The sequence below is a fragment of the Bacteroides sp. genome, from assembly GCA_036351255.1.
GTDB lineage: Bacteria > Bacteroidota > Bacteroidia > Bacteroidales > UBA7960 > UBA7960.
On record JAZBOS010000013.1, the window covers coordinates 1 to 57,671 of the forward strand.

A 57,671-nucleotide genomic window follows, 5' to 3' on the forward strand; every position below is an offset into this window, starting at 1 on the left:
ACCCAACTTACCAATACTGAAATGGCCCTGTTCGGTGGTAACTGTACCGGTCACGAAATTGCTGTCGGGCAGCTGGATGATCTGTACCGTAACAAATGGCAGGGGTTGACGATCATTGCCGTCCCTCACAATGCCTGATATGACCACACTGTTCCCTTGTGAAAGGACCTGGAGGGTAAAAAGAAAGAATACAACAAATGAACTAAATGCTTTCATGCCTTTTAGAATTTCTCGGTTCTATTAAATTAAAATAATTAAATGCATTAGAACTGAAAATGTTCAATGACGAGATAGGAACATATGTGGCTTTTGGATAAACTTTAGTACTTTAAAAATGAACCTTTACCCTGGCCGAAAGCATGTCCTTATCCCGGAATCCCGCAAATATGTTTTCTCCCTTTCCATTGAATAAGTAAGCACCAAGGCCTAGTTCAAGGTTATCAATCCCTTTATAGGCAATCTCGGGGGTATAAAAAATGGCATAATTGCTTTCTGGTTTTTGCCAGTCTGAAATAACTACTCCACCGGCCAGTGGCCTTAGTAAAAGCTTTTCTCCCCAAATGCCACGCTCGCAGCCTATGATGAGGTAATCGTTCAGATTCTCCTTCCCTCGTTCGTGCAGGAATCCGTGCATAAATTGCGCATTCAGGTAAATACCATTTTTAAACGTAAAATCGGCTCCAATGACGTATCGGATATAGGGCGCCTTCTCCAGCAAAAGACTGTCGCTTGTAACGGTTCCCGGAGGCTGCGAATAGAGCAGACTCATATCGGTCGTCATGATGACCTCCTTTTGCGGGAAAAACAGGCCTGCCTCAGCCCAAACCCCCACCTGGCCAATGCTACCTGCCAGGTCGGCACCAAGCATATGATACCTGGGAAAAAACAGTTCGGCTTCCACATTGGTCTCGCCCTGCATCCCGGCGGGGGTCAGGGTCACCCGGCTCACAAGGGGAAGAACTTCCCGTCCATAGAGGTAACTGAACGAGATATCTGTATTAACAGCAAACCCCTTCAACCTGAAACCCAAAGAGGCCCCATCCTTTAAATTGTTCCCGGGCATGCGTAACTTATCAGAATATTCATTGAGGGTTAAGCCTTCAGGCAAGGCGATGGCTGAGCTAAAAACCCCTGAAAAAGCGCCCAGGGGCAAGTTTGCAGGCCTGAACCAGGGAAGGTAAACGCCCTGAAGGGACCATTGCGGAGTGAAATATCCCTGCAGGCTCAGGGCGTCTGACCCGTTTTTTCGCCCGAAATCAAACACATCTTCCAGGTCATAAGGGTTGAGCATATCCGTGGGGCTCAGCATATCGGAGGTGCCCCAGACAATGCGCTGACGGCCCACCTTCATATCAAGGTCCTCAAATAAAAACCCCCGAACCTCGGCATAAGCCTCCCGGATGTCAAGATTCAAGGGGTTTATCTGGTCAGGCGAATACAGATTTTGGCTGCTGGTAAGGGCAGGTGCCCCCAAATGACGCAACCAGATGTTGCCATAAAACCTCACCTTGTCAAAACGCTTTTCAAGACCAAGGTCGAGTCTGTTCTCATTCCAGACCCAGTCATTGTGGTCGTTCAGCAACAAACGCTGATTTGAGTTCAACTCCCCCCTTATAACGACTTGATCCTGGGCCCATGCAGACAATGGAAATAGAATGATGAGTAAGAGAACCGCGCGTTTCATAAGATATTCTATTTTTAAGATCAATAAAAAGATTATTAATAAATGCCTCCGAAAGCCGGAGGATGGTGGCCATAAGGTTGCTCCCCATTGGGGGTTACTCTGGTTCCTTTAAATGAATGGCAACCCTTATTCTCTATATCAAAAACTGGTCAGATTTCTTTCTGTAAATACCTGGTCGCTGATATTGCTGTCAAACTTTACATCGCTCATAATCATCCTGGTAGAGGAGCCTTTCTTTTCATCTTTCATAAAAATTTCTTTTGGAAACCAATAGTTGGCCTGTTGCTGCCAGGTGTATACCGCCGTCTTGGCAAGGTTTCCGCCCCTGTCATACGATTCGGAACGTTGTGGGGTGTAGTTTTCCTTATTGACTGCCACGATCATTTTGGAATAGTCGCTACGCACATCAGGCAAAGCCACCAACTCCAGGATATAAAGGTTTCCTTCCTCCCTGAGCACCTTGCCTGAATAGGTTTTTGCATATTCCTTCGTCTCCATGTCTTCATAAGAGAAATCAGTACCGGCGAACGACTGGTTCTTCACGTGTGAGGCAATTCTTCGTGCTTTGCCAAAAGCTGGCATATAAAGGTACATAAGGTCGTCAGGCAAGGATAGGAAGGCAATGCCCGCTTCCGATGCCGGCCTGGTGAAGCGGAACAAACGCTTATTTGATCCTTTTTGCCAGATAGAAGCTTCCCGGATACGCTCATTTCCATTGCGATCGGTCAGGATCATCCGCACAGTGTTTGTTTGATCCTTGGGTTGAAACAACACCTGGTCAACCTTGGTAAGGATGGTTGCTGCATCCTGTGCCAGCAGGGGAGCAGTGCCGGCAGCAATCAGAAAAAGGGCTGTTAAAAAAAAATGAATGGTTGTTTTCATGACAAAAAGATTTAGATTATTTCTTGTATATGTTTAGTCTCTTCCTTAACTGTTCTCTCACGCCATAGATCTTTTTCAGCCGTTCGCCTGTCAGCATTAATGCGACAGGCAACAATGTCAGGGCTGCCATGGCCGAAACAATCATTGTTACGGCCAGCAGCAAACCAAAGCGTTGAAGGGGTACCAATTTTGAGAAAAGCAACACCCCAAAGCCAATGGTGACCGCAAGCATATTGAGGATAATTGCTCTTCCGCTGATTTCAATGGAATTGGCTATGCTTTCGCAGATACCTTGTCCACCCAGGAATGATTTTCCGAAATGCGACATGAAATGGATGGCGTAATCAATGCCGATCCCTATCGTTACACTCCCGCTCAAAACGGTGGCAATGTCAAGAGGTATGCCCGTCAGCCCCATGGTACCGAAAAGGACCAGGAGGGTGACAAAAACCGGGATAACGGTCAAGATGCCCCTGAAAAAGGAACGTTGTAATATGCTCACCAGCGCCACCACTAAAATCATGGCCAGTATGAGGCTGTAGATCTGGCTTTTGATGATGCTGTCATCGAGTTTTTTAAATATGATGGGGATTCCGGTTACTTTAACATTGAAACCTTTCCCGCTTTGGCTCTCAGCAAACGAACCAAAATTCTGTTCTATCTCACGAAGTACTTCCAGATCGGTTGTGGCCACATAACCCTGAATCAAGCCCTCGGTCAAATCAAAATTCACGAATTGCTCCATGATTTCCTGCCCATCCAGCAAAAACCAGAGTTGTTCGATCTTGGCCCGTTCATCGGGAATTCGCTTACCTTCTCCCATCACCTCATTCATTTCTTCAATCATGTCAGCTACTGATTGGCTGAATGGTATGTAGGAATACCCATCCATAAATGCTTGGGTTTCCTTCATCAGCCTGAGGGCTTCCGGACTTTGGATGTCACCCCGAATGTTTACATACAAGGGCATACTGCCATTGAACTTCGATTTCAGAAGCATTTCGCTTTGCTTAACGATGTTATTTTCCTGGAAATAATCCACCAGGTCAACCCTTCGCTCAATGCGGGTAATGCCCCACAAACTGAAAAGAATGAGAATCCCCCAAATCCATAGGACCCGGTGTTTATGGTTTAATACCTGGTTCTCAATGCCCAGGGTGATCGTTTTCAGAAACATTCCTCCCTGTTTTTGCCGGGTTTTAGGAGTGCCTTTCACTTTCATAGCAGCCAGTACTGACGGGATGAAGAACACGGCAAGGAGAAAGGAAAACAGTATTCCCAAGGCAGTGAAAATTCCAAACTCCTTGATCATCGTGAGGTAAGACCCTGCAATGAAGCTTACAAACCCAAACACGGTCGTCAGTGATGCCAGGAAAACAGGAACAATGATGAAGGCCTGCGCACGTTTCAGAGCTTCTGAGGGATCATGCTGCAGTTCTTCCTGAAAACGGTTTACCACATGGATGGCATAAGCGCTTCCAACAGCCATCAATATCACGGGGACGACATTGGTCAGCATGGTAATCTCAAATCCCAGCAGGCTGACGAGCCCCATTGTCCAGATGATGGCAATGACAACCGATAGCATCGGAAGAATGATTCCATGGACCGTGCGAAAGCCCGCAAACAAAACCAGGCAGATGAGCAGAAAAGCCACTGGGGCTATGAATTTTATATCGCTGATGATCACATTGCTAAGCTCAAGCAGAGTCACAGGCATGCCACCGAAATAAAACCTCCCTTCAAAAGATATCCCCTCAAGTTTTTGCCGGATAGACTCTACGGCTTCGGTGCGGTTCGCGCCCGTCATGACCTTGCCAATCACCAGGGTGGAAGTACAATCGGCCGAAACCAGATTTCCCTTGTATAAATCTTTAGAGAGGGCATAGGCTCTCAGGCGTTCAAGTGTTTCTACTTCCCCCGGTATGGCATACTCATCCACCAAACGACCGATCTCAATACCAAATTCACTGCTTCTGATGTCAATCACGTTGGTCAGGCTGGTTACATAGCTGATGCCTGCAATCGAACGCATGCTGTCGGTCACCTGCCTGACCAGGTCAAGCATTGCGTAGGTGAAAATGTCCTGCCCTTCAATCCCGACAATAATCAGGTCATTACCGCCATATTGCTCACCAACCTCCTTGAACAGGGTGGCTGTAGGGTCATCCTCAGGAAGATACCCAAGGATATCGGAATTGATTTTCAGGTCTTTTATGAAAAAACCTAAATATATCGTGATGGTGATTACCACAACGATAATCACAAACTTCGAGCGGATAATGAATGCAGCCAGTTTTTCCATCTCTTTTCCTGAATCAGATTATCTGGATAAGATTCCATTAAAAAAGACATCAATCAGTGGGTCGATAAGTAAATTATGGTCATACCCCTTCTGTCCCATGATCAATGGTAATTCAAACCCTTTGGTTGCTAAAACAATGGCACCAGCTACGAGGCTTGTATTCTCAATTTTAAATACCCCTTGACTGACCCCTTCCTCAAGCATACGGCCAATCATCACCTGCTCCATCTCGTCATATTTCTTCCTGATCTTTTCAATAACACTCAGGTTTTCTGCCAGATCACGACGGATGGCATCATAATAAATGGTAAGCTTTTTTACTGCGTTCATTCGGATGTGGATGTATTCCCTGAGCTTTTCTCTGGCTGGCATATGTCTCTCTATCAGCTCATTGAGGATACTGGCCAGGGCGTCAATTTCTACCTCAATGACAGCTTGAAAGATCTCATCCTTATTGGCAAAATAACTGTAGAGGGTACGTCTGCCTTTACGTGCGGCTGTGGCAATGTCTCCCATGCTGGTTTTATTGAATCCGTACTTCTCAAAAACCTTGCGGGCTTCATTCAGGATTTGGTCTTTTGTGGTCATGAGGTTTGAAGTTTATGCGCAACTGCACAAAAAATGGCTATATGTGCAAATATAGGATAAAAATTTTATTCTTTTACCCCTGTTCATAAAAAATCCCTTCCTGTAAGCCGGAAAGGGATCATAGGATAATATTAAGAGATGTGCGAAAATGCTTTGGTCTTAATTATTCTGGGCCAGTTTAAAAAGGATCTTGATTCGCTCATCCTTTGACAGTCTGGAAGGGTCCCGTTCTCGCATCCCACTGCTGTCTATTTGTCCGCCATAGGGCATCCCTGTCATGGAGCCACCCGGTCGCATACCACCGGGATATCCACGGTCGCGTGTGCCGGGATTTCCATAACCACCACCCTGCCTGTCAAATCGCTCCAGACCGTTCATTCTGACAGTCAAAGTAAAATCGTCTTTAGGGAATGCTGGCGCTTGACCTGAAACCCCCAGCGTCCTCAGGGGAATGATGACCCGGTAAAACATCATCCCTTCGCCATCTATATCCACATTCAGTTTTATGCCATCTTCATTTTCAAGGGATTGCATGCCGTTCGGGTGATCCTGAAATCCTTTGAGTTTCATTTTAGTTTGTTCTGCCAGGGCACGCTGCAAAATCGCCTTTGGATCTGGCTGATTTTGTCCGCCTCGCCTTCCTGCGCGGTTTCCGGATGGCATGCCACCTTGCCCCGTTTCCCGGCCGATGCCTTCAAAGATGGTGATCCGGTCTTCTGGCACAGGATATTTAAGCATGGCCGGGATATTCCCTTTGTAGGGACTTGCAATTTCCAGTTCCAGGCCTGCCCTGAGGATTTTCATCTGGGTAACCGGATCATCGGTTTGAAAAGCCAGGTAAAGGCTCTCCTCATCATTACTTACGGCATAGCCAAGCTTGGTTTTACCATCAGCCCCCTGGGGAACTAACCCTTCAAGACCCGGTTCAAAGGAAACAGAGGAGGGTTGCCAGCTCGATAAAACGTTATAAGTTTTAGGTGAGCAGGCCGAAAATGTCACGATGATTGCAACAAAAAATATCAAACGAAGGGGTTTGGGAAAATTATGCATTTTGCAAAGGACGTTTATTATAAGGAAGAATGGACTACAAAGTGGTAACCCACTCCTTTCTTTGTAATGATTTCGATGGAGGGGTCGCCTGAGAAATAATCCCGCAGACGGGAAATATACACATCGAGGTTCCGGCTGTTGTAAAATGAATCGTCACCCCACAGTTCCAGCAGGATGTCTTTTCTCAACACGGGTTTGCTCATGTCGCTGGTAAGCATTTGAAGCAAGCGGGTCTCGCGGTGCGAAAGTTTCTTTGCCGTTTCATCCCGATGCAATTCCAGCAGCTCCGGATAAAATTCAAAGTTTCCAAGGCTGATTTTCTCAAGTCCGGCATCCTGAATCGCAGCCTGGCTGTTTGTAGTAATTTTTAGCAGGTTTTGGATCCTGACAATAAGTTCTTCCATGCTAAAGGGCTTGCGCAGATAATCATTTCCTCCTGATGCAAAGCCTTTCAGGAGGTCTTCGGTTTGAACCTTTGCGGTCAGGAAAATGATGGGCATGCCTGAATCTATGGCTTTGATTTCCTTCGCCAACGAAAAGCCATCCTTAAAGGGCAGCATAACATCCAGCACGCATATTTGCGGCTTGAAGGCCTCAAATTCCTTCATTGCTTCCTTCCCATCTGCAACAAGCTTAACCTCGAAATCACGGCTTTCAAGGCTCTCTTTTACAATCCTTGCCAGGAAAGGTTCATCTTCAACATACAATACCCTGGTGCGATCCATATCATCCAATTTTTGGCAATTTTACCACAAAAATCGCACCATCACCGGGTTTGCTTTCAATGGAAATTTTCCCACCGTGGCTTTTTACAACCCCGGCCACGTAATTCAGTCCCAAGCCGTAACCCTTCACCGTATGAACATCGCCAGAAGGGATCCGGTAGAACTTTTCAAAGATCCTGGACTGATGCTCCAGGCTGATTCCGTGACCCTGATCGGAAACCCTGAGCTCAGCGGAATCAGCCTGCTCTTCCAGCGATACCTTGATTTCAGGGCTATCGCCGGCGTATTTAAAAGCGTTGTCTACCAGGTTATATATCATCTGGGTAAGGTGTTCCTGGTGTCCCATAACCAGGGATTGTCCCTTGTGTTCAAAATGAAAATGGGTTTTCTTTCTTTCCGCCACTAGCTGGAAGGAAGCCATCACCTTTTCCACAATAGGCAAAAGATCCACAGCCGTTTTGTTGTTCCTAATTTCCGTTTCATAATCGAAGACCGAAGTTTTCAGGATCTTGTCAGTCATCATTCCCAGGCGGTCCAGCTCATGGCGGGCCATGTCAATATATTCTTGTGTTTTTTCAGGATCTTTTAATACATCAAAGCTCTTCATCGCCTCGAGGGCTACTCCGACGGTGGCTACAGGGGTCTTCAATTCATGTGTCATGTTGCCGATAAAGTCATTTTTTTGCTCCAGCAATCGTTGCTGTGACCTCAGGCTTCGGAATACTATAATAAACGACAAAAGAATAAGTCCGGTAATGAACACAGAAAAGCCTAATTGGGGCAGAATGCTGGAGAACAGGTAAGCCCTTACCCCATCAAAACTGGCGGCATACATTTTATTCATTCCCAGGGGTATAAATCCGGTTATAAACGGAATGCTGTCGTTGCGCAGCGGAGGTGGGCGGTTCCAGGAATGCTGACGCCAGTCCACCTCACGAATTACAATTTCCATGGGTAGGTTCTGGTAACGGTCGGGCAAAGCCTTCTGATACAATTCTTTTAAAGTATCACTTTCAATTCCTTCAGCATAAGCCAGGTAAATATTTCGCATGTTTCCGGGTGAAGGTCCATTCGGGCGCATGACCACTATGTGCATGCTATCTGGACTTTGCTGGCTGCCACCTAAACCAAGGTTTCTTCTTTTGTTTCTGATTGAGTCCTGTTCCCGGCGCCTGATCTCTCTCTCCCGAAACCGGGGTGAGCCGGGTGGCAGGCTGTCATGCGATTCAGCAAACATGCTTACTGAGATAGGTCCTCCCTGGCTTTCAAGGCTGTCGTACTCGGGCAGGAGCCTTACTTGGCTGAAAAACAGTGAATCGGCCAGATGAGACAGGGTGCTCCTGAACACCAGATTCGTCTCCCGGCGAAAGGAATCAGAAGCCGCCTTATATTCTGCCCGCAGCCAAAGCCCCTGGAGCAAGATGAGTAGTAGTATGCTTACTACCATAAGCATGACTACTCCATGTGGGTTTTTCTTTTGCATGCCTCAAAATTAAGTCATTAAATCCTGACCTGACAAGGCATTAACCTTTTATTAACCTTATTTATACTGGCATTAACATTTGGATAAGGTTCATTTGGTTAGTTTTGCTGCAGAATTTGAATCAAGCTGTTTTTATCAAGAGAATTGTTTTAATACCTGATTGAATATGAGAATATACAGATTCCTTCCCCTTTTCATGCTGAGCTTATTGAGCCTGGTATTGTCAGCCCAGGTTACCCAGGGAGTCATTACTTACGAGGTAATAACTGATGCTCATAGTTTCATTCCCGAAGATCGTCCGGAATTAAAAGAAATGATTACTCAGTTTCGTACCGAAAACTACCAGTTATTCTTTACACCCAGCGAAAGCCTCTACAAGACCCGGGAAGAATTACTCCCTCCCGGGACAGGCGGAGGAAGAGGGGGTGGCATGCGCATGATGATACGGGGCCCGAGGTCTGAAACATATATTGACAGGAACTCGCAGCAGCGTATCGTTGCCCGCGACCTGCTGGGAAAGAATTACCTCATTATTGATACTTTGGGCATTGAACCCTGGAAATTTGGATACGAACAAATGGAAATTGCTGGGTATATGTGCATGATGGCCTGGTATACTGATACGGTTAACAATCAGGAGGTTACAGCATGGTTTTCCCCGGAATTGCCTCCCTTGATGGGGCCTGATAGGTTTACGACCCTGCCCGGAACGGTGCTGGCCGTAGATATAAACAATGGTAATCAGGTATGGGTAGCCAGGGAAATTGAAGCCCGGGAGCCCTCTGACTCAGAGTTACGTAAACCCAGCAGGGGAGAAGAAATAGGCCGTAAGGAGTTTGATAAACTGCTTGAAGAGCAAAAGCAAAGACTGAATTCCAGTGGTAGCCCAATAAGAGTTTTCTAATTTTCAACCGTTTAAACAAGTTAATATATGCAACGCGTTTTTTTTACTGCCATTTTCCTGGTGTCTGTTCTTTTTGCCCAGGCCCAGGCCTTTTCTATCAAGGGCAGCGTAACCGATCCCGAACACGGAGGCTTGCCCAATGCCACCGTGCTGCTCCTGAATCCGGCCGATTCAACCATGACCAATTATGCCCTGACGAATGTGAATGGGGTGTTTAATATCCAAAATGTCAGCCGCAAAGAATACCTCTTGAGGATTACCTATATTGGTTATGCCACCCGCTTTGAAAAGATTACCCCTCCGGATGGGGATTTGCTCGATTTGGGTGAACTCAGCCTGCTGAATGAAAGGGTCACCCTGCGTGAAGTGAGCGTCACCGAGGAAAGGATAGCTATGCGGGTAAAGAACGACACCATCGAATATGATGCCCTGGCTTTTAAACCCTTACCTAATGAAGTGGTGGAGGACCTGCTGAAACGTATGCCCGGCCTGGTGGTTGAATCGGATGGCAATGTGGTGGCACAGGGTGAGACCGTCCGGCGTGTATTGGTCGATGGCAAGGAATTCTTTGGCAGGGATCCTAAAATGGCTACACAGAACCTGCCTGCCGATGCTGTTTCCAAGGTCCACGTATTCGACCAGCGTTCCGAACAAGCCCTCTTTACTGGGATTGATGATGGGGAACGTGAGCGCACCATCAACCTCGAATTAAAGGAAGACCGCAGGGAAGGCGTTTTTGGCAATTCAAGTCTTGCCTATGGCACCGAAGAACGCTTCCAGGGGAAACTTAATATTAACCGTTTTGACAACAAAGGTCAGCTTTCCATACTGGGGATGGGTAACAATGTGAATCAGACTGGTTTTTCCATTGGCGATTACCTGAATTTCAGCGGAGGGGCGCAAGGCCTGCTGGGTGGCAGGGGAGGGGGTGGAATGCAGATTACCCTGGACAACAGCAGTACAAGCATTCCCCTTAGTTTTGACGGCCTGCCAGCCACCAACGGCCTTATGACTTCATGGGCCGGCGGGGCCAATGTCAACCGGAAACTCGGGGAGAAAACTGAACTGACTGCCAGCTACTTTTACAATCAGCTTGGTCACGACATTACCCAGGATCTTGAACGGGAAAACTTCTTGCCTGCAGGCAATTTCTTCTTTGACCAGATCAGCACCCAGGATAACCGAAATGCAAACCACAGGCTGAATCTTCGGCTGGATCATACCTTCAGCGAAGCCAGCAGCATCTTGCTGACCGCCAACACCAGCCTCAATAATACTGATGGGCTGCTGCAAAGCAACAGCCAGACCCTCAATGCCCTGGGCCTGATGCAAAACAGCAGCGTCCAGGAAAGCGAAAGCAGCGGACAGCTTCTCAACCTCGTTACCAATCTGCTTTGGCGGCAGCGCCTTAACAAACCCGGACGAACCATCACTGCAGGGCTTGACTTCTCCACCAACCAGAATGACCAGGAAGCCACCCTCGATGCTTTGAACCGCTATTTTGGCGATGACCCCTATGATGAGCAATTGCTTCAAAACAGCATGCTGGGAACTGTTAACCGCTCATTGGGATTCAACACCAGCTATACCGAACCCCTGTTAAACAAGCTTTTTCTTGAAGCGAATTATCGGATCACCCGGAATTACAATGAGGTCGACCAACAAGTATTCGACAGGGAAGCAGAGGTGTTGACCCCCAACGAATTGCTTACCAACCAGTATAACAATACCTACTTGTTTCAGCGCGCAGGACTCAATCTCAACCTGAACCGTGACCAGTTTAACCTGACAGTGGGATCAAACCTCCAAATTACCAGTTTGGAAGGAAACCTTATTTCTACTGACCAGGAGATCCGAAAGGATTACACCCACGTACTGCCGGTTGTTCGTTTCAATTACCAGTTCAATAGTTTCCGGCGGATGATGGTAAATTACGAAACAAGTGTTCAGGAACCTTCCATCCTGCAGCTGCAACCCCTGATTGACAACCGCGACCCCCTTAATATCTATATTGGTAACCCCGAACTGAAGCCTTCTTTCCGTCATCGTGCCTTAGTGCGCTTCAATACCTTCAATCCGCTCAATTCCTTCGGGTTCTTCACCTTCCTGACAGCCGATTATGTCAGCAATGCCATTACCAATGCCACCAGCGTTGACGAACAACTGGTACGCACGGTAACCCCTGTCAACGTTGATAAGAACCTCAACCTGAGGGCCAACATAAACTTCAACATCGGACTTACCAAACTGAAAAGCCGGTTTATGGTGGGAAGCACCATTACCCACTCCGAAAGCATCAACATACTGAACCAGGTGGAACAGGATATTGCCAACAACATCCTGGGTGCCAATGCACGTTATACCTTCAGGCCCAATGACAACTTTGAAACCAACCTTACAGCCAATTTTAATCAGCAGTTGACAAAATACGAATTCAGTGTGCTGGAACAGGCGTTCCTGAATCAAACTTATGGGATTGAAAGCAGCTGGACCTTCCTGAAAAACTACCGGATCGGCGGAGGTTACCGTTACCAGATCTATGAAGGCCGCACGGAAGCCTTCGACCGAAAGATCCCTATACTCGATTTTAACTTCTCGAGATCTTTTCTGAAGGGCAATGCAGGCGAACTGAAATTTTCGGGCTACAACCTGCTCAATCAGGATATGGGCGTCACCCAAACGGCCGATGCCAACTATATCCAGCGCCAGGTGACCAATTCACTGGGCCGATATTTTCTGCTGACCTTTACCTATTCACTCAACCGCTCCCTCAATGTGTTTGATTCAACCCACAGACCAGGCAGCGGAGCCGGAATGCGCATCATGCATTAAAGCCTGGGTATGGAATAAGGGGCAATAATGGAAAACTTCTTGCGCTATGCTCCTTCCATAATCATCTTCAGGTTCTGGAGGCCTTCCTCCAGGTCGGTTCCCAGGGTTTTGTTCATGTTCGAAAACAACATATACAAATTCATGGGAACCGGTATTTTACCCACCATGCCCCACTTGACCAAAGTTTCGCTTTCGCCCAGTGCTTCGGTGGTGATAAACAAATCGCTGGTGGATTTATAAGGTTTAATAAACCGGATCTCAAAATCAATCCGCTCTCCTTCAGTGATGCCGGTAATTTCCTGCTCACCTTTGCCTAAATCCTTATTGCCTTCCCACGATTGCACTGAACCAACGGTTCCATCCACCCCGGTATAGGTATATTGGGCATTCGGATCAAGCTTTCCCCAAACACTCCATTCCTCCTGGAATTCAAGTGACCTTACCCTTTGAAAAACTTCATCCTTAGGGCAGTTGATAATTACTTCACGCTCAATAGGAAATTCCTTGGGCGCGATCAGTGAAATGACAAGCAAAAGTAAAATCAGGGCCACAATAGCCATCAGGACTTTTTTCATAGTAAATGGTTTTGGTTTTTGATAAATCAAATTTATGCATAAAATAAATACTTTATTGCCTGATTGTTTTTTCAACTGTTAACATGGTTTTGCATTTGAAGTACCCGCCCCATAGGCAAGCAGGAAAAAGACTGTCCGCTTTGCGATTTTCCTCATCTGGTAATGCATTGAGACATTCTTGTGCTATGGGGAAGACATTCCAAATTCTGACCAAATTCATAGTTAATACGGTGTTTAGACGGTGTTTATTCGGTTTAAACCGAATAAACACCGTCTAAACTATTTCGATGGTATGAACCAATAATAACAAAAAGAATAGGGCCGATGGCCTGTAATCATCACTGAATGTCTGAATATTCAGAAAATCATTAATTTTAAGGACCAAACCATTCCTTTGCTATTTAACCTGAATTTTTTCCCTATCCCAATGAAAACCCTTTCGATTCAATCCCTAGCAGTAATTGTAATGACTTTAGCACTTTTTTCGTGTGGCGGGGCGATAAAGAAAAACCCTTACCTGGGGCGGATTCCATCCGTGGAGAAGAAATACCACGGGCAGATCATTGAATTAGTTGAAGGCATTGAAAGATCGGGTGATATTGCCAACAGCCTTGCTTATATGAATGAGTTCGACCGTATTGAATACGAATGGGAAAACGCCATCAACCAGGAAGTCAGGATCACAAACCTGAGCAAAGCCATTCCGGTGGAATATCCCGGGCCTTTGCCCGTTCGGATCCCTGAAGCCATTATTGAACACGTTTCAAGGGGCAACCTGGTGCTGCGGTTCAATATTGAAGCCATGGATACCATTGAAGATTCCAGGAGCCTGAGGATGGTGTTTGAGGCCCTCGACAAGGAAGGTAACCCCCTTAACAAAACCATTTCGGTGGCCAATAATTTTGATCAGAAGCGATTGTTGCCTGGCAATGAATGGTCGTTGACAGGAATATGGGAAACGGAAGCCATCATCAACCTGGAAGACCTCGACCAGATCAGGGTTATTAGGCTCGAAGGGATGCCATAAAAAGAAAGAATGAGAAATGAAAAATTTTGAAGAGAGCCCGGAAGGAATTATTGATGTTGCCATTGCGTATGATTTTGACGGGACGCTGGCGCCCGGGAATATGCAGGAACATTCTTTCCTGCCGAAACTGGGGATAGCCAAGGAAGCCTTCTGGTCGGAAGCCAATGCCATTGCTGAAGCCAACGATATGGACGGCATTTTGGCTTATATGCAGCTGATGCTTCGCAAAGCCCGCGAAAAAAATATCAGCATCCACCGGGAAGACTTTGAGCATTTTGGCCGAGACATTCGTTTTTTCCAGGGGGTGGAGGTCTATTTCGACCGTATCAACGCTTTTGCCCTCCGGCAGGGGATCAGGCTGGAACATCACATCATTTCTTCTGGCTTGCGCGAGTTTATTGCAGGCACTGCCATTGCCAGGCATTTCAAGAACATTTTTGCTTCAGGATTTAAATACGACGAAACCGGCGTGGCCGAATGGCCTGCACTAGCCATTAATTACACAAACAAAACCCAGTACCTTTTCCGCATAAACAAGGGCATCGACAACTCGCACGACAATACCCTGATTAACAAGCATGTTCCGGAAGAAGAAAAACCAGTTCCATTTTCCAGGATGATTTATATTGGCGATGGGGAAACCGATGTCCCTGCTATGAAGATGGTGCGATACCAGGGTGGGGCTACTGTGGCGGTTTACAACACCAACGAAGATTCTCCCCCTGGAAAACCCACGCAGGAGCAGTTGTGCCGTGAACTGGTCCGCCACGGAAGGGTCGATTATATTGCGCCGGCCGATTACTTGGAGGGCAGCCGCCTGGACTATATCGTGAAACTGCTGATCAACAAGATCCGGATCGTCGAGGAACTGGGTAAACAGCGGTAAGCCAAACCCTCCGGATGTTAAATGGATGGGAGGGAAAGGGTTTGGTAAACAGGGAGACATTTTCTTTTTGTGCTTAAATCCTGATAAGGTAGTTAAGAGACAGTGGTGTTGGAGGTTTATGAAATGGTAGCCTTGTTTGGGGAAATTCCCCGAAAATCATTAACTTTATTCCGATTCAAAACCTGAAAAAATGAAAAAGACCATAATTTTCCTTTTTGCAGTTCTTTTAGGCAGTAGTATCCTGCCTGCTCAGCCTGCAGAGCAGACCTTTCAAACCATCAGTGGGGTGGTTCGCGATGCCAGGACCCGTCAGACCATTGCTTTTGCCAGTGTTTTTATTCCAGGGACAACCATTGGCACCGTGGCTAACCTGGACGGAGTCTTTTCGCTGAAGGTGCAAAAATCGCTCGGTGCAAATCGGTTCAGCATCTCCCATTTGGGTTACCTCACAGGCACGTTTGAGATTGAAGCCAGCCTGGAGGGTGGTAAGGTATTTTTCCTCGAACCGCATTCAGTGACCCTTCCCCCGGTGATTGTACGTCCGGATGACCCCAGGGAACTGGTTAGAAATGCCATCGATAAAATTTCCGACAATTATCCGGATCAGGATCAAAGGCTGACGGGCTTTTACCGTGAAGCCATCAAGCAAAGGCGCGATTATGTGTCCATTTCAGAAGCCGTGGTCGAGGTCGACCAGACTTCCTATGGTTTCCGGATGGCACGCGACCGTGTAAAGATCATACAGGCACGCAGGAGCGGGGAAGTGAAGAAAATGGATACCTTGCTGGTGAAGCTTCAAGGTGGTCCGCATGTGTCGATGCTGCTCGATGTGGTGAAAAATCCGGATGTCATCCTCGACAAGGAATTTTTGCAGTACTATGAGTATGAACTCGAGGATGTTGTTGTTATTGACGGGCGGTCGAATTATCTGGTCAGTTTTAAACCCATGGTCACCCTCCCGTTTCCGCTATACTTCGGTAGGTTATACATTGATGTGGAAAGCCTTGCTTTTACCATGGCCGAGTTCAGCCTGGACCTGAGCGACCGCGAAAAAGCCGCCCGCAACTTTATTGTGCGAAAACCGCTCTCTCTTCGTTTTACCGCTACAAGGACCAGTTACCTGGTGACCTATAAGCATATGGATGGCAAGTTTTACCTCAATTACGTGCGCAATGAAATGGAGTTTTTTGCCGACTGGAGGCGTAAGATTTTCCGGACGGGTTATACCATCATGTCAGAAATGGCCATTACAAAGCGTGTCCCGGAAACCGCTGAACGGATTTCCAGGAGCGAGTCCTTCAGGCCAAGAAACATCCTGGCGGATATGGTGCCCCAGTATTTTGACCCTGACTTTTGGGGCGCCTACAACGTCATTGAGCCTGAGGAATCCATTGAATCGGCTATCCAGAAGTTCAATAAACGATTCGAGGAATAAATTTTAATATTTTTTTAGGGTATAGACAGGGGTTAAGGGTCTTAATACTGAAAGCTATTTTAAACAGTATTTACCTTAATCCCTCTTTACCATGAAAACAAGAGCTTATTTCCGGATCCTGACAGGTCTGCTTGCCTTTTTCTTGCTGTTACCTGCAGGTTTTTCCCAAACAACAGCAGATTTCCATACCATTACCGGTATGGTCAGAGATGCACAGACGCGTCGCCCCATTGCCTATGCCAGTGTGTTTGTTGATCAGGCTGAGGTTGGGACTGTAACCAATGTGGATGGCGGATTTATCCTGAAGGTTGAAAAGAACCTCAGGGCCACCCATTTTACCATCTCCCACCTGGGATATCACACTTCAAAATTCAGGATTGACGATTATTTGCTGGGCGAACGCCACGAATTTTTGCTGGAGCCGACATCTGTATTGCTTCAGGAAGTGGTCATCAAACCCAATGATGCGCGCAGCCTGGTGGAGCAAGCCATTGCGAAGATCACTTCCAATTATCCCGATCAGAATTATCGCCTGACCGGTTTTTATCGTGAAGCCATTAAACAGCGTCGCGATTATGTTTCCATTTCAGAGGCGGTAGTGGAAGTTGACCAGACCCCCTATTTTAAACGCAGTGGAACTGACCGGGTGAAAATCATCCAGGGCAGGAAAAGCGGTGATGTGAAAGAGATGGATACCTTGATTGTTAAACTGCAGGGTGGACCTCACGTATCCATGTTACTTGACATCGTTAAAAACCCCAATGTCCTTTTAGATCAGGAATTTCTAAACTATTATAATTATGAACTGGTTGACCTGGTTCAGGTGGAAGATGAGGCCAATTACGTGGTTGAATTTTCGCCCAGGGTGACTTTGCCTTATCCCCTTTACTATGGCCGTCTGTATATCTCAACCGAAAAAATGGCCATTACCATGGCAGAATTCAGCCTGGATATTTCGGATAGGAATAAAGCCGTGCAGAACTTTGTCATGCGCAAACCCAGCCGCCTGCGTTTTACCCCAACCCGCACCAGCTATTTGGTGACCTATATTGAGATAGACGGAAAATATCACGTGAACTATGTTCGCAACGAGCTTGAATTCTTTGCCGATTGGCGTCGGAAAATTTTCCGGACCAATTACCTGGTGATGTCTGAGCTGGCAATTACAGAGCGCAGACCTGATGGCGAGGAACGCTTCCCCGTAAGGGAAACCTTCAGAAGGAGTAACATTCTGGCAGATATGGTCCCCGTATATTTCGATGAGAATTTCTGGGGCGCATACAATGTGATCGAACCCGACGAAAGCATTGAATCAGCTATCCGTAAACTGAACACCAAACTGGAAAAGGAATAATCAAAACCCAGAGGCTTTGGTTAACGTAAAATGAAATGCAAGTGAAAAAAAAGCCCGGGAAGCAATGCCAGCACCTTATTGCTTCCCGGGTTTTTCCGGGTATTATGAGAGAATAATCCCTTACTTGACCCAAAAGGCCGGTAAAAGTCCTAAATTTGAAAACAATATCTTTCCGGATGAAGGGAGTACAAAACGAGATCAGGCTTCAATACAGGGTGAAGGAAGGCAATATCCAGGCTTTCGAAACCCTATTCCGGGCTTATTATGAACCTTTGTGCAGGCTAGCTGTGGGTTTTGTAAAGGATCTGGATACGGCGGAAGAGATTGTGCAGGACTTTTTTTTCAACTATTGGAAAAACCGGGAAGAAATAAACATTAAAGTCTCAGTGAAAGCTTACCTGTATAACGCAGTGAGAAATGCCTCACTCAAGCACCTTGAAAGGCAGGATGTTCGCCGCAGGTATGCTGAGCGGGTGCTGGCAGGGAATGAACAGCCCAAACAGGTGCTGGTGACCGATGAGATCGGGGCAAGGGAGATGCTAAGAGAAATAGATGAAGCGCTTGCCACATTACCGGAAAGATGCAGGGTGGTCTTTAAAATGAGCCGTTACGAAGGTTTGAAATACCATGAAATTGCCGAAGAGTTGTCGGTATCGGTAAAAACGGTGGAGGCCGATATGACTAGAACCCTGAAACTATTAAGAGAACGACTGGCCAGGTTCCAAGAGGAACCTGAGATAAAGACCTGGCCTTTACAATGAAAGCATAAGAAGATGAAACCAACGAAAACAATGATCACCGTTGATACAGATCTGGCCTGGGAGAAATTGCATGGCCGGCTTGAACAAGAGGGTCTTCTGCCTGAGCAGCAGGACATTCAGCCTGCCAGGGCTTTCCCGGTGTGGATGAAGTGGGCGGCTAGCTTCCTGTTGCTCATCGTGGCCGGGAGTGTGTTTATCTTACTGTCTAACAGGCCTGAACAAGTCGAATTGCTGGCCCTGACCAATGAACAGGATGACCAGACCCTTGTCAAGTTCCTTGAGGATGGGTCGGTGATTTATTTGGCAGCCAACACCACCCTTGAATATCCCCAGGCATTCGGAGCAAAGGAACGCAGGGTTAAAATGGCGGGTGAAGCCTATTTTGAGGTTCAGCATAATCCTGAGAAACCATTCAGAGTGGATCTTGACAATGCCCTCATCGAGGTGCTGGGGACCTCGTTTAACATTAAAAGAACAGGAGAGAATGATTTTGACTTGTTTGTTGAAAAAGGCCTTGTTCAGGTAGAGGTCAGGGGGCAAGCCAGGGACAAGGTGCTGGTTGAGCCCGGTGAAGTATTGTCGGTCAGGGAAGGCCATTTCAGCAAGTATCGGAACAATGACCTGGAACTGACCCTATGGCGCCAGAACCGGATGCATTTCAAAGACGAATCGCTTGCGAATGTTTTGTCGGTAATCAACCGGAACTATCAAGCCAGCCTTGAGCTTGGAGATCCAAGCCTTGCCAGTCGCCAAATGACTGTAACCTTTTTCAATAATTCATTGCCCACCATCATTGAATTGATAAGCCTTTCCATGAACCTGCAGGCTCAGGTGCAACCCGATTCAAGCATCGTTTTTACGGCCAGGTAATATGGGAAATGGAACAAAACATAAGAGTCTTATACCGCCCAGTGTTCATTCACTGGCAAAAAGTCTGCTGGTCTTTGTTCTTGGGTTTCTGCTCTATCCTCTGGACGCTGAAGGACAGACCTGTCAACTGGATGACCAGGTCAGTCTGCCTAGGCAAACCAGCACGATTTATTCACTTTTAAACCAGATCTCAAACCAGACGGGTTGCTTTTTTATTTATGACAGCGAACTCATCAACAACAACCTTAGGGTAAGCATCAAACGGACCCGTGAGGATGTGCGCACCCTGCTCAATGAGATCCTGAACGACCCTTCCTTAAGTTACCGTACGATTGAGAACCATATTCTAATTTTTCGCGCTGAGCCGGTAGCCGAAGAAATGGCTCCTTTGCAAGCGAATGTTGTAAAACCTTCCACTTTTGTGGTTCGGGGCCGGGTGCTTGATCAGGTATCGGGAAATCCCTTGCCATTTGCATCCGTGGGTCTCCCTGAACGGGGCCTGGGGATATCGACCAATAACGAAGGTTACTTCCAGCTCAGACTTCCAATGGAAATAATGGAGCAGGACCTGCACGTTTCCTACCTGGGATACAAAAGCCAGTCACTTCCTTTGCGGCTACTACTTGATAACCAGGTAGATATCCTGATGGAGACGGATTATATTTCCATGCAGGAGGTAATTATTCGCTATTACGACCCGAGGGAGCTGATCAAGGAAGCTCTTGCCAGGCGCCCTGAGAATTACAGCGATCATCCGGTATATCTTGTAAGTTTTTACCGGGAAGGAGTTCAGCGCAACGACAAGTTTCTGAGTTACTCGGAGGCCATCTTCAGAATTTTCAAGTCATCCTACACTACACCCACCGCCCAGGACCAGGTCATGCTGCATAAGGCCCGCAACATCACCAATGTGGATCGCAGTGATACCCTTGTGCTGAAATTAAAGGCAGGGGTGCAAAGCGTGCTTGAACTGGATATTATGAAGCAACTCCCTGACTTTCTGGATGAGGAATTCATGGATGATTATGAGTTTACCAGTGCTGACCTGATGAATCGCAATGGACGCAGTGTCTTTGCCATCGAGTTTAAGCCCCATCCCTTTGTCAATGAACCCCTGTTTACTGGTATGATATATCTGGATAAGGAAGATCTGGCGGTGATAGAAGCTGATTTTGAGATCGACCGGAAATATATTAACCAGCTACAGCATCGCTTCCTTACCAAACGGAACCCGAATTATGTTTCCAGGATTGAAAGTGCGACTTATTCCATCAATTATCTATATTACAATGGCCGGTATTATTTAAACCATTTGCGGGGGGAGCTGAAATTGAGATTCCGCCGCAAAGGCAGCTTGTTCAGCAATCGTTATACTGCTTTTATTGAAATGGCTGTGGGTAAGATTGAGGAAGAAAACGTCAGCCGGTTCAACCGCCGGGAAGTACTTGAGCCTAAGGTAGTGTTTGTGGATCAGGGCTATCAGTATGATGAAAGTTTTTGGGGAGAATATAATATCATTACCCCCGAGACAAAAGTGAGTGAAGCCCTCTCGCAGATCAAATCAAGGATTGAAAGCTTTGTGCGGGAAGAGTGATTCTTTAGCATTTGATTTTATGAGGATTCTTATCTTTGAGAGGTTGATTAGGAAGTTTAATCACCTCGTTTTTTTATTGGTTATGAAGTATATTCGAATTTTTCTTTTCTTTCTGTTGTTGCCTTCAGCAGTGGTTGGAAATCCCATTCAAGCCGTACTATTTGATGGCACGGGAACTGCTCCGGAAAATAAACTGATTGCCATGACCATTGCTGGTATTGTGAACAGGGAGAGCCCCAGACTCTATCTCCTGAATGTTTATGAAACATGGAGCTATAACCAGACAGATGAGAAATGGCGTGACATTTATGTTTCTGATGGGGATGTGTATTTCACAGTTTTTTCGGATATTAATGCGCTGGTTCAGCATTTTTCAGAGGACATCGATGGCGCCGTTACTTACGACCCCAGTCTTACCTATGGCAACTTCAGCGGACAGAATTTTAGATGGCAGGCAGAAATGGCCGCAATGATCGGTGGACTGACGGATTGTATACCCCTTCCCTTTAATAACTCCACCATTGAAGTAGAAATAGCGGACAGCGTATTGGTTACGGATCACTTCCATGGGCAGGATCCCATCAGAATCTCAGCGAGACTTGAATTGGGAGACCATCCCTGGAACAATAGTTCTTTCAGTCAGGAGCAGAGGTACTTTACTATTTTGAACTGGGCACTGGAAACACTGCTTACCCGCACAAATCCTTCAAAATTTTACCTTCGTGAGATTACCGACTGGGCTGTCAGTCAGCGGATGTTTCAACTTAATTTAGCAGGTACAGAATCACTAAACTTCTACTCGCTGACCGATGAAAAAGCCGAAATGATTGAACAGGTAATGGCATATTTACGGTCCTGCCGTCCCGGTGAGATATTCCATGTTTATGGCTGGATGCGGCCTGAACCGCTGGTACAGTGGATTTCTGCCTGGGGAGGAAGTTTCCATGAAACATTGCTGAGCAACCTTTCATGGCACCATATCTTTCCGGTGGATGATGAATTTCCATATCAAAGGCCTTCCATTGTCCTTCCCGGGACCGTCCCCCTTGAAGAAAAGCATTACGTCCTGTTTCTTGGCTCAGAGGGAGATGCCGGCAACTGGAATTTGGGCTTCCAGGGTGGTGCCTGGCATTCAGGCCTCAGAGGAGAAGTGCCTCTTGGTTGGGGGTTTAACCTGCATATGTTTGAAACCTTTCCTTTTGTTGGGCAATATTATTTTCGCACCGCCACTGCAAAGGATGGATTTGTCTCGGTTACCACACCTCTTGGATACGCTTATCCTGACGTGTTCCCTGCAGATTATCTCTCAGGAGCCATTGAGACCAGCAGTCTGTTGTTGCAGGCCTACAGCATTCCTGCGGTTTATGCCTATAAGCATTACAATGGGGCAGGAGTAAGTACTTTCCGAGGTATAGAGATCTCAAATAACTTTAATTTCGGTAATCTTGGAAACTTTTCTGAATTAACAGGAACCGACCTGACCTTCCTATTTGACCCGGGATTAACGACGCAGAAGGCCTACATCAACTTTGGCGGACTGCTTTATAATCACGTGAACGATGATACCTTTTATGCCGATGTTCAAGACCTTCAAAATGTTACTACAAGAATCCTGAATAAGCTCCGGAATAAACCCGCACCCAATTTTCTATTGGCAGGCTATCAGCGCCTGAGGCAGGATGGAACGACCGTAGGGGCCTCTAACCCTTCTGATATGACGCTCTCACGACTGAATATTATCATGCAAAACATCCAGGAAGATCCCGAGATTGGACAGGATGTTGTTTTTGTAACTCCCGAGCAATTTTCGGATTTGCTCAGGCAAAAACTGGACCTTGTTACTTCTGTCGCCCAGCCAATAGCGCTGAATGTTCGAATCTGGTTTGAACAGGATATTCTTGGTGCTCCACGCCTTCATTTAAGCCTTCCCGAACCACAGGACGTGACGGTTAGGGTGTTTGATATGTCAGGAAAGATCCTATACCGGACGGAATGGGAGGCTGCAGCGGGGCATAATGTGATTCCTGTCCCTTTGTGGGATAGACCCAGCGGGGTTTATTTGATCAATGTCAGTAGCAAGACCCTGTGGGTCAACCAAAAGTTAATCTATTAATCAATTTGCGGGATAGCCTACCGGATTATTCAGCATCAGATGTTGAGTTTCAGTAAGCTTCAGGAGTTTTTTCAATCCTTCCACATCCATTGACGCCCGGGGACGGGTAACCAGTCCAAGGCCAGCACAGGCAACGGCAATGTTCTGCGAAACGATGCCGGCATCCATGGCACCCCAGCGTAACTTTAGCTCCTCATTGTTTCCGGAAAACCTGGAAAAATCTGACACCAGCACGAGCATCAATGGGGCATTGGCCATATTGGTCTGCCTGCCCGAAACCAGTTGACGGTGATCTCCAATTGCAACAGGAACCAAAGCATGCTCATGATGGTTGTAAAGAAAGGCGCCGCTTTCCATTACTACATAAACATCCACATCCTGGCTGTTGCGGGCCGAAGGGGCAGTGCGCTTTCCATCATCCGGACGATTGACCCCATTGGCTGCCCAGATGATGTCGGCCAGATCCTGCTGGCTCAGGGCTATGGAAGAAAACCCTGTTGTTGAGGACCGTAGCTTGAGGGCCTGCATGACCGGCAATCCCCGCTGAGTATCGGGCGGGTTAAGTTTGATGCTTGGCAATTCCTGCGCAGACAAGCCCAGGCAAGTCATCAGTAACACACAATAAACAAAAAGTTTTTTCATGGGTAGGTGGTTTGGTAAACAAATATATGGAATTTTTCTTGTTGAAGAATTGGAGCTAAAATATTAAACAATCTGCATAGTTTGTTGTTTCAAATAAAAAACGCATTTAATAATGAATAAATCAAACGATATGTCAATTACAAAATGGGCATCGGACCCAACCCATAGTGAAATCCAGTTCAAGGTAAAGCACCTGATGATCACGACTGTGACCGGATATTTCCGCGAATTTTCAGCGAAAGCAGAAACAGATGGCCGGGATTTCAACACCGCTAAGGTGAACTTTGAAGCCAAGACTGCTTCTGTTGACACCAACAACGAGGACAGGGATAAACACCTGCGCAGCGGTGATTTCTTTGAGTCGGATAAATTCCCCGTAATGAAATTCATCTCTACCAAAATTGAGAAACTTGATGATGAGACTTTTAAACTTCATGGCGACCTGACCATTAAGGATATGACCAAACCTGTGACCCTCAATGTTGATTTTGGCGGCACTATGAAGGACCCCTGGGGTAACCTGAAGGCAGGATTCAGCCTCAGTGGGAAGATCAACCGCAAGGACTGGAACCTTAACTGGAATGCTGCCCTTGAAACCGGTGGTGTCCTTGTTAGCGATGAGGTTCGTATCTTTTGCGAAGTACAGTTAGGCGTGCAGGAATAAACAATGCATTTTGCCCTTTTCAGGAAGCCCGGATGGAAAAACCACCCGGGTTTCTTTTTTTATCATGCACAATCGTTGTAAATTGCATACGGTTTCAAATCAATTGGCATTGAAAAATCCTGGAATAAATTTTGATGAACCTTTTGGCAGGAACCTTTCCCGGCTAACGGGTGCATACATCCGTGAGACTCTTAAACAGCTTGCCGCCATTCCGTCGGATGAATCCAATGTTCACAAAGCAAGGTTGCTGTTCAAGCGCTTGCGAAGCCTGGTGCGTATGTCGCGATTTGGTCTTGGGAAACCAGAAACCAAACGGCTTGATCATTTTTTCCGCGACCAGGGAAGGAAACTCAGCAGGATCCGTGATGCGGAAGTGGTTGCACGTATGCTGAAGCCAATGATCAAGAATATAGAGCGAGGGGAGGAGCGAACGCTTTTGATTCGGTTTCGTGCACGCCTGATGGATCAGCGCAGGAAACTCCAGGGTAAGGATAACGCTTTAGAAGCCCGAAAGGAAGTTATCCACCACCTGACCATATTGCAGAAGGAAATTCCCTTGTGGGAGCCAAAAGAAGAGCCCTCAGCGATTTTTCTTACCGGCGCCAAAGCTACCTATCTTGGCTGTAAAAGCCGTTTTAAGGGCCTGAAAAAGGCTCAGGATGACAACGCTCTTCACGCATGGCGAAAACAGGTGAAATACCTCTGGTATCAAATGGAATTGTTGCTTGAACTCTGGCCCAGCCGCTTTTCAGCTTGGGTCAGTGACCTTAAAGAACTGTCGCAGGCTTTGGGCATGCATCACGACCTGGTGCTGCTTGAAATGGCACTAAAGGCTTTTGTCGCTTCAGATCTGGAGAAGATGTTTCCGGAAACCCTAGAAAAAATCAATGAAGAAAAAACACGAATCGCCAGTGGAGCCATCTCCCTTGGCAATAAAATTTTTTCAGTAAAAGCATCCTGTTTTTACCGACAGTTGAATGCCTGCCTGCAGGAAGCGGGAAAACAAGACTAACCTATTATTCCAGACGCCCTTCTTTAGCCTGGACCGAGAAGAAGAAATTGAAAGTGCCCGTGATAAAGGATTCAAGGGTGGTTTCGTGCGTGCCGCCTTCCGTAGTGATGAGTTCAATATTTTGTGTACCCTGGGCCACCATTGCCTGGTATGCAGTTTGTGAATTCAGGTAAGGAACAAGCCGGTCAGCATCGCCATGAAAAAGCCTGATGGGGAAGTCAGGCCTCCAGTCATAGCAATCATTGTCAGCCAGGGCATCAAGCATTTCAGTGTCAGTGCCATCGAGAACAGATTCAATGAATTCGCTTCTGAACAAAAAGGATGGGTTGAGTTCAATGGGGGTAAACACGCCGTTCTGTTCGATCTGGCTTGCCCAGGGCTCATTGAAATAATGGCTGTAGGGACGCTGCAACTGCGGATAAATTCTATTGTAAACATCCAGTACCCACACAAAGGTGTTGATATACTCCTGGTTTTCGTTGGAGCTGATCACATATTCAGCGGTTGCTGTTTTATTGTATGCCCCGGCACCCACGGTAGCTGCCGTGATCAAGAATTCATCGCTATGTTCTTCCTGCATCAGCTTTAGCGTAGCCATGGTGGCAAAACCTCCTTCAGAATAACCCGTAAGGTAAAGCCGGTTGTCAGGTTCTTCCAGGTTTTCCACTTTATAATATTCATAAGAAGCTCTGATCATGTCGCGTGTAGCCGTGGCAAGGCTTGCCCGGTGCTCATAAGGGTGCTCCCGGTCAGCACTAACCCCGTAACCAATGTAATCAGGCAGGGCGGTGTGGAACCCCGTGGAGGCAAAAAACATCAGTTGATCCGTGTACAAAGATTCGAACAGGGAAGGAGCCTCGGAGGCATTTGCAAGGGTTCCGTGCTGGAAGCTAAGCATTGGCATTGCTGCGTTAGCCTGGGGTACTAACAAAGCTCCCGAGGCCAGAATAGGTTCTCCCTCTACATCAATGGTATGATAGGTAATCCTTACCGCGGTCACGCCATATTGAACAAAGGCCGAAGCAGCAGGTGGGAAAAGCCCCCCCGAAGTAATTAGCTCCTGAACCTCCTCACGGCTTAGGGTCATTACTTTTTCATAACTTTCCAGATATATGGGTTCATAAGGTTCGGGATTGTCATCATCCTGACAAGAAATAGCTATTGTAAAAAGGAACAGAAGCAAAAAGATCCTGTTAAACAGATTGATATTAAAAATGCTGGTGCTTTTCATCAAAAAAAAATTTAAATTAGGGTTAATGTATCCTTTATCTTCGATTGGCCATGGCCGGATGAATATGCAGTTCAAAGCCTGATTTGGCAATGAGGGTGGGGTTGCTGCTGAGTGCCATAGGTTTAGTCGTTTGAAAAACAAAGGTAGGCAAATCCGGATGGACGATGCCTCATCCTAAGCATTCTCCCCGGATCGCCCTTTCTCCATTAAATATTCAATCACTTTACGCTGATGGTCAATTTCACTTTCAAGCCTGCGGATCCTTGCGCTCAGATGCCTGATCTCGATCTCTTTTTCACGACATTCCTGGCAAACACCGGGAGCTTTCTCATCTTGCCTTTCATTCGTATTTTCCAGATTGAAAGAATCCGGGCTTTCAGGTTCTTCCAACCTGGATTTCCGCAATATGAAATTACTTTCAGCAGTTTTATTCCTTCGGTTGAAGTTCATGTTCTCATTGGGCAAATCCATATGAGGATCATCGGCCTTTTCATAAAACATGATTCCCGATTCTTCAACGGGATAATTTCTTCTGAACATAGGCTCCTGACCATAATCCAGGTAGCGGGGATTCACGCCGTAGATATGTTCGAGCAGGATCCTGGCACGCTCGTTCAGGGGATTGCGTCCCTGTTCTATGCTGGCCCAGGTGGTGAGGGCCATTCCCATCCGTTCGCCAAACTCTTTCTGGGTCAAGCCCGCGGCTTTCCGGATGTTTTTCAGGCGTTCTATGAGTGCTTCGCTTTCCAAGGGAGGAAGAAATTAAAAAAAATTATGAAAAATTACGTTTTATATTATTAAAATACGTAAATTAGCACTAGTTTTTGGTGGGTAGATTACGTTTTATAATGATTAACGAAAAATTACCGCCCCGTGTTTCATTCTTAAGTATAAAATTAATAAAAAATGTAATAGCTCCGGAATCCCGAAAATCATTATTAACCAATAAAACCCTACGTTATGAAAAGCTTAATGAAGATCTTCAACCTGATTATCCTTGACGAGAGCGGCTCGATGCATTCTATTAAGAACGCCACTTTGAGCGGCTTTAACGAGGTATTTGAAACCATCAGGCAGGCGGAAACGAGCAATGAAAACCAGGTGCATTTTGTTTCCTTCTTTTCCTTCAACACCGATGGCATCAAAACCCAGCTGTTCAACCAGCCTGCCTCCATGCTGAAAGCCCTTACCGCCGATCAGTACCAGCCCCGCAATGGCACCCCATTATACGATGCGATGGGCTTTGCCCTGAGCAAGCAAAGGGACAGCCTGGACGGCTATCAGGATGCGGCAGTGCTGGTGACTATCCTGACCGATGGTGAGGAAAACGCCTCGCGTGAATACAGCGGAATGGCCATCACCGCCCTGATTGACGAGCTCAAAAAGCTGGGCTGGACCATCACCTATATCGGGGCTAACCACGATGTCTATGCTTTTTCTAAAAAACACGGGATTGACAATGCAATGTCCTACCGGGCCAACGAGAAGGATATGCGCAAAGCCTTTGCCCAGGAAAGACATTCCAGGGTTATGTTTTATATGGCACCCGAAAAAAAAACCGGAAAAGATTTTTTTAAGGATGCTTCCGAAGCGGAGAAAGAGGGAAAAGATCCGAAAAAATAATAAATGCAGGCTTCATTTTTACGGTTGTTTATTGTTAAACTTGCTAAAATTGTATACCGGCTGGCTTTTGGTCAGCCGGTTTTAATATTTTTTACCTGCTGATTTCCAATAGTTTACCTTCTAATAAATTTTCCCCTTCATAGTTAATACGGAGTTAATACGGAGTTTATTCGGTTTAAACCGAATAAACTCCGTATTAACTCCGAGGATGGTATATGCCTGGTTCAACCATGAAGTCAAATTCGTCCATTTGAAATTCGTGCGAAATTAATTTTTTATTGATCAGAGTGTAAAAATCCTTACTGACCGGAATGTGTCTCGGAGAAGTCCTTGATTTTTTGTATCTTGAAGTATGAAATTATTTATTTTTGTTTTTTTGTAAACCTATGAAAAACAACACACTGGTGCGACTCCCTTTTCTTTTTCTGTTCTTTGTATTGCTGTTGATCAGCAATTCCTGCCGGAGCCCTCAAACGGAAACCGTTGTGGTTGACTTTTCTGATGTCCTTCCTGAAGTGGAAATGTCGGACTCAAGCCATTCCAGGGCTTCCATCAGGGTGGCCATTGCAACGGTGATTTCTCCGCGAGAGAGTTTTATTTATTATAAGGATCTCTTCGATTATATGGCCGAGCAACTGGGGCTGGATGTTGAGTTTAAACAGCGGATGACCTATGAGGAAGTAAACAGCCTGCTGGCCCAAAACCAGGTTGACATTGCCTTTATTTGCAGCGGCGCATATGTGGTGGCTTCCGATTCAGTCGAATTGCTGGCCGTCCCCCTCCACAATGGTTTGCCTTATTACCAGGGCTATGTTATTACCCGGCAGGATTCGGACATCCGCCGCTTTGAAGATTTTCGGGGCAGGTCTTTCACCTACTCCGATCCCTTGTGTTTTACGGGCAAGCTTTTCATTGATGGTAAACTGGCCGATATGGGTACACATGCCGATGCTTTTTTTGGAAGCATTCTGTATTCTAATTCGCACGACATTTCTATCCAGATGGTCTCGCGTGGCCTGGTGGACGGGGCATCGGTCAATGGATTGATCTTTGACTATCTTTCAGCCTTCCAGCCCAGTCACGTTGAGAACATTCGGGTCATTGAGAAAAGCGGTTATTTTGGCATCCCGCCCATTGTAAACGCCAAAGGAATGCCTGATACGCTGAAGGCTGACATCCAGTCGTTTCTGCAGGAATTGCACCTCAACGAAAAAGGGCGAGGTATTCTGAATCACTTGCAGGTTGACAAATTCATCCTTTCGGGAGATACTTTATATGACGGGGTCCGGGAAGCCAGAAAGCGTTTGATGCAATGAAAAAAGCCCGTATCCCCCTCTTTACCAAGTTTGCCATTGGCATCAGCCTGACCGTGCTGGTGTTTGGGTTGTTCAATGCGCTGATTGTGCGCAATTCAGTGAGCCATGCATTGAATACTGAATTTGAAAAGCGGGGTTATTTCATTGCAAGGGCAGTGGCCGAGCAGGCCGTGTTTTATATCCTTTCCGAAGACCCTGCGGGACTGAACTCACTGATCAATGAGATCAAAGCCATCGACCCGACTATCGATTATGTTTTTATCGTTTCAGAAATGGGCGAGGTGCTTGCCCACTCCTTTCCTGAGCAGGTTCCTGAAGGACTGCTTGAGGCAAATATTCCCGACAGCGCCCTCAGCATTGTTTCCGTTCGTGATCAGGAAGACTCCCACCGGTTTATCCGCGATTTCAGCGTTCCTATCTTAAGCCGCAATGTAGCCTACGTGCGGCTGGGTATTCTTGAAAATGAGATTGTGGATCACGTCAATGAGACCATTACCACGCTGTGGTTTATGGTTGCCCTGTTTCTTTTGCTGGGATTGCTGGCGGCCCTGTTCTTTTCCTACACCATTGCCACACCCCTTAGAGTGCTCAGCAACCAGTCGCAGAACATTGATATCCGGACCATTCAGGATGGCGTTCGAATCATTCGTGAAGCTACCAGCAGCCTGTCGTTCAGGATCAGGCGGATATTCAAAAGCGATGATGAGATTGATATGTTATACAATAATTTTTCAGAGATGCTTCAACGACTGGAGCAAACCCACAATGCGATGAACCAGCTTCAGCAATCGCTCTTGCAGACAGAAAAAATGGCTTCCATAGGTACACTAACTGCTGGTATCGCACACGAAGTCAATAACCCCTTGGCAGGCCTGCGCATTGGCCTGAACAGGATCTCACGCAGACCTGAGGATGCCGAACAAACGGTGAAATACATCGGGATGATGCAGGAATCCCTCAACAAGATGGAACACGTAATTCAGGACCTGCTCACTTTCAGCAGGCGGAGCCCTCATGAATTCGAGGAAGTAAATACCTGTGAGATTCTGCGGAAAATCATTAAGCTGGCAAGCTACCGTATCCGCAGGAACCAGATTGCAATTGACATCGATCCCAGCAATTGTCCGCATAAAATATCGATCGCTGCAAATCGCATGGAACAGGTTTTCCTGAATATCATCATCAATGCGATAGATTCGGTGGTTGAAAGGCAAAAAACCGAACCAGGCCTTAAAGGTAAGATTCAGATCTCAATCATTCCGGAAACGGATGTTACGAGGATTCGTTTCTCAGATAATGGAACCGGGATTGAAAATTCGCTGATTAGTAAAATATTCGACCCGTTTTATACCACCAAGAAAGTGGGAGAGGGGACAGGACTGGGGCTTTCGGTTTCTTACCAGATTGTGAAGGATCATGGGGGAGATATTCTGGTGGAAAGCGAATACGGTGACGGTGCAGTATTTACCGTGGTGCTGCCCAATCATAAGCGTGAGGAAAAGGAGTCATAACAGGATGATTAAATAACTTTGGTCCAATCAAGATTTTTTGAAATATGTTAAAGATATTTGTTGTTGATGATGAAAGGCTGATCAGGGTCACCACGGCCGACGACCTGCGTGATGCAGGTTATTATGTCAGGGAATTTGCTTCAGCGGAAGCTGCTTTACAGAGCATGCGTGAAGAAAATGCCGAGGTTGATATCGTAATTTCTGACCTTAAAATGCCCGGTATGAACGGGATAGAGTTTATCTCGCGCCTGAAAAAACTCAAGCCTGAAGTATATGTGTTGCTTATTACGGCTCACGCAACAATAGATACTGCTGTGGAGGCCATGAAATTGGGCGCTTACGATTACATCTCAAAACCCTTCAATATGGAAGAAATGCTCCTGACTATTGAGCGTATCAGGGAACTGAGATCAGTGAAGGAAGAGAATAAGCAACTCCGCAGCCAGGTGAAGAAAAAGTTTGACCTTTCGACTTTTGTGGGCATTGGAAAGGAAACGCAGAAGGTGTTTGAACTGGTGAAGATCATCACCGATAAAAACACCACGGTGCTGATCACGGGTGAAACTGGGACTGGCAAGGAGTTGCTGACCAACATCATTCATTATAACAGCAACCGCAGCCATAAACCCCTGATAAAAGTCAGTTGTGCCATTCTTTCGCGTGAAATTTTTGAAAGCGAATTGTTTGGCCACGTGAAAGGAGCTTTTACAGGCGCTGAAAGCAATAAAACCGGTCGTTTTGAAATGGCTGACCAGGGCACGCTATACCTCGATGATATTGACGATATTCCCCTTGACTTGCAAGTGAAGCTCCTGCGTGCCCTTGAAGAAGGTGAAATTGAAAGGGTAGGGGGAAGCGAAACCATAAAAATTGACGTGAGGGTCATTGCCAGCACAAAAAAGGACCTGAAGCAAATGGTGGACGAAGGAAAGTTCCGCGAGGACCTTTTTTACCGGCTGAATGTATTTCCCATTAACCTTCCCCCATTGCGCGAAAGGCCGAAGGATGTTGAGCTGCTTGCGAGGTATTTTGTCAGGGAATTTTCGCATGGGGAAGAGATTGAAATTGATGATGATGTCATCGAAATCCTGAAAAATTATGCTTTTCCCGGTAATGTGCGTGAGATGAAAAACCTGATGGAACGTCTGGTGTTGCTGGCACAGGAAGGGGTGATCAATAAAAATATCTTGCCCATAGAGGTTCGCTTTCCCGGGAAACCCCATACTTGCTTCTACTTTGGGAACAAACCCCTCGAGGAGATTATCCGGGAGGTGGAAACCAATGCCATCCGTGATGCCTTGATGCGCTCAGGGGGAAATAAGGCCAAAGCCGCAAGTATCTTGCAGGTGCCGGCCTCAACCCTTAAATCCAGGATTGAAAAACTGAACCTGGAAACCTGATCCATTTGACGAAATATCGTCGAAATCGACGAAATATCGTCGATTTTCTGACCTCCCCAAAAAAGCCCTGAAAAAAAATCAGGGCTTTTCTTGTTGATCTCCAATAATTTATGTATATTCATTAATGAATATGTTTTTTTGGTCTGCTAATTGCTCTTTCAGGGCGGTGGCAAAAAAAAGCCACTGCCGTAACAAAGAGTTTGCGGATGAACATAAAAATAAATGTAAACCATAAAAACTGAATTGTAATGAAAAGAATCATTTTTAGCTTAATGACCCTGTTGATTGTGTTTGTTGCCCTGGCATCCTCACCTTCATCTTTTTCGGCTAAGACGCATGACGTAACAATATCTGGGACTTCCAACCTTCACGACTGGACTGCCAGTGTACCAAGCCTGAACACCAGTGCAGAACTGGTGGTTGCCAATGGTAAACTGGAAGCCATCAATCGTATGGTCGTGGAGATTGACGCTACCACCATTAAAGGTTCGGAAGGCTCGGTAATGGATAGAAAAATTGCTGAGACCCTGAAGGCTGATAAAAACCCGCGAATTGTTTTCCGTATGACCCGTGTGGACGATATTTCACACAACGGAAGCGATTTCACTGTCCGGGCTGCAGGTACCCTTTCGCTTGGTGGGACAAACCGTCCGCTTGATGTAGTGGTACGTGGCAAAGTACTTCCCAATGGTGATGTGCAATTCACCGGCGTGAAGGATATGAAGATGACCACCTGGCAGTTGGAACCCCCAAGGGCCATGCTGGGCGCATTGCGCACTGGTGATGAAGTAACTGTTGATTTCTCTGTTACCCTTAAAAACTAATTCAATTATTCAATCAATCAAAAACCCTTTTTTCTTAACTTATGACTGCAAAAATGAAAAACATCCTTGCTGCCCTCATCCTGGTTATGATGGCTTTTCCCATGTTCGCTAACCAACCTGAGATTGCATTCTTCAGGCAACCTGATCAGCATGGTATCAACGTGTTTGAAGCGCCCAAGGCTGACACGGTTCCCTTTACCGGCCTCAAGGTAAGGGTAGGTGGTAACTTTACCCAGCAAATGCAGATGCTTAGCCATAGCAACGAAGCGAACCCCAACAATGTTCCTTTTGGCAATGGTACGGTCAACCTCAACCAGCTTTATCCGCTATCCAATGGTTTTAACCTTGCCACAGCAAACCTGAACTTTGATATTCAGCTGGAAGACGGTATCCGCGTGAAACTGGAAAATTATATGTCATCGCGCCACCACTCGGAGTTTTGGGTTAAAGGCGGATACATCCAGATGGACAAACTGCCCTTCCTTGGTGATCCCGAATGGTTCTCAAAATATGTCACCGTAAGGATTGGCCACTTTGGCGTGAACTACGGCGATCAGCAGTTCCGCAGGAGCGACAACGGGAATACCTTTTACAATCCCTTTGTTGGCAATTACATCATGGACGCTTTTGCGACTGAGATCGGCGGGGAGGTTTATGTTTTCCCCACGCCTGAACTTTTTGTGATGGCCGGTATGACCGGTGGACTCATTAGCGGTGATGTCAAAGATTATGGTGAAACAAAAAAGAGTCCTTCACTAATGGCCAAAGCAGGTTATGACAGCCAAATCAATGATGACTTGCGTCTGCGTTTATCTGCAAGCCTTTATACCAACCCTGGTACCACGCGCAATACGCTTTACGCTGGTGACCGAACGGGTTCGCGTTATTATATGGTAGCTGAGCCAGAATATTACCGAGACTTCCGGGCAGGTGGCGCCATTACAGCAGCTTCAGCAGCTAATCGCTTCACTTCTGGCCGTATAAGTCCCGACTTTACCAGCGAAGTGACCTCTATTATGATAAATCCCTTTGTAAAATTCAAAGGCCTGGAGTTCTTTGGCACCTTTGAAACTTCAAATGGAAAAACAGGGTCTGAAACCGATACCCGCAATGCTACCCAACTGGCCGGTGAGCTTATTTATCGCTTCCTTGACAACGAGCAGGCTTTTGTAGCTGCACGTTACAATACAGTTGGAGCTGACATTGGTGGTGCCAACGGTGAAGTTTCCATCGACCGCCTCCAGTTTGCTGCAGGCTGGTTCCCCACCAAAAACCTGTTGCTTAAACTGGAATACGTCAACCAGGACTACAAAGATTTCGATGCCGATGATTACCGTCATGGCCTGAACTTTAAAGGCTTGATGGTGGAAGCAGCCATTGCATTTTAAATAAAAAAATAAGCCGGGACTTACCCGAAAGGGGAGTCCCCGGCTTTTCCTAAACGACGGAACCAATGCGCACTTTAATAGCCCTTATGTTTTCTTTGATGGCCTTGCCCCTTCTTGCAGGATCAGGTAACTATTATGCCTATTCCGTTCAAGAAAGAAGCAACATTCGCTTAACGGGAACTACCAATATCAATTCCTATGAGTGCGTATCCGACAGCGACATCCCAAGGGGGAATATGCTGGTTGACCTGCTTCCAGGAAGCAATGCCATTTTCTTTTCTAGTGCCTCCCTTGAACTGAAAGTCACCTCCTTCGATTGTGGCCACCGGGCTATGAATAAAGATTTTCATCAGGCTCTTGGGGGAAAGGAAAGCCCCCACATCGAAATAAGACTGCTGGAAATAAGACCTTTGGCCAGTGTTGAAAGGAAAAATCAGGGAAAGATCAGGGCAGAAGTGGCTATTGTCATCAATGGAAAAACCCGGAATACCGATATAGTGGTTGATTACAAAACCAGCGACTATTTCAGTTATTCCCTTTCAGGTTCAAAAGATCTCAGGATGTCGGATTTCGGCATTGCCCCGCCTTCGCCTGCCTTGGGGCTGGTGAAGGTTAGCGACACCGTAACCATCCATTTTGACCTGATCGTGGAAGCCAGCCTCCTGACTCAAAATTAAGTTTGTTGTTTGATTAAAAAAGCCGGGCATACAATGCCCTGCTTTTTTTGTTTTGTCATCATAAGGCATTAAACAGCTCCCCTTTTAAAGGTATCGCCCTGCGCGAGATCGCCGGTGTCAAAACCACGGCGGAACCAGCTCATACGCTGCTGTGAAGTTCCATGGGTAAAGTCATCGGGAACGATTCTTCCCTGTGTTTTCATTTGAATGGCATCGTCACCAACAGCTCCTGCCGCGCGAAGGGCTTCTTCAAGGTCCCCAGCTTCCAGAATATTAAACATCTTCTGAGCGTGATGGGCCCAGAATCCTGAAAAGAAATCAGCCTGCAGTTCAAGCCTTACGGTCATCGCATTGGCTTCGTTCTTGCTCATTCGCTGTTGTTGCTGGTATACCTCGTCAAGAATACCCAGCAGGTTCTGAACGTGGTGACCTACCTCGTGGGCAATCACGTATGCAATGGCAAAGTCGCCATGTGCTCCGAAACGGTGCTCGAGTACCTCGCAAAAACTCAGGTCAATATATACCTTTTCATCGCCCGGGCAATAGAAAGGCCCACTGGCAGCACTGGCAAAACCGCAGGCCGACTGCACCTGCCCGCTGAACAAAACCAGTTTGGGCGGACGATAGGTCATCCCCATATCCTGGAAAGCCTCTTTCCAGACATCCTCCGTATCAGCAAGCACTACTGATACAAATTCAGCCAGTTCCTGTTCTTCAGCACTGATCTCAATCTGTCCTGAAGCATTGGATGGGTTTACCTGCATCTGTTGCAGCACTTCGGTGGGATCTCCTCCAAGGAAAGCGACCAACAGGACGATAATGATGCCGGTGATGCCTACGCCTCCGGCAATGGTGCCGCCGCTCACGCCACGGCGATCTTCAACGTTTACGCTTCCTCGGCGCCCTTTCCAACGCATAATTTTGCCTCCTGTTTAAATTTAAAGTGGAAGGAGGGCTGATAAGTCCCTAAAACCAAATTATATGGATGAATTAATCCAAACGGCTCCCGCAAATTTTGCAAAAATTTGCATCCTCATCTTTGATGGGCTCGTCACAATATTTGCAGTTTCTCGTATCCTTTTCTTTGTGTGGTGCTGTGCGGGCCATTTCAACAGAAACAATCCCGGTAGGTATGGCTATAATGCTGTAACCCAAAAGCATAATAAAGGTAGAAATAAATTTTCCCAGTGCGGTCATCGGTACAATATCTCCATAACCAACTGTGGTGAGCGTAATCACAGCCCAATAGATACTGACCGGAATGCTGGTAAAGCCATTTTTGGCTCCTTCAACAACGTACATAATGCTACCCAGGAGGATTACCAGGATAAGAATAAAGATCATAAAGATGGAAATTTTCTTCAGGCTTTTTAGAACAGCCATGAGCAGCATGTTACCTGCTCTGACGAAATGATAAAGTTTCAGAATACGGTAAATCCTGAGTAATCGTATGCTTCGAATGACAATAAAGGTCTGAGCACCAGGAAAACCAAAAGCAATATAAGTTGGTATGATGGCCAGAAAGTCGACTATACCCAAAAAACTAAAAATATAATCTTTGGGTTTAGGGGATACGATGATTCGCACGATGTACTCAATGGTGAAAACAATGGTAAAGAACCATTCGAAGTTATAAAGCATTTTGCCATAATTCATTCTGACTGATTCCATGCTTTCAAGCATCACCACGACAATGCTTAAAATAATAAATAACAGCAATATTTCATCAAAAACCCTTCCCCAAAAGGTATCCGACTCGAATATGATTTCCCAGGCTTTTTCTATCCGGGTCTTTTCTTTCCAGGGCTTAGCGGATAATGGTTTGTCTGGATTAATTCTATTTTTTTTCATAAACCAATGATAAATTTTAAATCACCAATCATTTCTGGACCAGGATTCTGTTTTAAATAGGAATTACAAAATCTCCTGGACCACTTTTTTCTGCCAGATGATGAAGAATCCAGATTTGAATAAACAAATTTAGATATTATTAGAATATATGCAAGGTCGCATCATTACTATCGCTTTTTTATGCTAAGAAGAAAAAAAAATGCATAATTGGCCATTCTAAAGTCCAAAAAATGCTTATATTTATTAAAGCTGAAGTTCAAAAAACAATTCTAGTTCAGGGATTGTTATTACTAATTGATAAATCTATTACGATCAATCCTTTCATTAAGAACCCAAAAGGTAGTCAAAATCATGTTCCCCAAAATAATATTCACCAAACTCGATAAGACTCAATATCCACCAAGGGAAAAACCCGTCATGGCCTGGGACGGCAACTGTGGCTTTTGCCATTACTGGGTGCTTCGCTGGAAAAAGTTATCGGGTGATGTCATAGAATACCGTCCTTTTTCAGAAGTAGCCAAGCGGTTTCCCGATATCGAATACAAGTATTTCAAGCAGGCTTTGCGATTTATTGACACCGATGGAAAGATTTACACTGGTCCGGCTGCTGCCTTTCGGAGCTTCCAGTATGGACCAAGGTATCACTGGATATTGAAGCTTTACGAAAATTTCAAACCGGCTGAATGGTTTGCCGACCACTTTTACAGCTTTGTTTCCAGGCGAAGGCCCTTGATGTACAAGATCACCGTACGCTTATGGGGGAAAAATCCCATCCGCCAGAAAAACTACTGGGCGTTTTATTTAGGTGGGCTGACGGCTTTAGTAGCGGGGCTAATTATTCTAGGTTAATTTTAGCTGTTAGTTTATTTTCAATGTAAATCAATTTGTTTTCTTATTCAATTCTTTTTAAATGCATGAACAAGAAATTACTAATTTTTCTGACTTTGCTGATTTTTTTAGTTTGGAGTTGCGAGTCCAGTGAGCTAAATCCTGGGGATTTGGCCCCCATGACATATTCTTATCTTGCCCTTGGCGATTCATACACAATAGGACAGGGTGTTGAAGAGCAGGATCGTTATCCAGATCAGCTAAGAGACACCCTTGGGAAAGCGGGTCTGCCAATCGACGAAATGCTGATTATCGCCCGTACTGGCTGGACAACCGATGAACTTTCAATCGGAATTGATAATGCAACGGTCCATCCTCCTTATGATCTGGTTACACTTTTAATTGGTGTGAACAATCAGTATCGGGGGCGCAGTCTTGAAAATTACCGCGAAGAATTTTCTGTCTTGCTGATCAGGGCGATTGGTTTTGCCGGAGGTGATCCCGAAAAGGTAGTTGTTCTGTCTATCCCTGATTGGGGTGTTACTCCCTTTGCGCAAGGGCGTGACAGGGAAAAAATTGCCCGTGAAATTGATGCTTTTAACGCTATAAAACTCGACGAAAGCCAAAAAGCTGGCGTATCCTACATTGATGTGACCGAGATTTCCCGCCTTGCATTAGACAGGCCTGAACTCTTGGCTCCCGATGGACTGCACCCCTCTGAAATTATGTACAGCCTTTGGGTAGAAGAGTTGTCCCCTTTGGCTTTTCAAATTCTGAAGAATCATTAATTTTTTCCCAGACAGTCTGAAAAATTATTTTATATAGTAAGTATTGGTTGAATCTTCAACTTCCAGTTCCTGCATTTTGGACTTGGTATTTGGCAAATGCGAAATGAATTTAAATAGAAATTAGATACCTTTATAAATTTCAATTCAGTCAAAATGAACCTGGGAAGCCTTTCTTCTTTTTGAAAAACATTTTAAAGGAGATTCTGATGAATACTTTCCTTGAAGACTTAAGGCAAGAAATAATCCAGTATTACGACGGTCTTGTTGCCATTACGCCCAAATTATTAATTGCCCTATTTGTACTCCTGGTGACTTGGTTTTTGGCCCGGCAGATCCGCAACTTTTCCGATCGCAAGCTCAGGAGGGAAATGGAAGACCCCTTGCTTGCAGCATTTTTGGCGACCTTTTTCCGCACCATCATCCTGATCATCGGATTTCTGATTGTCTTGCGCATCCTTGGCTTTGGAGGCTTCCTGACCAGCATGCTGGCCGGGGCCGGCATCACAGCTTTCATCATAGGGTTTGCATTGCGCGATATTGGCGAGAATTTCCTGGCTGGTATTATTATGGCATTTAAACGACCTTTCAGGGTAGGTGATTATGTTGAATCAGGGTCCATCCGTGGGGTGGTGGTTGGCTTGAACATCCGCGATACACGGCTTAAAACCCCCGATGGAAAGGATGTGTACATCCCCAATGCGATGATTATCAAAAACCCACTGATAAACTTTACCATTGACGGATTTTTGCGTTTTGATTTTATTATAACGCTTCCAGCAAAAAGTGATTATGAAAAGCAGCTGGCCCTGATCGAAGAAACCGTGAATAAGGTTAAAGGGGTCTTGAAAGAAAGAAAGAAAACCATTGTAAGCGTCTCATCCGTTTATCCTTACAAGGTGGAGGTAAACGTGAGCTACTGGATCGATACCTTTTCAGATGAAATTAGTTCTGAGATAATCCGCTCAGAAGTAATGCTCTCCGTTCAAAATGCACTGGAGAAATACCAGGAAACCTTGCCCTGAATAAGGTGAGGATGAAGCCTAGGAGATTTTGTAAAAACCTATAGAAAAAATTAACAATAGCTGATGGAAAACTTCAAAAGAATTGCTGTTCTAACTTCCGGTGGCGATGCCCCCGGGATGAACGCTGCCATCCGTGCCGTAGTGCGTGCAGGGATAAAGAATGGTCTGGAAGTTTATGGCGTCAGGCGCGGATATGATGGCCTGATCAATGATGACATCATCAAACTGGATTCCAGTGCTGTTAGTAATATTATCCAAACTGGGGGAACCATTCTGAAAACGGCCCGTTGCCATGAGTTTCATAAGAAGGAAGGAAGAGCTAAAGCTTTTGAGAGCTTAAAGAAGCGTCATATTGAGGGGCTTATTGTCATCGGTGGTGACGGTTCTTTTGCGGGTGCAAGCCTGCTTTCACGCGAGCACAACTTTCCCGTGATCGGGATACCGGGGACCATTGACAATGACCTTTACGGCACAGATTACACCATTGGCTATGATACCGCCCTTAACAATGTAGTATCTGCTGTTGATAAGATCCGCGACACAGCCAGCTCGCACAACCGCATCTTCTTTGTGGAAGTGATGGGCCGTGAAGCAGGCTTCATTGCCCTTCGCAGCGGCATTGCTTGCGGTGCCGAGGCCATACTCATACCAGAGGTTAACGGGCAGCTGGAAAAGCTAATGGAACTGATGGAAACCCGTGTGAAGCAAAAACGATCGAGCATCATTATGGTTGCCGAAGGCGAAAGGGAAGGGAATATCTTCGACTTTGCCAAAATGGTGGAAAAGAGATTTAAGGATCAGGACGTAAGAGTTTCTATCCTTGGCCATATGCAGCGGGGAGGCAGTCCCACGGCTTTCGACAGAGTCACCGCCAGCAGGCTGGGGGTAGCTGCCGTTGATGCTTTGTTGAACGATCAGCGCAGCATCATGGTGGGCATTTCCAACAACGACATTACCCATGTCCCTCTGAACCAAACCATTAAGCTGAACAAGACCATTAATCAAGGCTTACTCGAGATTGTAGAAGTGCTGATTTAAGTAAGCCTGGTCCTGAAAAAAAGACAGCTTTCCTTGGTTTTATTCTTTGCTGATCTTGTGAAAGCGTTCCTTTAAGTCCTTCAGGTCGTTATCGTTATAATGGGCTTCTTTGCCAGCATCTAAAACCATTTCTGCATGCCGGCTTATGCTTTGACGATGTACAGGATCTTTTGCAAACTCATTAATCGTCACCAGGGCTTCCATCAACCTGATGGTTACTGAAGGGCTACTTTTACCAAATTGCCGTATTTGATTAAAAGCCGCATCCATAATCCCGGAAAACCTGATGGGGTCAACCTTAAGGCGCAGGTGTCCTTCCTCATCATAACGCCAAGCAGAAGGAAATTTTGCCCGGGTGAGGTAACATATGCTTGCCTTTAATTTGTCAATGCATGTGATGGCGGTGAAGGGATCATTCACCCCTGGAGAAAGGGCACGCGATGCAATCTCAACCAATTGATGGATGGCAAACTCCGCATCCTGAACGGGGGTCCTGACCCGTCCAAAGACAAAAGTTTCACGGATTCGCCCTTTGACTTCTTTGGTGCATGTTTCTTTTGAAAAAACCTCTGCGATGGTTTCGTTTTCCACCAAAAAATCTCCAGGTCGGTGTTTGAGACTGATGATAAGTGACTGGTTGTTTGCCACCGACATCAATCCCTCGTTATCAATGGCCTGCAGATATCCGTTACGGGTTGAACTCACCTTAACAGAGAAGGGATGGGTGATTAAAAGATTCTGGAAAAGCCTTTCACTTTTCACCGCTTCATCAGGCTCTTCGCCAAGTCCTTCAGGGAAGAGCTTCTTAAGGCTTTTCTCCAGGTTTTTGTTTACGTCGGAGATGACGTGGTCGGCCTGTATGCTGATCGATATATGGTGAATGAATATAATAAGCAGGAAAATATTGGCTATGGCAAGAATCATCGCTACCATCACCGACAGGTTGGGCACAAGGCCGGTGTCCAGATCCGATTTAACAGTTTTCAACACCAGCAGGCAATAAAGGAAAGTAGCCACATAGGTCCCCAGCACCAACTGGTTGAGGCGGTCGTACATGAAATTTCTCAGCAGCCTGGCTCCAAATTGCGAAGAAGCCAGCGTCAGGGCTACCAGTGTAATGGAAAATACTGTCCCGGCCACTCCCAGCATCGCCCCCGCTATGGTTGTCAGCACCTGACGGGCCGATTCGGCACCTCCTGAAAGGAAATGCCTGAAGAAGCCTTTCGGCTCTATGGTTAGGGTGGTATCAAGCCGGATAAATAAAAAGGCCAGACCAATTGTGACCAAAATAACCACCAAAGGAAGAAACCAGAAACTGGTTCTAACCATTTCCAGGAAATACTTGAGCTTTGCTTTCATTGGGTCCCACTTTTTAATGCCTTAAATCATTTGCAAACAATACTTTCTCAAAGGGATTGATCAGGAGATAACGCCTTAAAAACTCCGATAATATTTAAACAAGTCGCCTGGCAGCCGTTTGAACCGGATCCCAGACAGGGGAGAAGGGTGGGGCATAGGCCAGGTCAAGATCCAATAGTTGCTGTGGCGTCATCCCCGAGGTAATGGCGGCCGCCAGGGTGTCAATGCGTTTACCTGATCCGGCTTTCCCGACGATCTGCCCACCCAGAAGCTTGCCGCTTTCTCTATCCACCAGGAGTTTAACGGTAATCTTTCCTGTTTCTGGATAATAAGCTGATCGGGTATAGGTGTCCACTTTTGTTACCCGATATTCAATTCCCATTTCTTTGGCTTCCTTTTCCGAAAGTCCCGTGCGGGCGATTTCAAGATTCCGGAATTTGGTGATGGCCGTTCCAAGTACCCCCGGGAATTCGGCATCCCCGTCGGTCAGGTTGATGCCAGCCACCAGCCCATGCTTATTGGCCACAGTTCCCAGCGCAATATGGGTTTCTTCCTTTTTTACCAAGTGAAAGGAAGTGGCACAATCGCCAGCAGCCCATATGTCTTCTGCTGAGGTCTGCATCTTTTTGTTTACGCGGATGGCGCCATTGACACCCAAAGCAATGCCTGCCTTCCAAGCCAGACCGGTGTTGGGCCTGATGCCTAAACCCAGAATTACCAGGTCGGCATCCAGCCTATTTTTTTCTGTCACCACCCGGGCAAGGGTTCCTTTTTCATTTATTTCAATTTTCTGAAGCTTCTCTCCTAGGAAAAGGGTTACCCCCTCAGCCTGCATATAATCTGAAAGAATCTCGGCCATATCAGGGTCCAGGGTGCTCATCACCTGGGATGCCATATCCAGCATCGACACCTCCAGCCCCCGTTCCAAAAAGGCTTCAGCCATTTCAATGCCAATGTAACCTCCGCCAACAATCATTGCTTTCCGTGGTTTTTCCTCTTCAAGGAATCGAAAAACATCCATCCCGCTTTGCAGGCTCGACAAGGCAAAGACCCCTTTGGAACGGATACCCGGAAGATCAGGCAGCAGGGGAGAGGCCCCGGTAGCGATAAGCAGGGAGTCGTAGCATTCCCTGAATACCTCATCCTTTTCAAGGTTTCTGACTTCCACCCACTTTTCGTGCGGGTCAATGGCAATGACCTCATGCCGGATCCGCACGTCAATATTCTGCTTCTCACGGAATACTTCTGGCTTGCGAGCAATCAAATCTTCGTGCGAGTCAAGCATCCCTGCTATATAATAGGGCATTCCACAGGCAGCATAAGAGGTGTGCTCCCCTTTTTCAAACACCACAATTTCCCGCTCAGGCTGTATACGCCTCACCTTAGAAGCTGCACTCATTCCTGCTGCATCCCCACCAATGACTACCAGTTTACCATTTTTATCCATAATGACTTCCTTGATTTTTTATAAGGAATTCACTTACTGATTTCCTTATCCTGAACCATCCTCAGGGGTATTTCAATTTCTTTTCAAAGTAAGCAAAAGAAACTTTTATAGCCCGTTACGCTCCATCCACACCAATATCAGCACAATGATCGTGGCCGCTGGGATGACCACCGCCCAATCGTTCACCTTAAAAAGCCCGGGAAAAGTGATGTCACCGAAGTGTCCCTTTTTCAGGATGCCATCCCTGACTTTATGATAGATGGCGGCAAAGAGGCCAGCACCTATCCATATCCCCGCCAAGCCACCCACCAGGGCATCCAGATAACCGTTTCCGATGGCTCCGGCGATGGTGCCAGGGCAATAGCCCAAAACCCCGAAACCGACGCCGAAGATCAGACCCCCAATCACATTGATACCGAGAGAACCCGATTTGGGTGAAAGCTTTACCCACCTAAGGGATTTCATCAGGTAAATTCCCAGCATCCCGGTAACGATTGCCGAAAGCATCACCTTCAAAACAGTATTGTCGGTGAGCAGAAGCTGTCCAACGATCACATCGTACTTGGTCACCCCTCCCTTATGGAGGAGGAAGCCGAACAGGATGCCGAAGCCCAGGCCCCAAATCAGCGGCGCTTTTTCTCCTGCTTTTGCAAAAGCTGTTTTCTTTTCCATCTGTCCCTCCTATGCGATGATGTGATACAAAAGCCAGGCAGCAAATATTCCGCCGATAAAAAAGCAGATGGCCGATATCCAGCTTGACACCGCCAATTGCAGGGTCCCGCTGATGCCATGACCACTCGTACAACCGCTTCCCCAGCGGGCACCAAACCCCAGGAAAACACCCCCTAGAAGGGCTATGGCAAGCCGCAGGAGACGACTTGCCCCAAAAGCTGACTCCCATAGAGAGGGGATCCATTGTCCTCTAAAATCGCCTGAAAACAGCGCAGAAATGAATGCACCGATGGCAATACCCAGCACCAGCATCCACTGCCATTCAACCCGGGGTTTGGTCTTTTGGTAATAGGGCTTATCATGGACCTTATCACCCCGAAAGAGTTTCTCTATCATCCCGCTGGTGCGGGCAAAGGAAGTGGAACTGGCCAGGGGCTTCCCGGAAATGAGAAAGGTTAGCCAGCTTAATACACCGATGCCAATGCCTACAGCATAGGGTGACCATCGTACTTCGTTAATTATTTCCATGCGTTTTTGGTTTTAGTCCTGTAAATCCCAATGCTTTTTTACTTCCGTTACCTTGGAAAAGAATCTGGAACCGTGGGGATTTGAGCAAACCTTACATTGCTTGCTGAATCCTGCTGCACCGTAACCGGTCATACCTCCCGCCAGATTATGGATATTTGAAAAGCCATGTTGCTCCAGAATGCTGGTAGCCAGACTGGAACGGTTCCCTGAACTGCATACCACGACCGTAAGTTTGTTTTTATCCAATTCGTGGTGGCGTTCCCTGAGGTCTGCCACAGGAATGTTGATGGCCCCCTCAATGTGGCTGTCTTCAAATTCGGCAGGAGCCCGCACATCCAGCAATACAAAGTTCTCATGTCCTGTCACCATATCGTGCAGATGTCCTGTCGATATCAGGCGGATATGACGAGCGGGAAAACCGTTGACAGCCCAAGCCACCATACCGCCGTCAAGGTATCCCACGATGGTGTCCACACCCACGCGGCGCGCCCAGAGGTTGGCTTCCATGGCTTTCTCATAGTCGTCGGCCACCAACAGGAATTTCTTGTCGGTGGGCAACACCCAGCCTGCAAAAGTGGGGAAGTTTCCGTTCAGATCCAGATGCCAGGCTCCTTCAATGTGCTGGCTGCCGAAGGCGTGATAGGTACGTGCGTCAAGCACTTGGTAGCCGCCTTCCTGCGTTCTTTTTTTGAAGGTATCCGCGTTGAGTTCCTCCATGACGGGGAGCTCCGGCACACGTGCAGGCCCTTTGCGGTTGATGTCGCTGCAGCGGCTGAAATGGTCGGGGGCTGGCGGCATATCCTCTGTCAGCGATTTAATAAATGCTGCCTTGTCTTCAATTTGAAGGGCGGGATTGTACTTACGCTCATAGCCTATGGTGCTGCGTCGTTTGGCGCCCATGGCCCTGCCGCAAAGCGAGCCAGCCCCGTGGGCCGGATAGACTTCGCAATGGTCGGGTAACTTCATCAGTTTGTCGTGCAGGCTGTGGTAAAGCTTGCCGGCCAATTCCTGTGCCATGTCGGGAAAGAGGTCGGGACGCCCCACGTCGCCAACAAATAGCGTATCCCCAACAAAAACACCTACCGGTTCCCCTCCGCGCGATGTGTCAGTGACTACATAACAGACGTGCTCGGGGGTATGCCCGGGTGTTTCCATTACGGTTAATACCATATCCTCGATCTCCACCGTGTCACCTTCCGCCAGGGGAACGTGCTCAAATGTGCAGTTGGCCGATTTGGGTGCATAAATTTTTGCCCCGGTCTTTTTTGCCAGGTCCATATGCCCCGAAATAAAATCGGCGTGCAGGTGCGTCTGGAAGATATGGGTGATGTCAACGCCCAGGGCACGAGCCTCTCGAATATATTCTTCCACGTCGCGCTCAGGATCAATGACCGCGCATACTTCGTTCCCAGCCAGCAGATAAGAGCTGTGGGCAATCTTGCCAATGAAAATTTGTTTTAGCAGCATGGGTTTCCTTTTTTGGGGTGAAAAAGATTTTGTTTATTGAATGATGGTTCTTTTTATAGCAAAAACAGGTAAAAATAACTGATCACCACCCCCAGGAATATCAGGGTCATTCCGCTTCCCGCCCTGATGTAGTCCTTGTTTTTATATCCCCCAGGGATCATTAGCAAGGCGTTCACCTGGTGGGTGGGCAACACGAAGGAGTTGGCAGCGCAAACGGCCGCCATCAGGGTGAGTGGCCGGGGATCGAGGCCTTCCATGGTGGCCATGCTTATCACCAGTGGGGCTAGTACCACAATGGCCCCCACATTCGTCATGAAAAGGGAGAAAAGCGTGGAAAGCAATGCCACGGTAAGCAGGAAAAACAAAGGATGTAAGCCACTGACCAGATGCATGATTTGCATGGCCAGGTACTCGGCAGTGCCCGTCTTTTGCATCGCCAGCCCCAGGGGGATCAGGCCTGCCAACAAGAATACCACTTTCCATTCAATGGCCCTATATGCCTGCTCCATGCTTAATACTCTCGTCAGTACCATGGCCAGGGCACCAGTTAAAAATGCCATAGATAGTGAAAAACCCGTCAGGGCAAGGAAGATGGCAAAAACAAAACATCCCAGGGCGATCCAGGATTTCGATTGTTCTTTTTCCTCCTTTTGGAATGAGGTAATCACAACAAAGTCAACCCCTGCTTTCAGTTCAGCGATCTTTTCCCACAGGCCAAAAACGATCAGGGTGTCACCCGGCCTGATCTCCTGATCGGAGAAGTCGCCCCTGATTTCTTCTCCCTTGCTGAACAGCATCACCGGTTCCACAGCAAAGCGTTTGCGCAGGGAGAATTCACGGATGCTCTTGCTTGCAATGGCTGAGCGTGGGGGTACGATGACCTCGGCAAAACCCGATTCTATTGGGTCGTGCAAAGAGGCAAACTGCCCGTCACCAGAAATCAGTTCCAGATGATTGTCGTTTGCAAAAGCCTTCACTTGTTCTTCTTTGCCCAGTAAAGCCAGTTCCTGTCCTGCTTCAAAACACGTCTCCCGCCATGGTGCATATTCCACCTCTTGGGCCCGCGAAATCCCCAGGATATTGATCCCGTAACGATCCCAAATGTCAATTTCATCAGGCGTTTTTTTGGATAAAGGGCATGACTCCGGAACGGCATAGTGCCAGATGTTATGAGGCAACTGTAAGGCTTCAATGAGTTTTTCCTGTTCCGTCTTTTTCTTTTCTCCTGCTGGGGAATTGGGTAATACCTTGCTTCCAAACAGAAAGAAAAAAGCAATGCCCGAAAATAACAGCAGCAAACCAACAGGGGTAACGCTGAGCAGACCATAGGACTCCAGTCCGGCATTTTTCAGCAGGTCGTTGATAAGGATCAGGGGTCCGCTGCCCACCATACTCAGGGTTCCTCCAAGAATGGCCGCAAAGCCAATGGGCATGATCAAAGCTGAAGAAGGGATCTTTGTCCGGCGCGAAATGCCTAAAATGCCGGGTAGAAACAAGGCTGCTGCGCCAATATTCTGTATGAAGCCTGACAAACCGCCCACAGAAAGCGACATCAGGCCAATGATCTTTTTTCTGCTGCTGCCTGCCTTGCTCAGCACAAAGCGGGAGAAGCGGTCCATGATGCCGGTGCGTGCAATCCCGTGACCCATGATCATGACGGCCATCATGGCGGCCACAGCATTGCTCGAAAATCCTGAAAGCATTTCGGCGGGCTCCAGCACTCCTGACCAACCCAAAAAGAGCATGCTGATCAGTGCAGCCACATCGATGCGTATCAGCTCGAAAACCAGCAGAATAACCGTAATGCACAAAATGACCAGTACGGTCAGTATCTCAGCTCCCATCACTTATCCTCTCTCAATTATCCAATGCGGATCATTTTCCTGAGCCAACAATCAAATATATGAAAAATTGTTAGGAAGCACCAAAAAGCTTATGCTATGCCAGATTTGGCAATGAAATGGATTTTTATTTTAAATACTGTTCGTTCAGTTCTTTAAATATCGTCATGTGTTCCAGTACGTGTCCATCCTGATCTATGATTACGTCGCCCCAGCGTAGGGGTTCCCAAATGGCTGCGCCTTTACCCATATCGTTGGGGAGGCCAAAAACGAGTTCGTGCACCTTGCGCTTGTAATCGGAATATTCCACCACGTTCAGGGGCTTGTTGTAACGCTCCAGCAGGTCGTTGAGGTTGTATTCCAGGTCTTGCAGCGTACCATGCCAGCGGGGATAATAGGAGAGGCCAATGATGTCTAAACGCACGCCCCGTGCAATCATATTGTCGAACCAGAAGATGGCTTCCTTGTTTTGCCCGCCCAGGGCCACGTGCATCATCACGGGCACTTCAGCATCAACGGCTTCAACCCCTTCTACGCCGGCCCTAAGCAGTGCTGCCAGTTGATCAGGATTGCTGATATGCCCTTCGGGCCAAATCATCCCGTGGTTGATCTCGTTGCCCACCTGGACCATATCGGGCGGGGTGCCCTGATCTTGCAGCGCCTGCATCACCCGTGAGGTGTAAGTCTTGACGCTATCCTGCAGGGTCTCAAAGTCGAGGCCTTCCCAGGCCTTCGGTTTAAACTGTTTCTGGGGGTCAGCCCAATTGTCGCTGTAATGATAATCGAGCAGCAGCTCCATTCCGGCATCCTTTATGCGCTTTGCCATCTCAAGCGTTTCCGTAAAGCCGCAGTAGCCCTTCCCGGGCGAATAGCCCGCTTCGTTTTCTGGATTCACAAAGATCCGGAGTCGAATAGTATTAAATCCTATATCCTTCAGCAGATCAATGCCATTCTTCTCTACACTTTGGTTGTAGAACTTACGCCCCTCGGCTTCCATCTCGGGCAACCACGAAATGTCGGCCCCGATCATACGTCCGATGGGTTTGGTGGTGGCAGGAAGCTGGTCGGGAGTGGGTTTCATCTGAACGATGTCAGCAGGTATGGTATGGATCTCGTGCCCTCCGGGCCACAGGCCTTCCATGCGGGCTTCCAGCTGTACTTTGCCCGGGCTGTTTCCGGCGATGAAAATCATTTCACAGATCCCATCCATCAGCTCGCATTCGGCATAACGTTCGCCCTGTTCATCCGTAAGCAGTTCAATATTGTTGCCATCCATTGTGGCCAGGCTTCCCTCGCCGTTCAAATACATCCGGAGTGTACCGCTCGCGCTTGTGATCTGGCGGTTAAGGCTGTCAAGCAAAGCCACCCGCAGGCGGGTCTGGTCGCTGCCATCTGCCAGCAAGGTCGTGCTGTAAGCGGTCATCATGACCGACACGGGGGTACCTGTTTCCACCAGGGTTGCATCGTCTGGCCTGGCATCCTGCTTTGCAGGTTCATTGCAGGCAGCCAGAAATACAACAAGCAGGAATGGAATCAAAAGTTTCAGGTTCATGGGGATTAGGTTTTGGTTTGGATTGATTGTTAGCATTAACCGGAACAGATCATCCACGAAAGTGATCTCTGCTTCAAATGAAGTTTCTAAGAAGTTTAGCAGGTAAACCCATATGACAAAAATAAGAAAAAACAGGAAAGGAAGATAGCAGTCGGCTTAGTTAATGAACAGCAGGAACCTGCATTTAAAAAATGAAAGAGAGGGAGGGAAGGGAGTTATCTTTTTTTTTAATTCCCGGATAAGGGCAGGATGATCGTGGGGTTAGAATATCTGGCGGTTTGCTCAAGTATCAGGCTTACCTTTTCATTCCACTCCACTTGCTTTTCCTTATCCTGCGAGTGGCGGGTCTCACGGTCGTACTGGTCCTGGATATCGTTGTGCTCGTTTAAAACCTTGCGATAGACCTCCCTGACGCGCGGTTCGAAGTTTTTGTGGTTGAGGCCTTTGATTTCTGCCAATGCCTTCCTAAGCTTGCGGGCATAGACTTCGGCAATGTCGAAATGGAGCTGCTCGTGATTAAGCAAATAACTGCTGTGGGTGTTGGCAGTCCACGAACGGTTCTTTTCAAACAAACAGGACACCGTGAATTTCACCTCCTGGTTTTCCATCCTTGACCTTAAATCAATAATCACCTGGGTGACTGATTCTACCCCAATGGGACGCAGCGGATCGATCGCTCCCTGGAAGTCCTCCCAGCTCAGCCTGTAACCGGCTTCCCACGAAATCACAGGTTCTGAAGGGCCCCGAAATGCCAGCAGCAATAGCAGGAAGAAAAAGGCAGTCAATTTTCTCATAAGCTGGAAATTCTTTTTCAGTAAGGGTATAACAAAATCTGAAAGTGTTTTATTATGCCAACGCAAATTTTATTCCATTTTAAAAAATGGCTTTTCTCAAAGGTTAGACGATAAACTTAAACCATTGCGGGTCAATAGCTTGACTATACCAGGATAATAGTTAATACGGAGTTTATTCGGTTTAAACCGAATAAACTCCGTATTAACCATGACTGAAACCTGATGAGGATTCCTTCCTGAAAAGGAAGAAAGAAAAGGCCCTGATTCTGTCTTTCATAAGGTTGCTCATCCAGGATAGGCCCTTGTTTTGAGGTCATTTATTTAAAAATATTCATTGGGTTTAATGTTTAATGATATGTAATTCAGTCGTTAAGGTTGGTAGTTATAACTTTGGCACGGGTTTTGATATTTTCAGGACGAAGCAATAAAGCTTCTATAAAACACACAGTCATGAAAAAGTTCATCTTCACCTCGATCATCGCCTTCCTGCTTGCAGGGGCGAGCACCCTCAGGGCAAGTGACTGGCCGGAGGAATATCTCGGCCTGCCCGGGGACAACCTAAACCTCTACGCCGTAATGGACCTCTTCCAGAATTCGGAGACGCTCGAAGGTTTTGAGCGCAGCCTGAATGATCCTGAGAAAATGATCAACAACCTGGACCTGAACGGTGACAAATACGTTGACTACATAATGGTAACCGACTATGTTGACGGCGCCGACCACACCATTGTGATGAGTGTGGCCCTGAACGTCGAGGAATTCCAGGATGTAGCGGTCTTCACCGTTGAGAAGCTGCGTAACGGCGGCGTCCGGATCCAGCTGATCGGGGATGAAGCATTGTATGGCAAAAACTACATTGTAGAACCCGTCTATGCCGAAACCCCCAACCCCGGATACACCGGCTCGGTGGCTTCCAGCAAGGTCAATGTCGTATATACCGATTATTACGAGGTAGCATCCTGGCCCGTCGTACACTACATCTACCTGCCTGACTACGTGGTATGGCGTTCGGCCTGGTACTGGGGTTACTACCCGGTATACTGGGATCCCTGGACCCCCTACTATTGGCACTACTATTACGGTTACCACTATAACTGGTACAGCCACTACTACGCATACTACCGTCCCTGGAGTTATTACCGCTATGCCGGCTATCACAACTTTTACTACAGGCACCACCGCCACCATTCACCCACTGTGGTCGTTTGGGTAAACAACGGAAGCTACCGCAAAACCTACAACCGTCCCGACCTTGTGCAAGAAGGCCAAGCCGAATACAACAGGGTATCAGCCGTTCGCAACAGCCGGGGTTCGACCATTCCTTCAGGCACAAGCCGTGAAGGTACCAGCGGCAGCCGCGTCACCCGCGAATCGGCAAGCCCTGCACCAGCCACTGGCGCAGTAAGAGGCAGCAGCCCGGCAGTGACCCGCCCTGCAGCCACCAGCGTACCTGCTGAGCGGAAACCTGCAACGACTGCTCCCAGGGTGAGCACCCCCGCCAGCAGTGGTTCGTCCACCAAGCCTGCGGTACAGCCCACCAGGCCCAACAGCCCGGCCCCGGCAGTAACACCTGCCAGGACCCCCACGGCCCCCTCCAGGGTAAAACCGATTGAGCCAACCCGCAACAGCGCTCCTACGACCAGCCGTAACACCAGCAGCGTGTTCAGCAGCAGCAGAGGTAGCAGTACCAGCAGCACAGTATCTTCAAGCCGCGCCGCTGCCAGCCTTGCCATTACTTCAACCAGAACTACCACCAGCTCGGGCGAAGGCGGAAGCCGCTCAAATACTGGAAGAAGATAAGCGAGCACCCGATTCCCCTCTATATATCCCCGCGCAGCGTTCCAGATTATTGGAACGCTGCGCTTTTTGTATAGGAAGGTTCCAATGGCCTTATTTTTGATGATTACAGGTGGCAGGAGGGCGTATTATACATGCGGCCGATCTTTTACTTTCTAGTTTACAACATCTTAATGAAAAACCCCAATTTTTGGCATAACTTTTGTAATTGAATATGCAGAGATTCTAATCCTCAAAATCCTACAACTATGAAAAACCATATCATCACCTCGATCTTCGCCTTCTTCCTGATGGGAATGAGTGCGTTCGCGGCTCAGAGCTACCCCGAGGAATACCTCGGGCTGCCAGGTGACAACCTGAACCTCTATGCCGTAATGAATGTCTTCCAGGAATCAGAAACCATTGAAGCATTTGAAAGAAAACTCAATGATCCCGAAGCCGTGGTCAACAATCTTGACCTGAACAACGACGGCTACGTGGATTATATCATGGTCAACGATTATCAGTATGAAAACGGGACCGTGCACAACATCGTGCTGAGCGTTGCGCTCAACCAGAATGAGACCCAGGATGTGGCCGTCTTTGCCATTGAGAAAAAGCGCGACGGTTCAGTCATCGTACAGCTCATTGGCGATGAAGCCCTCTATGGTAAAAACTATATCATTGAACCCCAGTATGCTGAGACGCCCAATCCGGCCTATCGCGGCAGGGTGGTCAGCAGCCAGCCTACCGTTGTCCGGACCACCTATTATGAGGTAGCCTCCTGGCCTTTGATCGTATACATCAGCCGTCCCAGCTATGTCGTTTGGCGCACCCGCTGGTACTGGGGATATTATCCCAGCTACTGGAGCCCCTGGAACGTGCACTACTATCACTATTACTACGGCTACCATTACCACTGGCACAACCACTATTACAGCCATTACCGCCCATGGCGTCACTACCGCGTAAACCATTACCACAACTACTACTATACCAGTGTAAGGCGTTATTCGCCCTTGGTGGTTGTAAACATTAACCGCGGAGTTTATAAGGATACTTATAGTCGTCCTGAAACCCGCAGAGAGGGAGAAGCCCTTTATGCCCACAGGACCTCCAATTCAGGCAGGGTTGCCGGCAGTGGCCGCTCAGGCAATACGGTAAATAACAGGTCAGGCGCCGCCACCACTCGTGAGGCCGCAGTGAATACTCCCCGCGATGCCCGTGGGGAACGAGAAGCAAGCACTTCTAGTAGTGTCCGCAGCGCGGAACGTTCGCAAACCAATGCGAGCCGCCGTGAGGCCGCCACTGCCCCTGCACGTCAAACTGTTCGCACGCAGAACGAACGAAAGAATGCCCCTGCAGAGGCGGCCCCCGCTGCACCAGCTCAGCGTTCGCAGGCACCTGTACGTGCTGCCACCCGTCCTGCCTCCAGTCAGCGCGACAATGGTAACAGGACTTCCCCGGCGGTATCGAACCGCAGGTCTTCAACGCCCAACCGCAGCGCCGTTCAGCAGTCTTCGGGACAGCCTTCCTCTTCGAACCGCAGCACCCCTGCTAGGGTGTCAACGCGCCGTGCTTCCGAAGCTCCAAGGGTGCAACAAGCCGAACCTGCCCGTAACAACCGCAGCAGCGCCCCCAGGGTAAGTTCCTCCCCAAGCAGAAGCAACCGCTCGAGTGGCACCGTTCGCAATAGTGGTGGCTCCAACAACCGCCCCAGCGGAACCGTTCGCAGCACCAGCAGCCGCACCAACCGTTCCAGTGGCACTGTACGCAGCAGTGGTGGCAGCAGCCGCTCAAGTGGCTCTGTCCGGAGCAATAGCAGCCGCAGCAACCGCTCCAGTGGCACTGTCCGCAGCAGTGGTAGCAGCAGCTCAAAAAGCTCAAAAAACAATGAAAGATCGAGAAGATAAGAACAACATTAATTCCCCCTCCCTTGTTATTCCTGTCGCAGCGTTACCTGATGGTAGCGCTGCGATTTTTTTTGGACAAACTTGTCAAAGGAAAAATGGAAAAGGGGCGGGACAGAACAGCATGATAATCCAATGGCAATCCAACAGGATGTACGTTAAATTGGAAATCCCTTTTGCTATCGACAGGAAACTTTAAAAAGTTGCTGTTTAACCTGGCTTCGACAACCAAGCTTGTATATGCCAGCCAGGCTATTCTTCACTAAAGCCAAAATGATTAAAACCCCCTTCGCTGAATGCTTTCTGTTTCTTCCCTCTGACGGTCAATGGACTCACGCTTCTTACCAGTGAAGAACTGAAAATTGAATTTAATCCAGAAAGGTACCATCGACATGAGAATTTCACCAGTTGAATAATCAGAAAAAGCGAAGCTGTTTGTTTCAGAACCTTGGTAAACAAAACTTCCCGCAAAAGGAATGGCGCTGATTAGGCCAGCACGAAATCCCTTCCCAAAATCTTTTTCTAGTGACAAAAAATACAGAGCATTGCTAAACCGCGAGACTTGCAGTTCGGGTAATGGACTTGAATAATTGAATACCAGGCTGGCTGTAATCTCTCCGGGCAGCAAGGTATATGCAGAAACACTGGCTGACCATGCCATTTTACGATATGCAGTTAACCCGTTCTCCAGACCAAAGGTATTGGGTGCTGATTTTACTTCAAACATCCTGAGGACTGGGTTAATGCCAGTTTTTTTTCCCAAGCTGAAGGCCCCGGTTACTTGCATGCCGTATTGGCTGATGTTCCCCAGGTTAAAATTCCATGACTCAAGTATTCCCTCATTATTTAACCAGTTCAAGTGGCTGATCACTTCCTTTGATTGGCCGTAAAATACGCGGGTAGAAACATACTGGTTGCCAAACCTTATGGAATGTTCCAACTGGATGTTTTCTAGGCGAGCCGGCTTTAAAAAAGGATTGCCTGAATGCACTGAAAAAGGGTCGGTCACTGTCCTGGAGGGGTTGAGTTGAAAAAACCTGGGATACTTGATGGATTGCCTGTAGGATAAGCTGAGGTTCTGGCCTTTATTTAGCTGGAAGTTAACAGATGCGCCTGGCAACAAGGCAGTGAAAGCATGTTTTGGTTCATCGCTTTGACCAAGTTCAGATTTTTCAAGACGGACTCCGGCAAGGGCAGTAAACTTTTTCCCGTTATACCCTATGGTATTGTAAAGAGCAAAAGTGTTTTCGCCATAAGCAAAATCGCCAGTGGTCCGGTCAACCATTTTTTCATGCCTTGCATAGCCCCCGGCTTCATAGTTGAAAATTGCTGTTAGTGGCCTGCAGTAGTCGATTTTCAGGTTTAAAGCCAGATGGGAGGGGAGTGTCCGGTTTTGCTGATAATAGCCGATTTCCTCATTGGAGAAGGTATTATTGTTTTCACCTTTCAGGCTATAAATAATAAGGTCGGCAGTGAGTTCATGGCCACCTGTTTCGCTGAGAATATGTTTGAAAAACAATGAATTGTGAAAACCGTGATTAAGATCCTGGTCTTTTTTGTCGACACTCCACGATGCATTCTCCGAACCATTTAAAAACAACTCAGATTTCCCGCTGTATTCAAAGGAGAAAGGATTGTAATACCCGTAAAAATTAAGCTGGGTACGCTCGTTAACAAAATAATCCATTCCGTAATGAAAGCGATGCGACCATGTTTGCTGCTGAAGGTGGTTGCTGACGTTTATCCGTGTTATGTCATTGTTATCAAATAAGTTCCGCTGATAGGAATCCAATACCTTAAGATTTGTCAATTCGCCTGTGTAGGAAGCAAAAAAGTTTAATTTTCCTGAACCATATCGAAGGTTGTATTTCGGAAACAAGTATACTTCATTGCTACTGGTAGGGATCTCAAGGTAAACCTGGCCTTCAAAACCTGCATTCTTTTCTCTTATTAGCAGGATATTAATAACCCCGCTGGCGCTTCCATCGAAACGTGCGGAAGGCTGTGTGCTTACCTCGATCTTGTCGATTTGGCCAGCCGGAATCTGTGCAACAAAATCACGGTCGCGTTCCACCCCGTCAACCAGGATCTTGATCTGCTGGCTTCCTTCCAATGAAATGTTCTGACGAATATCCACACTAATTCCGGGCACCAGTTTCAGTAAATCCGTTCCGGTGTTTGAAGCGCTGAGCATGTTGCGATTCACCATATAGGTTGTTTTTTCGATTCCGCTAATGGCCTTAATCCGCTCGGCTGCCACAACAACTCCCTCAAGGTAAATTTCCTCCACAACAAGGTAAATGGTTCCAAGACAAAAGGTGGTATGCTTTTCTAGCGTTATATCTTTATAAACGGTCTCATAACCAAGGGCGCTGATTCGCAATTGGTAATTTCCCGGGCTATTGCATACTATTTCGAATTTTCCGGCCATATTCGTAGTTCCCCCACTAACCAGTGTTGAGCTTTCAGCTTCAATAAGCGCCAGGTTAGCAAAGGGAACGGCCTCACCACTCTGCTGCTCAATGATTTCTCCAGTAATGGTTCTGTTTGGTTGAGTTTTAAGCAGCGTAAAATTTGAAGCAATGATTTGTTCTGGTTGGGCCATTGCCTGAGAAAAGCTTAGTAAGGCCAGAGCCATAAAAATTTTCAGAGCACGTTTGAATGCGTGTGTTAATTTGGTTTTCATGTTTTTGTTTTTTGAAGAATGTCAAATCGACAATGCAAAGGTTCTTCTAGAAAACAAAACATGCAAATTATTGGTATATATAACAAAGATTTGGTGCCAGTGGTAAAGCTGATGGCAATACTTGTTACGAATGACAAAAATCTGGGATGAAGGGTTAGCTGATTTGCCCAAAAAGACGGTTGAAATCCTTCACTTTGTTTCGGGACACAGGGATTTCATTTTCAATCCCCGTAAGTTTCAGGTCATAGCCAAGCGCATTCCCTTTCCTTGATGTGACCTTTTTCAGGTTCACAATAAATGCCCTGTGGGTTCTGACGATGTATGGAATTTTCGCGAATTGATCCTCGATATTGGTGATTGAATTGCGAATCACCGCTTTTTGAACTTTTCCTTTCTTCCAAAGGAAAAATTTTACGTAATTCCCTTCGGATTCTGCGCAGATGAATTCGCTTGGGAAAAGCCACAGCTCTTCCTTCTTTAATTGGGATGTGATTAAAATCTCTTTCTCAGTAGCTTCCGCTTTTGCCTCTGCCTCTGCAGGTGCTGACGCAAACCAAAGCTGCTCGGCAGCAAACCAGTAACGCACATTGATCAGGAAAAAGAAACCCAGGGGTATGATAGCAATCAGGGATGCTTTTTTAAGGGAATCGAAAAATGTTGAAAAGTTCCAGCGATCGGCGGGCTCTTCAATAATGAAAGCTGCAAAGTAAATGGCTGTACCGAATCCGATAAGCAACAAAATGATTGCTGAAAGTT

The 57,671-nt window shown here is 47.0% G+C and carries 50 protein-coding genes (1 of these 50 running past the window's edge); 26 read left to right on the forward strand and 24 right to left on the reverse strand.

The window, feature by feature from the left end; translation table 11 throughout:
• From V2I46_00720 to V2I46_00755, 8 genes are all read right to left on the reverse strand, one after another.
• On the reverse strand, positions 1-216 hold a 216-nt coding region (locus V2I46_00720), incomplete at its 3' end, for a hypothetical protein (protein MEE4176008.1).
• A 112-nt stretch (positions 217-328) separates the two neighbouring features.
• A complete protein-coding gene (locus V2I46_00725) occupies positions 329-1,684 on the reverse strand; it encodes a DUF1302 family protein (protein ID MEE4176009.1) in 1,356 nt (451 codons plus the stop codon).
• Positions 1,685-1,822: 138 nt separating this feature from the next.
• Entirely contained in the window at positions 1,823-2,566 is a 744-nt protein-coding gene (locus tag V2I46_00730) for an outer membrane lipoprotein-sorting protein (protein ID MEE4176010.1), read from the reverse strand.
• Between the two features lie 16 nt (positions 2,567-2,582).
• The gene (locus V2I46_00735; protein ID MEE4176011.1) at positions 2,583-4,871 is read right to left on the reverse strand and encodes an efflux RND transporter permease subunit; all 2,289 of its coding nucleotides are present in this window, start codon (positions 4,869-4,871) and stop codon (positions 2,583-2,585) included.
• Positions 4,872-4,889: 18 nt separating this feature from the next.
• On the reverse strand, positions 4,890-5,459 hold the full coding sequence (locus V2I46_00740; protein MEE4176012.1) for a TetR/AcrR family transcriptional regulator: 570 nt from the start codon (positions 5,457-5,459) through the stop codon (positions 4,890-4,892).
• Positions 5,460-5,618: 159 nt separating this feature from the next.
• Positions 5,619-6,482 carry a hypothetical protein gene (locus V2I46_00745; GenBank protein ID MEE4176013.1) on the reverse strand — a complete coding sequence of 288 codons (864 nt, stop codon included), beginning with the start codon at positions 6,480-6,482 and terminating at the stop codon, positions 5,619-5,621.
• Positions 6,483-6,526: 44 nt separating this feature from the next.
• Positions 6,527-7,234 (reverse strand): response regulator transcription factor, encoded by a 708-nt coding sequence (locus V2I46_00750; protein ID MEE4176014.1) that lies wholly within the window; start codon positions 7,232-7,234, stop codon positions 6,527-6,529.
• 1 nt (position 7,235) lies between these two features.
• Complete coding sequence (locus V2I46_00755) at positions 7,236-8,717, reverse strand: HAMP domain-containing sensor histidine kinase (GenBank protein ID MEE4176015.1); 1,482 nt, start codon at positions 8,715-8,717, stop codon at positions 7,236-7,238.
• Between the two features lie 166 nt (positions 8,718-8,883).
• Here V2I46_00755 and V2I46_00760 point away from each other — a divergent pair, with 166 nt between their 5' ends.
• Both V2I46_00760 and V2I46_00765 read left to right on the forward strand, forming a co-directional pair.
• Positions 8,884-9,621, forward strand: coding sequence for a GLPGLI family protein (locus V2I46_00760; GenBank protein ID MEE4176016.1), 738 nt, complete (start codon positions 8,884-8,886; stop codon positions 9,619-9,621).
• A 27-nt stretch (positions 9,622-9,648) separates the two neighbouring features.
• Positions 9,649-12,453 carry an outer membrane beta-barrel family protein gene (locus V2I46_00765; GenBank protein MEE4176017.1) on the forward strand — a complete coding sequence of 935 codons (2,805 nt, stop codon included), beginning with the start codon at positions 9,649-9,651 and terminating at the stop codon, positions 12,451-12,453.
• Positions 12,454-12,497: 44 nt separating this feature from the next.
• Here V2I46_00765 and V2I46_00770 read toward each other — a convergent pair whose 3' ends face one another.
• Complete coding sequence (locus tag V2I46_00770) at positions 12,498-13,028, reverse strand: SRPBCC family protein (GenBank protein ID MEE4176018.1); 531 nt, start codon at positions 13,026-13,028, stop codon at positions 12,498-12,500.
• A gap of 466 nt (positions 13,029-13,494) precedes the next feature.
• Between V2I46_00770 and V2I46_00775 the strand changes: the two genes are divergently transcribed.
• The 8 genes from V2I46_00775 (at position 13,495) to V2I46_00810 (ending at position 23,068) form a co-directional block, all read left to right on the forward strand.
• Positions 13,495-14,055 carry a hypothetical protein gene (locus V2I46_00775; GenBank protein ID MEE4176019.1) on the forward strand — a complete coding sequence of 187 codons (561 nt, stop codon included), beginning with the start codon at positions 13,495-13,497 and terminating at the stop codon, positions 14,053-14,055.
• 16 nt (positions 14,056-14,071) lie between these two features.
• The gene (locus V2I46_00780; protein MEE4176020.1) at positions 14,072-14,941 is read left to right on the forward strand and encodes an HAD family hydrolase; all 870 of its coding nucleotides are present in this window, start codon (positions 14,072-14,074) and stop codon (positions 14,939-14,941) included.
• Between the two features lie 190 nt (positions 14,942-15,131).
• Complete coding sequence (locus tag V2I46_00785) at positions 15,132-16,376, forward strand: carboxypeptidase-like regulatory domain-containing protein (protein MEE4176021.1); 1,245 nt, start codon at positions 15,132-15,134, stop codon at positions 16,374-16,376.
• A gap of 91 nt (positions 16,377-16,467) precedes the next feature.
• Entirely contained in the window at positions 16,468-17,730 is a 1,263-nt protein-coding gene (locus V2I46_00790) for a carboxypeptidase-like regulatory domain-containing protein (protein ID MEE4176022.1), read from the forward strand.
• A 176-nt stretch (positions 17,731-17,906) separates the two neighbouring features.
• Positions 17,907-18,491 (forward strand): RNA polymerase sigma-70 factor, encoded by a 585-nt coding sequence (locus V2I46_00795; GenBank protein ID MEE4176023.1) that lies wholly within the window; start codon positions 17,907-17,909, stop codon positions 18,489-18,491.
• Positions 18,492-18,503: 12 nt separating this feature from the next.
• The gene (locus tag V2I46_00800; protein ID MEE4176024.1) at positions 18,504-19,361 is read left to right on the forward strand and encodes a FecR domain-containing protein; all 858 of its coding nucleotides are present in this window, start codon (positions 18,504-18,506) and stop codon (positions 19,359-19,361) included.
• A gap of 1 nt (position 19,362) precedes the next feature.
• On the forward strand, positions 19,363-20,955 hold the full coding sequence (locus tag V2I46_00805; protein ID MEE4176025.1) for a carboxypeptidase-like regulatory domain-containing protein: 1,593 nt from the start codon (positions 19,363-19,365) through the stop codon (positions 20,953-20,955).
• Positions 20,956-21,037: 82 nt separating this feature from the next.
• The gene (locus V2I46_00810) at positions 21,038-23,068 is read left to right on the forward strand and encodes a T9SS type A sorting domain-containing protein (protein MEE4176026.1); all 2,031 of its coding nucleotides are present in this window, start codon (positions 21,038-21,040) and stop codon (positions 23,066-23,068) included.
• On the opposite strand, the gene V2I46_00815 is transcribed toward V2I46_00810, so the two are convergent.
• Positions 23,069-23,710, reverse strand: coding sequence for a SagB/ThcOx family dehydrogenase (locus V2I46_00815; protein MEE4176027.1), 642 nt, complete (start codon positions 23,708-23,710; stop codon positions 23,069-23,071). It abuts the gene before it with no gap.
• A gap of 130 nt (positions 23,711-23,840) precedes the next feature.
• On the opposite strand from V2I46_00815, the gene V2I46_00820 reads away from it, so the two are divergent.
• The gene (locus V2I46_00820) at positions 23,841-24,374 is read left to right on the forward strand and encodes a YceI family protein (GenBank protein MEE4176028.1); all 534 of its coding nucleotides are present in this window, start codon (positions 23,841-23,843) and stop codon (positions 24,372-24,374) included.
• Between the two features lie 109 nt (positions 24,375-24,483).
• Positions 24,484-25,386, forward strand: coding sequence for a CHAD domain-containing protein (locus tag V2I46_00825; GenBank protein ID MEE4176029.1), 903 nt, complete (start codon positions 24,484-24,486; stop codon positions 25,384-25,386).
• A gap of 4 nt (positions 25,387-25,390) precedes the next feature.
• Here V2I46_00825 and V2I46_00830 read toward each other — a convergent pair whose 3' ends face one another.
• Together V2I46_00830 and V2I46_00835 are read right to left on the reverse strand one after the other, a co-directional pair.
• Complete coding sequence (locus V2I46_00830) at positions 25,391-26,617, reverse strand: lipase family protein (GenBank protein ID MEE4176030.1); 1,227 nt, start codon at positions 26,615-26,617, stop codon at positions 25,391-25,393.
• 174 nt (positions 26,618-26,791) lie between these two features.
• Positions 26,792-27,367 (reverse strand): helix-turn-helix transcriptional regulator, encoded by a 576-nt coding sequence (locus V2I46_00835; protein ID MEE4176031.1) that lies wholly within the window; start codon positions 27,365-27,367, stop codon positions 26,792-26,794.
• A gap of 210 nt (positions 27,368-27,577) precedes the next feature.
• Here V2I46_00835 and V2I46_00840 point away from each other — a divergent pair, with 210 nt between their 5' ends.
• From V2I46_00840 to V2I46_00870, 7 genes are all read left to right on the forward strand, one after another.
• Positions 27,578-28,240 (forward strand): vWA domain-containing protein, encoded by a 663-nt coding sequence (locus tag V2I46_00840; GenBank protein ID MEE4176032.1) that lies wholly within the window; start codon positions 27,578-27,580, stop codon positions 28,238-28,240.
• Between the two features lie 386 nt (positions 28,241-28,626).
• On the forward strand, positions 28,627-29,556 hold the full coding sequence (locus tag V2I46_00845; protein ID MEE4176033.1) for a PhnD/SsuA/transferrin family substrate-binding protein: 930 nt from the start codon (positions 28,627-28,629) through the stop codon (positions 29,554-29,556).
• Positions 29,553-31,067: an ATP-binding protein gene (locus V2I46_00850; GenBank protein ID MEE4176034.1), complete on the forward strand. Its 1,515-nt coding sequence runs from the start codon at positions 29,553-29,555 to the stop codon at positions 31,065-31,067. The genes V2I46_00845 and V2I46_00850 overlap by 4 nt, the downstream gene beginning before the upstream one ends.
• A 44-nt stretch (positions 31,068-31,111) precedes the next feature.
• On the forward strand, positions 31,112-32,467 hold the full coding sequence (locus V2I46_00855) for a sigma-54 dependent transcriptional regulator (GenBank protein MEE4176035.1): 1,356 nt from the start codon (positions 31,112-31,114) through the stop codon (positions 32,465-32,467).
• Between the two features lie 248 nt (positions 32,468-32,715).
• Complete coding sequence (locus V2I46_00860) at positions 32,716-33,291, forward strand: YceI family protein (GenBank protein MEE4176036.1); 576 nt, start codon at positions 32,716-32,718, stop codon at positions 33,289-33,291.
• A 41-nt stretch (positions 33,292-33,332) separates the two neighbouring features.
• Positions 33,333-34,679, forward strand: coding sequence for a hypothetical protein (locus tag V2I46_00865; GenBank protein MEE4176037.1), 1,347 nt, complete (start codon positions 33,333-33,335; stop codon positions 34,677-34,679).
• A 65-nt stretch (positions 34,680-34,744) separates the two neighbouring features.
• On the forward strand, positions 34,745-35,356 hold the full coding sequence (locus V2I46_00870; GenBank protein ID MEE4176038.1) for a YceI family protein: 612 nt from the start codon (positions 34,745-34,747) through the stop codon (positions 35,354-35,356).
• A 68-nt stretch (positions 35,357-35,424) separates the two neighbouring features.
• Here the strand turns inward: V2I46_00870 and V2I46_00875 are convergent, their stop codons facing one another.
• Both V2I46_00875 and V2I46_00880 read right to left on the reverse strand, forming a co-directional pair.
• Entirely contained in the window at positions 35,425-36,273 is an 849-nt protein-coding gene (locus V2I46_00875; protein MEE4176039.1) for a neutral zinc metallopeptidase, read from the reverse strand.
• A gap of 73 nt (positions 36,274-36,346) precedes the next feature.
• The gene (locus V2I46_00880; GenBank protein MEE4176040.1) at positions 36,347-37,207 is read right to left on the reverse strand and encodes an ion transporter; all 861 of its coding nucleotides are present in this window, start codon (positions 37,205-37,207) and stop codon (positions 36,347-36,349) included.
• A 351-nt stretch (positions 37,208-37,558) separates the two neighbouring features.
• Here V2I46_00880 and V2I46_00885 point away from each other — a divergent pair, with 351 nt between their 5' ends.
• From V2I46_00885 to pfkA, 4 genes are all read left to right on the forward strand, one after another.
• Positions 37,559-38,056 (forward strand): DCC1-like thiol-disulfide oxidoreductase family protein, encoded by a 498-nt coding sequence (locus V2I46_00885; GenBank protein MEE4176041.1) that lies wholly within the window; start codon positions 37,559-37,561, stop codon positions 38,054-38,056.
• A gap of 65 nt (positions 38,057-38,121) precedes the next feature.
• On the forward strand, positions 38,122-38,823 hold the full coding sequence (locus V2I46_00890; GenBank protein ID MEE4176042.1) for an SGNH/GDSL hydrolase family protein: 702 nt from the start codon (positions 38,122-38,124) through the stop codon (positions 38,821-38,823).
• A gap of 206 nt (positions 38,824-39,029) precedes the next feature.
• Complete coding sequence (locus V2I46_00895; GenBank protein ID MEE4176043.1) at positions 39,030-39,845, forward strand: mechanosensitive ion channel domain-containing protein; 816 nt, start codon at positions 39,030-39,032, stop codon at positions 39,843-39,845.
• 63 nt (positions 39,846-39,908) lie between these two features.
• Positions 39,909-40,883, forward strand: coding sequence for a 6-phosphofructokinase (gene pfkA / locus V2I46_00900; GenBank protein ID MEE4176044.1), 975 nt, complete (start codon positions 39,909-39,911; stop codon positions 40,881-40,883).
• 39 nt (positions 40,884-40,922) lie between these two features.
• Here pfkA and V2I46_00905 read toward each other — a convergent pair whose 3' ends face one another.
• The 8 genes from V2I46_00905 to V2I46_00940 all read right to left on the reverse strand — a co-directional run bounded on the left by V2I46_00905 (position 40,923) and on the right by V2I46_00940 (position 50,543).
• A complete protein-coding gene (locus V2I46_00905; GenBank protein ID MEE4176045.1) occupies positions 40,923-42,242 on the reverse strand; it encodes a DUF2254 domain-containing protein in 1,320 nt (439 codons plus the stop codon).
• A 94-nt stretch (positions 42,243-42,336) separates the two neighbouring features.
• Positions 42,337-43,689 carry a CoA-disulfide reductase gene (locus V2I46_00910; GenBank protein MEE4176046.1) on the reverse strand — a complete coding sequence of 451 codons (1,353 nt, stop codon included), beginning with the start codon at positions 43,687-43,689 and terminating at the stop codon, positions 42,337-42,339.
• A 105-nt stretch (positions 43,690-43,794) separates the two neighbouring features.
• Positions 43,795-44,361 carry a YeeE/YedE thiosulfate transporter family protein gene (locus V2I46_00915; protein MEE4176047.1) on the reverse strand — a complete coding sequence of 189 codons (567 nt, stop codon included), beginning with the start codon at positions 44,359-44,361 and terminating at the stop codon, positions 43,795-43,797.
• A gap of 9 nt (positions 44,362-44,370) precedes the next feature.
• Entirely contained in the window at positions 44,371-44,889 is a 519-nt protein-coding gene (locus tag V2I46_00920) for a YeeE/YedE thiosulfate transporter family protein (GenBank protein MEE4176048.1), read from the reverse strand.
• A 12-nt stretch (positions 44,890-44,901) separates the two neighbouring features.
• Positions 44,902-46,356, reverse strand: a complete 1,455-nt coding sequence (locus V2I46_00925; GenBank protein ID MEE4176049.1) for a rhodanese-like domain-containing protein — start codon at positions 46,354-46,356, stop codon at positions 44,902-44,904.
• 53 nt (positions 46,357-46,409) lie between these two features.
• Positions 46,410-48,200 carry an SLC13 family permease gene (locus tag V2I46_00930; GenBank protein MEE4176050.1) on the reverse strand — a complete coding sequence of 597 codons (1,791 nt, stop codon included), beginning with the start codon at positions 48,198-48,200 and terminating at the stop codon, positions 46,410-46,412.
• 124 nt (positions 48,201-48,324) lie between these two features.
• Positions 48,325-49,749: a glycosyl hydrolase 53 family protein gene (locus tag V2I46_00935; GenBank protein ID MEE4176051.1), complete on the reverse strand. Its 1,425-nt coding sequence runs from the start codon at positions 49,747-49,749 to the stop codon at positions 48,325-48,327.
• A gap of 227 nt (positions 49,750-49,976) precedes the next feature.
• Positions 49,977-50,543, reverse strand: a complete 567-nt coding sequence (locus V2I46_00940; GenBank protein ID MEE4176052.1) for a DUF922 domain-containing protein — start codon at positions 50,541-50,543, stop codon at positions 49,977-49,979.
• A gap of 450 nt (positions 50,544-50,993) precedes the next feature.
• On the opposite strand from V2I46_00940, the gene V2I46_00945 reads away from it, so the two are divergent.
• The 3 genes from V2I46_00945 to V2I46_00955 all read left to right on the forward strand — a co-directional run bounded on the left by V2I46_00945 (position 50,994) and on the right by V2I46_00955 (position 54,428).
• Positions 50,994-52,343, forward strand: coding sequence for a hypothetical protein (locus V2I46_00945; GenBank protein ID MEE4176053.1), 1,350 nt, complete (start codon positions 50,994-50,996; stop codon positions 52,341-52,343).
• A gap of 245 nt (positions 52,344-52,588) precedes the next feature.
• Complete coding sequence (locus V2I46_00950) at positions 52,589-54,232, forward strand: hypothetical protein (GenBank protein ID MEE4176054.1); 1,644 nt, start codon at positions 52,589-52,591, stop codon at positions 54,230-54,232.
• Entirely contained in the window at positions 54,213-54,428 is a 216-nt protein-coding gene (locus tag V2I46_00955; protein MEE4176055.1) for a hypothetical protein, read from the forward strand. The genes V2I46_00950 and V2I46_00955 overlap by 20 nt, the downstream gene beginning before the upstream one ends.
• A 78-nt stretch (positions 54,429-54,506) precedes the next feature.
• Here V2I46_00955 and V2I46_00960 read toward each other — a convergent pair whose 3' ends face one another.
• The gene (locus V2I46_00960) at positions 54,507-56,915 is read right to left on the reverse strand and encodes a TonB-dependent receptor (protein ID MEE4176056.1); all 2,409 of its coding nucleotides are present in this window, start codon (positions 56,913-56,915) and stop codon (positions 54,507-54,509) included.
• Between the two features lie 154 nt (positions 56,916-57,069).
• A protein-coding gene (locus V2I46_00965; GenBank protein ID MEE4176057.1) for a LytTR family DNA-binding domain-containing protein crosses the window boundary here: on the reverse strand, positions 57,070-57,671 show its 3' portion. 274 nt of this gene lie beyond the right edge of the window; the window shows 602 of its 876 coding nt (coding positions 275-876); its start codon lies off the right edge, out of view; it ends in the stop codon at positions 57,070-57,072.

What these genes read in the sequence shown, in the direction of transcription:
- V2I46_00725 (MEE4176009.1), bottom strand. Translation starts at nt 1,684, where the DNA reads ATGAAACGCGCGGTTCTCTTACTCATCATTCTATTTCCATTGTCTGCA.
- V2I46_00730 (MEE4176010.1), bottom strand. Translation starts at nt 2,566, where the DNA reads ATGAAAACAACCATTCATTTTTTTTTAACAGCCCTTTTTCTGATTGCT.
- V2I46_00735 (MEE4176011.1), bottom strand. Translation starts at nt 4,871, where the DNA reads ATGGAAAAACTGGCTGCATTCATTATCCGCTCGAAGTTTGTGATTATC.
- V2I46_00740 (MEE4176012.1), bottom strand. Translation starts at nt 5,459, where the DNA reads ATGACCACAAAAGACCAAATCCTGAATGAAGCCCGCAAGGTTTTTGAG.
- V2I46_00750 (MEE4176014.1), bottom strand. Translation starts at nt 7,234, where the DNA reads ATGGATCGCACCAGGGTATTGTATGTTGAAGATGAACCTTTCCTGGCA.
- V2I46_00755 (MEE4176015.1), bottom strand. Translation starts at nt 8,717, where the DNA reads ATGCAAAAGAAAAACCCACATGGAGTAGTCATGCTTATGGTAGTAAGC.
- V2I46_00760 (MEE4176016.1), top strand. Translation starts at nt 8,884, where the DNA reads ATGAGAATATACAGATTCCTTCCCCTTTTCATGCTGAGCTTATTGAGC.
- V2I46_00765 (MEE4176017.1), top strand. Translation starts at nt 9,649, where the DNA reads ATGCAACGCGTTTTTTTTACTGCCATTTTCCTGGTGTCTGTTCTTTTT.
- V2I46_00770 (MEE4176018.1), bottom strand. Translation starts at nt 13,028, where the DNA reads ATGAAAAAAGTCCTGATGGCTATTGTGGCCCTGATTTTACTTTTGCTT.
- V2I46_00775 (MEE4176019.1), top strand. Translation starts at nt 13,495, where the DNA reads ATGACTTTAGCACTTTTTTCGTGTGGCGGGGCGATAAAGAAAAACCCT.
- V2I46_00780 (MEE4176020.1), top strand. Translation starts at nt 14,072, where the DNA reads ATGAAAAATTTTGAAGAGAGCCCGGAAGGAATTATTGATGTTGCCATT.
- V2I46_00785 (MEE4176021.1), top strand. Translation starts at nt 15,132, where the DNA reads ATGAAAAAGACCATAATTTTCCTTTTTGCAGTTCTTTTAGGCAGTAGT.
- V2I46_00790 (MEE4176022.1), top strand. Translation starts at nt 16,468, where the DNA reads ATGAAAACAAGAGCTTATTTCCGGATCCTGACAGGTCTGCTTGCCTTT.
- V2I46_00795 (MEE4176023.1), top strand. Translation starts at nt 17,907, where the DNA reads ATGAAGGGAGTACAAAACGAGATCAGGCTTCAATACAGGGTGAAGGAA.
- V2I46_00800 (MEE4176024.1), top strand. Translation starts at nt 18,504, where the DNA reads ATGAAACCAACGAAAACAATGATCACCGTTGATACAGATCTGGCCTGG.
- V2I46_00805 (MEE4176025.1), top strand. Translation starts at nt 19,363, where the DNA reads ATGGGAAATGGAACAAAACATAAGAGTCTTATACCGCCCAGTGTTCAT.
- V2I46_00810 (MEE4176026.1), top strand. Translation starts at nt 21,038, where the DNA reads ATGAAGTATATTCGAATTTTTCTTTTCTTTCTGTTGTTGCCTTCAGCA.
- V2I46_00815 (MEE4176027.1), bottom strand. Translation starts at nt 23,710, where the DNA reads ATGAAAAAACTTTTTGTTTATTGTGTGTTACTGATGACTTGCCTGGGC.
- V2I46_00820 (MEE4176028.1), top strand. Translation starts at nt 23,841, where the DNA reads ATGTCAATTACAAAATGGGCATCGGACCCAACCCATAGTGAAATCCAG.
- V2I46_00830 (MEE4176030.1), bottom strand. Translation starts at nt 26,617, where the DNA reads ATGAAAAGCACCAGCATTTTTAATATCAATCTGTTTAACAGGATCTTT.
- V2I46_00840 (MEE4176032.1), top strand. Translation starts at nt 27,578, where the DNA reads ATGAAAAGCTTAATGAAGATCTTCAACCTGATTATCCTTGACGAGAGC.
- V2I46_00845 (MEE4176033.1), top strand. Translation starts at nt 28,627, where the DNA reads ATGAAAAACAACACACTGGTGCGACTCCCTTTTCTTTTTCTGTTCTTT.
- V2I46_00850 (MEE4176034.1), top strand. Translation starts at nt 29,553, where the DNA reads ATGAAAAAAGCCCGTATCCCCCTCTTTACCAAGTTTGCCATTGGCATC.
- V2I46_00855 (MEE4176035.1), top strand. Translation starts at nt 31,112, where the DNA reads ATGTTAAAGATATTTGTTGTTGATGATGAAAGGCTGATCAGGGTCACC.
- V2I46_00860 (MEE4176036.1), top strand. Translation starts at nt 32,716, where the DNA reads ATGAAAAGAATCATTTTTAGCTTAATGACCCTGTTGATTGTGTTTGTT.
- V2I46_00865 (MEE4176037.1), top strand. Translation starts at nt 33,333, where the DNA reads ATGACTGCAAAAATGAAAAACATCCTTGCTGCCCTCATCCTGGTTATG.
- V2I46_00870 (MEE4176038.1), top strand. Translation starts at nt 34,745, where the DNA reads ATGCGCACTTTAATAGCCCTTATGTTTTCTTTGATGGCCTTGCCCCTT.
- V2I46_00875 (MEE4176039.1), bottom strand. Translation starts at nt 36,273, where the DNA reads ATGCGTTGGAAAGGGCGCCGAGGAAGCGTAAACGTTGAAGATCGCCGT.
- V2I46_00880 (MEE4176040.1), bottom strand. Translation starts at nt 37,207, where the DNA reads ATGAAAAAAAATAGAATTAATCCAGACAAACCATTATCCGCTAAGCCC.
- V2I46_00885 (MEE4176041.1), top strand. Translation starts at nt 37,559, where the DNA reads ATGTTCCCCAAAATAATATTCACCAAACTCGATAAGACTCAATATCCA.
- V2I46_00890 (MEE4176042.1), top strand. Translation starts at nt 38,122, where the DNA reads ATGAACAAGAAATTACTAATTTTTCTGACTTTGCTGATTTTTTTAGTT.
- V2I46_00895 (MEE4176043.1), top strand. Translation starts at nt 39,030, where the DNA reads ATGAATACTTTCCTTGAAGACTTAAGGCAAGAAATAATCCAGTATTAC.
- pfkA (MEE4176044.1), top strand. Translation starts at nt 39,909, where the DNA reads ATGGAAAACTTCAAAAGAATTGCTGTTCTAACTTCCGGTGGCGATGCC.
- V2I46_00905 (MEE4176045.1), bottom strand. Translation starts at nt 42,242, where the DNA reads ATGAAAGCAAAGCTCAAGTATTTCCTGGAAATGGTTAGAACCAGTTTC.
- V2I46_00910 (MEE4176046.1), bottom strand. Translation starts at nt 43,689, where the DNA reads ATGGATAAAAATGGTAAACTGGTAGTCATTGGTGGGGATGCAGCAGGA.
- V2I46_00915 (MEE4176047.1), bottom strand. Translation starts at nt 44,361, where the DNA reads ATGGAAAAGAAAACAGCTTTTGCAAAAGCAGGAGAAAAAGCGCCGCTG.
- V2I46_00920 (MEE4176048.1), bottom strand. Translation starts at nt 44,889, where the DNA reads ATGGAAATAATTAACGAAGTACGATGGTCACCCTATGCTGTAGGCATT.
- V2I46_00925 (MEE4176049.1), bottom strand. Translation starts at nt 46,356, where the DNA reads ATGCTGCTAAAACAAATTTTCATTGGCAAGATTGCCCACAGCTCTTAT.
- V2I46_00930 (MEE4176050.1), bottom strand. Translation starts at nt 48,200, where the DNA reads ATGGGAGCTGAGATACTGACCGTACTGGTCATTTTGTGCATTACGGTT.
- V2I46_00935 (MEE4176051.1), bottom strand. Translation starts at nt 49,749, where the DNA reads ATGAACCTGAAACTTTTGATTCCATTCCTGCTTGTTGTATTTCTGGCT.
- V2I46_00940 (MEE4176052.1), bottom strand. Translation starts at nt 50,543, where the DNA reads ATGAGAAAATTGACTGCCTTTTTCTTCCTGCTATTGCTGCTGGCATTT.
- V2I46_00945 (MEE4176053.1), top strand. Translation starts at nt 50,994, where the DNA reads ATGAAAAAGTTCATCTTCACCTCGATCATCGCCTTCCTGCTTGCAGGG.
- V2I46_00950 (MEE4176054.1), top strand. Translation starts at nt 52,589, where the DNA reads ATGAAAAACCATATCATCACCTCGATCTTCGCCTTCTTCCTGATGGGA.
- V2I46_00955 (MEE4176055.1), top strand. Translation starts at nt 54,213, where the DNA reads ATGAAAGATCGAGAAGATAAGAACAACATTAATTCCCCCTCCCTTGTT.
- V2I46_00960 (MEE4176056.1), bottom strand. Translation starts at nt 56,915, where the DNA reads ATGAAAACCAAATTAACACACGCATTCAAACGTGCTCTGAAAATTTTT.